This is a genomic window from Allobosea sp. FG18 (assembly GCF_057809495.1).
The window spans coordinates 1-54062 of the sequence record NZ_JBMDKB010000019.1 but is presented as its reverse complement, the minus strand read 5'-3'; the positions used below and the strand labels follow the sequence as shown (position 1 = coordinate 54062).

General features: G+C 66.7%; 57 protein-coding genes, 2 tRNA genes and 1 pseudogene (1 of these 60 running past the window's edge). 32 read left to right on the top strand and 28 right to left on the bottom strand.

Annotated elements, in window-relative coordinates; translation table 11 throughout:
- From ACODTJ_RS20325 to ACODTJ_RS20315, 3 genes are all read left to right on the top strand, one after another.
- On the top strand, nucleotides 1-1062 hold the 3' portion of the coding sequence (locus ACODTJ_RS20325; protein ID WP_454656498.1) for an ABC transporter substrate-binding protein. 468 nt of this gene lie to the left of the window's left edge; only the last 1062 of its 1530 coding nucleotides appear in the window; its start codon lies beyond the left edge, outside the window; its stop codon occupies nucleotides 1060-1062.
- Between the two features lie 68 nt (nucleotides 1063-1130).
- Nucleotides 1131-2744 (top strand): serine hydrolase domain-containing protein, encoded by a 1614-nt coding sequence (locus tag ACODTJ_RS20320; RefSeq protein WP_488849741.1) that lies wholly within the window; start codon nucleotides 1131-1133, stop codon nucleotides 2742-2744.
- Between the two features lie 476 nt (nucleotides 2745-3220).
- The gene (locus tag ACODTJ_RS20315) at nucleotides 3221-4174 is read left to right on the top strand and encodes a ring-cleaving dioxygenase (RefSeq protein WP_454656496.1); all 954 of its coding nucleotides are present in this window, start codon (nucleotides 3221-3223) and stop codon (nucleotides 4172-4174) included.
- 111 nt (nucleotides 4175-4285) lie between these two features.
- On the opposite strand, the gene ACODTJ_RS20310 is transcribed toward ACODTJ_RS20315, so the two are convergent.
- From ACODTJ_RS20310 to ACODTJ_RS20295, 4 genes are all read right to left on the bottom strand, one after another.
- Nucleotides 4286-5383: a transglutaminase-like domain-containing protein gene (locus tag ACODTJ_RS20310; RefSeq protein ID WP_454656495.1), complete on the bottom strand. Its 1098-nt coding sequence runs from the start codon at nucleotides 5381-5383 to the stop codon at nucleotides 4286-4288.
- Nucleotides 5380-5979: a TlpA disulfide reductase family protein gene (locus ACODTJ_RS20305; protein WP_454656494.1), complete on the bottom strand. Its 600-nt coding sequence runs from the start codon at nucleotides 5977-5979 to the stop codon at nucleotides 5380-5382. The genes ACODTJ_RS20310 and ACODTJ_RS20305 overlap by 4 nt, the downstream gene beginning before the upstream one ends.
- 598 nt (nucleotides 5980-6577) lie before the next feature.
- Nucleotides 6578-6662 (bottom strand) — tRNA-Tyr (locus ACODTJ_RS20300).
- 169 nt (nucleotides 6663-6831) lie between these two features.
- Entirely contained in the window at nucleotides 6832-7386 is a 555-nt protein-coding gene (locus ACODTJ_RS20295) for an AAA family ATPase (RefSeq protein ID WP_454656493.1), read from the bottom strand.
- Nucleotides 7387-7487: 101 nt separating this feature from the next.
- Here ACODTJ_RS20295 and rlmB point away from each other — a divergent pair, with 101 nt between their 5' ends.
- The 4 genes from rlmB (at nucleotide 7488) to ACODTJ_RS20275 (ending at nucleotide 11019) form a co-directional block, all read left to right on the top strand.
- A complete protein-coding gene (gene rlmB, locus ACODTJ_RS20290; RefSeq protein WP_454656492.1) occupies nucleotides 7488-8288 on the top strand; it encodes a 23S rRNA (guanosine(2251)-2'-O)-methyltransferase RlmB in 801 nt (266 codons plus the stop codon).
- A 323-nt stretch (nucleotides 8289-8611) separates the two neighbouring features.
- Nucleotides 8612-10240, top strand: a complete 1629-nt coding sequence (locus tag ACODTJ_RS20285; RefSeq protein WP_454656491.1) for an MFS transporter — start codon at nucleotides 8612-8614, stop codon at nucleotides 10238-10240.
- Nucleotides 10241-10454: 214 nt separating this feature from the next.
- Entirely contained in the window at nucleotides 10455-10748 is a 294-nt protein-coding gene (locus tag ACODTJ_RS20280; protein WP_454656490.1) for a GYD domain-containing protein, read from the top strand.
- Nucleotides 10749-10944: 196 nt separating this feature from the next.
- Nucleotides 10945-11019, top strand: a tRNA-Thr gene (locus tag ACODTJ_RS20275).
- Between the two features lie 90 nt (nucleotides 11020-11109).
- Here ACODTJ_RS20275 and ACODTJ_RS20270 read toward each other — a convergent pair.
- Entirely contained in the window at nucleotides 11110-11601 is a 492-nt protein-coding gene (locus tag ACODTJ_RS20270) for a DUF3617 domain-containing protein (protein ID WP_454656489.1), read from the bottom strand.
- 183 nt (nucleotides 11602-11784) lie between these two features.
- Here ACODTJ_RS20270 and ACODTJ_RS20265 point away from each other — a divergent pair, with 183 nt between their 5' ends.
- The 5 genes from ACODTJ_RS20265 (at nucleotide 11785) to ACODTJ_RS20245 (ending at nucleotide 15178) form a co-directional block, all read left to right on the top strand.
- Nucleotides 11785-12072, top strand: coding sequence for a hypothetical protein (locus tag ACODTJ_RS20265; protein WP_454656488.1), 288 nt, complete (start codon nucleotides 11785-11787; stop codon nucleotides 12070-12072).
- An 81-nt stretch (nucleotides 12073-12153) separates the two neighbouring features.
- Complete coding sequence (locus tag ACODTJ_RS20260) at nucleotides 12154-12663, top strand: hypothetical protein (RefSeq protein WP_454656487.1); 510 nt, start codon at nucleotides 12154-12156, stop codon at nucleotides 12661-12663.
- Between the two features lie 121 nt (nucleotides 12664-12784).
- Nucleotides 12785-13207 (top strand): hypothetical protein, encoded by a 423-nt coding sequence (locus tag ACODTJ_RS20255; protein ID WP_454656486.1) that lies wholly within the window; start codon nucleotides 12785-12787, stop codon nucleotides 13205-13207.
- A gap of 76 nt (nucleotides 13208-13283) precedes the next feature.
- A complete protein-coding gene (locus tag ACODTJ_RS20250) occupies nucleotides 13284-14267 on the top strand; it encodes an MBL fold metallo-hydrolase (RefSeq protein WP_454656485.1) in 984 nt (327 codons plus the stop codon).
- Between the two features lie 137 nt (nucleotides 14268-14404).
- On the top strand, nucleotides 14405-15178 hold the full coding sequence (locus tag ACODTJ_RS20245; RefSeq protein WP_454656484.1) for an NAD kinase: 774 nt from the start codon (nucleotides 14405-14407) through the stop codon (nucleotides 15176-15178).
- A gap of 182 nt (nucleotides 15179-15360) precedes the next feature.
- Here ACODTJ_RS20245 and ACODTJ_RS20240 read toward each other — a convergent pair whose 3' ends face one another.
- A complete protein-coding gene (locus tag ACODTJ_RS20240) occupies nucleotides 15361-16575 on the bottom strand; it encodes a DUF2336 domain-containing protein (RefSeq protein WP_454656483.1) in 1215 nt (404 codons plus the stop codon).
- Nucleotides 16572-17648 (bottom strand): lytic transglycosylase domain-containing protein, encoded by a 1077-nt coding sequence (locus tag ACODTJ_RS20235; protein ID WP_454656482.1) that lies wholly within the window; start codon nucleotides 17646-17648, stop codon nucleotides 16572-16574. Before ACODTJ_RS20235 ends, ACODTJ_RS20240 begins: the two co-directional genes overlap by 4 nt.
- 170 nt (nucleotides 17649-17818) lie before the next feature.
- Here ACODTJ_RS20235 and ACODTJ_RS20230 point away from each other — a divergent pair, with 170 nt between their 5' ends.
- The 3 genes from ACODTJ_RS20230 to ACODTJ_RS20220 are packed head-to-tail and all read left to right on the top strand — an operon-like array spanning nucleotide 17819 to nucleotide 19447.
- On the top strand, nucleotides 17819-18337 hold the full coding sequence (locus ACODTJ_RS20230) for a MaoC family dehydratase (protein ID WP_454656481.1): 519 nt from the start codon (nucleotides 17819-17821) through the stop codon (nucleotides 18335-18337).
- A 2-nt stretch (nucleotides 18338-18339) separates the two neighbouring features.
- Nucleotides 18340-19218: an HpcH/HpaI aldolase/citrate lyase family protein gene (locus ACODTJ_RS20225; RefSeq protein ID WP_454656480.1), complete on the top strand. Its 879-nt coding sequence runs from the start codon at nucleotides 18340-18342 to the stop codon at nucleotides 19216-19218.
- Nucleotides 19219-19237: 19 nt separating this feature from the next.
- Complete coding sequence (locus ACODTJ_RS20220) at nucleotides 19238-19447, top strand: heavy-metal-associated domain-containing protein (RefSeq protein WP_454656479.1); 210 nt, start codon at nucleotides 19238-19240, stop codon at nucleotides 19445-19447.
- 132 nt (nucleotides 19448-19579) lie between these two features.
- On the opposite strand, the gene ACODTJ_RS20215 is transcribed toward ACODTJ_RS20220, so the two are convergent.
- Together ACODTJ_RS20215 and ACODTJ_RS20210 are read right to left on the bottom strand one after the other, a co-directional pair.
- A complete protein-coding gene (locus tag ACODTJ_RS20215) occupies nucleotides 19580-20185 on the bottom strand; it encodes a flavin reductase family protein (protein WP_454656478.1) in 606 nt (201 codons plus the stop codon).
- A 4-nt stretch (nucleotides 20186-20189) separates the two neighbouring features.
- Complete coding sequence (locus ACODTJ_RS20210) at nucleotides 20190-20759, bottom strand: nitroreductase family protein (protein WP_454656477.1); 570 nt, start codon at nucleotides 20757-20759, stop codon at nucleotides 20190-20192.
- Between the two features lie 262 nt (nucleotides 20760-21021).
- On the opposite strand from ACODTJ_RS20210, the gene ACODTJ_RS20205 reads away from it, so the two are divergent.
- Complete coding sequence (locus tag ACODTJ_RS20205; protein WP_454656476.1) at nucleotides 21022-21885, top strand: hypothetical protein; 864 nt, start codon at nucleotides 21022-21024, stop codon at nucleotides 21883-21885.
- Between the two features lie 163 nt (nucleotides 21886-22048).
- Here ACODTJ_RS20205 and ACODTJ_RS20200 read toward each other — a convergent pair whose 3' ends face one another.
- The 6 genes from ACODTJ_RS20200 to yidD all read right to left on the bottom strand — a co-directional run bounded on the left by ACODTJ_RS20200 (nucleotide 22049) and on the right by yidD (nucleotide 28966).
- Entirely contained in the window at nucleotides 22049-22888 is an 840-nt protein-coding gene (locus tag ACODTJ_RS20200; RefSeq protein WP_454656475.1) for an SGNH/GDSL hydrolase family protein, read from the bottom strand.
- Nucleotides 22795-24021, bottom strand: a complete 1227-nt coding sequence (locus ACODTJ_RS20195; RefSeq protein WP_454656474.1) for an OpgC family protein — start codon at nucleotides 24019-24021, stop codon at nucleotides 22795-22797. The genes ACODTJ_RS20200 and ACODTJ_RS20195 overlap by 94 nt, the downstream gene beginning before the upstream one ends.
- 421 nt (nucleotides 24022-24442) lie before the next feature.
- On the bottom strand, nucleotides 24443-25060 hold the full coding sequence (locus tag ACODTJ_RS20190) for a GDYXXLXY domain-containing protein (protein WP_454656473.1): 618 nt from the start codon (nucleotides 25058-25060) through the stop codon (nucleotides 24443-24445).
- Nucleotides 25060-26349, bottom strand: a complete 1290-nt coding sequence (locus ACODTJ_RS20185) for a DUF2157 domain-containing protein (RefSeq protein ID WP_454656472.1) — start codon at nucleotides 26347-26349, stop codon at nucleotides 25060-25062. The genes ACODTJ_RS20190 and ACODTJ_RS20185 overlap by 1 nt, the downstream gene beginning before the upstream one ends.
- Before the next feature lie 205 nt (nucleotides 26350-26554).
- The gene (gene thrS, locus ACODTJ_RS20180; RefSeq protein WP_488849740.1) at nucleotides 26555-28552 is read right to left on the bottom strand and encodes a threonine--tRNA ligase; all 1998 of its coding nucleotides are present in this window, start codon (nucleotides 28550-28552) and stop codon (nucleotides 26555-26557) included.
- A gap of 51 nt (nucleotides 28553-28603) precedes the next feature.
- Complete coding sequence (yidD, locus tag ACODTJ_RS20175) at nucleotides 28604-28966, bottom strand: membrane protein insertion efficiency factor YidD (protein ID WP_454658977.1); 363 nt, start codon at nucleotides 28964-28966, stop codon at nucleotides 28604-28606.
- Nucleotides 28967-29067: 101 nt separating this feature from the next.
- On the opposite strand from yidD, the gene ACODTJ_RS20170 reads away from it, so the two are divergent.
- Nucleotides 29068-29829, top strand: a complete 762-nt coding sequence (locus ACODTJ_RS20170) for a phosphatase PAP2 family protein (protein WP_454656470.1) — start codon at nucleotides 29068-29070, stop codon at nucleotides 29827-29829.
- A gap of 16 nt (nucleotides 29830-29845) precedes the next feature.
- On the opposite strand, the gene ACODTJ_RS20165 is transcribed toward ACODTJ_RS20170, so the two are convergent.
- Nucleotides 29846-30292: an iron-sulfur cluster assembly scaffold protein gene (locus ACODTJ_RS20165; protein ID WP_061967062.1), complete on the bottom strand. Its 447-nt coding sequence runs from the start codon at nucleotides 30290-30292 to the stop codon at nucleotides 29846-29848.
- Nucleotides 30293-30477: 185 nt separating this feature from the next.
- Between ACODTJ_RS20165 and folE the strand changes: the two genes are divergently transcribed.
- From folE to ACODTJ_RS20150, 3 genes are all read left to right on the top strand, one after another.
- A complete protein-coding gene (gene folE / locus ACODTJ_RS20160; protein WP_291922946.1) occupies nucleotides 30478-31122 on the top strand; it encodes a GTP cyclohydrolase I FolE in 645 nt (214 codons plus the stop codon).
- Between the two features lie 290 nt (nucleotides 31123-31412).
- Nucleotides 31413-31820, top strand: a complete 408-nt coding sequence (gene hisI, locus ACODTJ_RS20155) for a phosphoribosyl-AMP cyclohydrolase (RefSeq protein WP_454656469.1) — start codon at nucleotides 31413-31415, stop codon at nucleotides 31818-31820.
- A gap of 201 nt (nucleotides 31821-32021) precedes the next feature.
- Entirely contained in the window at nucleotides 32022-32999 is a 978-nt protein-coding gene (locus ACODTJ_RS20150; RefSeq protein WP_488849739.1) for a patatin-like phospholipase family protein, read from the top strand.
- A 179-nt stretch (nucleotides 33000-33178) separates the two neighbouring features.
- On the opposite strand, the gene ACODTJ_RS20145 is transcribed toward ACODTJ_RS20150, so the two are convergent.
- Nucleotides 33179-33610 (bottom strand): CBS domain-containing protein, encoded by a 432-nt coding sequence (locus tag ACODTJ_RS20145; protein ID WP_454656467.1) that lies wholly within the window; start codon nucleotides 33608-33610, stop codon nucleotides 33179-33181.
- Between the two features lie 195 nt (nucleotides 33611-33805).
- Nucleotides 33806-34618, bottom strand: coding sequence for a rhomboid family intramembrane serine protease (locus ACODTJ_RS20140; protein WP_454656466.1), 813 nt, complete (start codon nucleotides 34616-34618; stop codon nucleotides 33806-33808).
- Nucleotides 34619-35028: 410 nt separating this feature from the next.
- Between ACODTJ_RS20140 and ACODTJ_RS20135 the strand changes: the two genes are divergently transcribed.
- Together ACODTJ_RS20135 and ACODTJ_RS20130 are read left to right on the top strand one after the other, a co-directional pair.
- Complete coding sequence (locus tag ACODTJ_RS20135) at nucleotides 35029-35598, top strand: PAS domain-containing protein (RefSeq protein ID WP_454656465.1); 570 nt, start codon at nucleotides 35029-35031, stop codon at nucleotides 35596-35598.
- A 61-nt stretch (nucleotides 35599-35659) separates the two neighbouring features.
- Nucleotides 35660-36274 (top strand): PilZ domain-containing protein, encoded by a 615-nt coding sequence (locus ACODTJ_RS20130; protein ID WP_454656464.1) that lies wholly within the window; start codon nucleotides 35660-35662, stop codon nucleotides 36272-36274.
- Nucleotides 36275-36310: 36 nt separating this feature from the next.
- On the opposite strand, the pseudogene ACODTJ_RS20125 reads toward ACODTJ_RS20130, so the two are convergent.
- A pseudogene (locus ACODTJ_RS20125) lies at nucleotides 36311-36956 on the bottom strand (glutathione S-transferase family protein).
- A 346-nt stretch (nucleotides 36957-37302) separates the two neighbouring features.
- On the opposite strand from ACODTJ_RS20125, the gene ACODTJ_RS20120 reads away from it, so the two are divergent.
- The gene (locus ACODTJ_RS20120) at nucleotides 37303-37938 is read left to right on the top strand and encodes a transglutaminase-like cysteine peptidase (RefSeq protein WP_454656463.1); all 636 of its coding nucleotides are present in this window, start codon (nucleotides 37303-37305) and stop codon (nucleotides 37936-37938) included.
- Between the two features lie 143 nt (nucleotides 37939-38081).
- On the opposite strand, the gene ACODTJ_RS20115 is transcribed toward ACODTJ_RS20120, so the two are convergent.
- Both ACODTJ_RS20115 and ACODTJ_RS20110 read right to left on the bottom strand, forming a co-directional pair.
- Nucleotides 38082-38612, bottom strand: coding sequence for a gamma carbonic anhydrase family protein (locus ACODTJ_RS20115; RefSeq protein ID WP_454656462.1), 531 nt, complete (start codon nucleotides 38610-38612; stop codon nucleotides 38082-38084).
- Between the two features lie 54 nt (nucleotides 38613-38666).
- Nucleotides 38667-38993: a DUF6949 family protein gene (locus ACODTJ_RS20110; protein WP_454656461.1), complete on the bottom strand. Its 327-nt coding sequence runs from the start codon at nucleotides 38991-38993 to the stop codon at nucleotides 38667-38669.
- A gap of 163 nt (nucleotides 38994-39156) precedes the next feature.
- Between ACODTJ_RS20110 and ACODTJ_RS20105 the strand changes: the two genes are divergently transcribed.
- The gene (locus tag ACODTJ_RS20105; protein ID WP_454656460.1) at nucleotides 39157-39876 is read left to right on the top strand and encodes a hypothetical protein; all 720 of its coding nucleotides are present in this window, start codon (nucleotides 39157-39159) and stop codon (nucleotides 39874-39876) included.
- 178 nt (nucleotides 39877-40054) lie between these two features.
- Here ACODTJ_RS20105 and ACODTJ_RS20100 read toward each other — a convergent pair whose 3' ends face one another.
- Nucleotides 40055-40267 (bottom strand): DUF3126 family protein, encoded by a 213-nt coding sequence (locus tag ACODTJ_RS20100; RefSeq protein WP_199092659.1) that lies wholly within the window; start codon nucleotides 40265-40267, stop codon nucleotides 40055-40057.
- Nucleotides 40268-40437: 170 nt separating this feature from the next.
- Here ACODTJ_RS20100 and ACODTJ_RS20095 point away from each other — a divergent pair, with 170 nt between their 5' ends.
- Nucleotides 40438-41814, top strand: coding sequence for a serine hydrolase domain-containing protein (locus tag ACODTJ_RS20095; protein WP_454656459.1), 1377 nt, complete (start codon nucleotides 40438-40440; stop codon nucleotides 41812-41814).
- A gap of 255 nt (nucleotides 41815-42069) precedes the next feature.
- On the top strand, nucleotides 42070-42408 hold the full coding sequence (locus ACODTJ_RS20090) for a hypothetical protein (protein WP_454656458.1): 339 nt from the start codon (nucleotides 42070-42072) through the stop codon (nucleotides 42406-42408).
- On the opposite strand, the gene glyA is transcribed toward ACODTJ_RS20090, so the two are convergent.
- Nucleotides 42405-43727, bottom strand: a complete 1323-nt coding sequence (gene glyA, locus ACODTJ_RS20085) for a serine hydroxymethyltransferase (RefSeq protein ID WP_454656457.1) — start codon at nucleotides 43725-43727, stop codon at nucleotides 42405-42407. The two genes, ACODTJ_RS20090 and glyA, sit on opposite strands and share 4 nt — an antisense overlap.
- Before the next feature lie 123 nt (nucleotides 43728-43850).
- Here glyA and ACODTJ_RS20080 point away from each other — a divergent pair, with 123 nt between their 5' ends.
- Complete coding sequence (locus ACODTJ_RS20080) at nucleotides 43851-44741, top strand: LysR substrate-binding domain-containing protein (protein WP_454656456.1); 891 nt, start codon at nucleotides 43851-43853, stop codon at nucleotides 44739-44741.
- Between the two features lie 5 nt (nucleotides 44742-44746).
- Here ACODTJ_RS20080 and cysE read toward each other — a convergent pair whose 3' ends face one another.
- Both cysE and ACODTJ_RS20070 read right to left on the bottom strand, forming a co-directional pair.
- Entirely contained in the window at nucleotides 44747-45595 is an 849-nt protein-coding gene (gene cysE / locus ACODTJ_RS20075) for a serine O-acetyltransferase (RefSeq protein ID WP_454656455.1), read from the bottom strand.
- Between the two features lie 188 nt (nucleotides 45596-45783).
- Entirely contained in the window at nucleotides 45784-46551 is a 768-nt protein-coding gene (locus ACODTJ_RS20070; protein WP_454656454.1) for an alpha/beta fold hydrolase, read from the bottom strand.
- Between the two features lie 117 nt (nucleotides 46552-46668).
- On the opposite strand from ACODTJ_RS20070, the gene ACODTJ_RS20065 reads away from it, so the two are divergent.
- The 4 genes from ACODTJ_RS20065 (at nucleotide 46669) to ACODTJ_RS20050 (ending at nucleotide 49599) form a co-directional block, all read left to right on the top strand.
- Nucleotides 46669-47628: a heparan-alpha-glucosaminide N-acetyltransferase gene (locus tag ACODTJ_RS20065; RefSeq protein WP_488849738.1), complete on the top strand. Its 960-nt coding sequence runs from the start codon at nucleotides 46669-46671 to the stop codon at nucleotides 47626-47628.
- A gap of 79 nt (nucleotides 47629-47707) precedes the next feature.
- Nucleotides 47708-47959: a zinc-finger domain-containing protein gene (locus tag ACODTJ_RS20060; RefSeq protein WP_293808006.1), complete on the top strand. Its 252-nt coding sequence runs from the start codon at nucleotides 47708-47710 to the stop codon at nucleotides 47957-47959.
- 85 nt (nucleotides 47960-48044) lie between these two features.
- Nucleotides 48045-49226 carry an FAD-dependent monooxygenase gene (locus tag ACODTJ_RS20055; protein ID WP_454656452.1) on the top strand — a complete coding sequence of 394 codons (1182 nt, stop codon included), beginning with the start codon at nucleotides 48045-48047 and terminating at the stop codon, nucleotides 49224-49226.
- 58 nt (nucleotides 49227-49284) lie between these two features.
- Nucleotides 49285-49599 carry a hypothetical protein gene (locus ACODTJ_RS20050; protein ID WP_454656451.1) on the top strand — a complete coding sequence of 105 codons (315 nt, stop codon included), beginning with the start codon at nucleotides 49285-49287 and terminating at the stop codon, nucleotides 49597-49599.
- A gap of 3 nt (nucleotides 49600-49602) precedes the next feature.
- On the opposite strand, the gene chrA is transcribed toward ACODTJ_RS20050, so the two are convergent.
- The 3 genes from chrA to ACODTJ_RS20035 all read right to left on the bottom strand — a co-directional run bounded on the left by chrA (nucleotide 49603) and on the right by ACODTJ_RS20035 (nucleotide 53208).
- Complete coding sequence (gene chrA / locus ACODTJ_RS20045) at nucleotides 49603-50982, bottom strand: chromate efflux transporter (RefSeq protein ID WP_488849737.1); 1380 nt, start codon at nucleotides 50980-50982, stop codon at nucleotides 49603-49605.
- On the bottom strand, nucleotides 50979-51812 hold the full coding sequence (locus ACODTJ_RS20040; protein ID WP_454656449.1) for a chromate resistance protein ChrB domain-containing protein: 834 nt from the start codon (nucleotides 51810-51812) through the stop codon (nucleotides 50979-50981). The genes chrA and ACODTJ_RS20040 overlap by 4 nt, the downstream gene beginning before the upstream one ends.
- Before the next feature lie 133 nt (nucleotides 51813-51945).
- On the bottom strand, nucleotides 51946-53208 hold the full coding sequence (locus ACODTJ_RS20035) for a hemolysin family protein (RefSeq protein ID WP_488849747.1): 1263 nt from the start codon (nucleotides 53206-53208) through the stop codon (nucleotides 51946-51948).
- 126 nt (nucleotides 53209-53334) lie between these two features.
- On the opposite strand from ACODTJ_RS20035, the gene ACODTJ_RS20030 reads away from it, so the two are divergent.
- Nucleotides 53335-53982, top strand: a complete 648-nt coding sequence (locus ACODTJ_RS20030; protein ID WP_454656448.1) for a DUF938 domain-containing protein — start codon at nucleotides 53335-53337, stop codon at nucleotides 53980-53982.
- The last annotated feature ends 80 nt before the right edge of the window (nucleotides 53983-54062 follow it).

Sequence of the window (54062 nt, the reverse complement as noted above, 5' to 3'; positions counted from 1 at the left end):
CTGCTCGCCTTCAACAACTCCGCCGCCGCGATCATGCCGGCCGAGGCTCTGGCGACGCCGCTCAAGGAAGTCATCGGCACCGGCCCCTACAAGCTCAAGGAGCACAAGCCGGACCAGTATGTTCAGCTCACCCGCTTCGACGGCTACAAGCCGCGCAGCGAGAAGGCCGACGGCTTCGGTGGCGCCCGTGTCGCCAAGTTCGACGAGATCCGCTTCGTCCCGGTGCCGGACGCCAATACCCGCGTCGAGGCGGCCATCGCCGGCCAGTTCGACTATGTCGACTCCCTGCCCGTCGAAGCCTTCGCACGGCTGGAGAAGGGCAAGGCGAAGCCCGCCCTGCTGAACAATTTCGGCTGGCCGATCTTCGTGATGAACAACAAGGAAGGCCCGCTCAAGAACGAGAAGATCCGCAAGGCGGTTCAGGCGGCCCTCAGCGAGACGGACATGCTGGCAGCCGGCTTCGGCGACCAGAAATTCTACGCCGTCGACGGCGCGATGTATCCGGAAGGCTATGCCTGGCGCAGCGATGTCGGCGTCAAGGGCAACTACAACATCGCCGACGACAAGAAGGCCGCGGCGCTGCTCAAGGAGGCCGGGTACAAGGGCGAGCCGATCCGCATCCTGACCAGCCGCCAATACGAGTTCCACTACAAGATGGCGCAGGTCGCGCAGGTCTATCTGGAACAGGCCGGCTTCAAGGTCGATCTCCAGGTCAGCGACTGGGCGACCATGATCCAGCGCAACAAGAAGCCGGAGCTCTGGGAGGTCTTCATTACCCACAGCCCCTTCCTGCCGGAACCCGCGCTGAACTTCATCCTGTCGAAGACGGCCGGCGGCTGGTGGGATACGCCGGAAAAGGAAAAGGTGCTCAACGCCTTCAACAGCGCGACCAGCCAGGACGCCCGCGTCAAGCACTGGGTCGAACTGCAGAAGCTGATCTTCGAGCAGGCCCCGATCGTCAAGATCGGCAATTTCAGCGCGCTTTCGGCCGTCTCGCCGGGTCTCACGGGCTTCACCCCGTCGCCCTGGCCAGCGTTCTGGAACGTCGAGATCAAGCGCTAAGCCTCGAGCGCCGCGTTTCCCGGGAAGCGCGGCGCTTTCACATCAGCCTCCAGCCTAAAAAGCCTGCCATGCCCCGCGCCTCGCTTACCCTCGATCCCGCCACGGTCGCCGCCCGCATCGCCCCGCATGTCGCGGCCTGGAACAGCCAGACCTCGCCGGGAATGCTGATCGCCGTCCTCTCCGGCGGCGAGGTCGTGCATGAGGCCGCCTATGGCATGGCCGATCTCGCCAACGGCATCCCGCTCTCCAGCCGCTCCGTGGTGCGCATCGCCTCGCAGAGCAAGCAGTTCACCACCTGGCTGCTGCTGGCGCTGGAGCGCGAGGGCCGCCTGTCCCTGCAGGACGACGTCCGCACTCACCTGCCCTGGCTGCCCGATTATGGCCGGACGATCACCCTGCACCATCTCGCCTCGAATACATCGGGCCTGCGCGACATCCTGGAGATGATGACGATCGGCGGCGTGCCGATCCTCGCGCCCTCCTCGCGCCAATACGCCTGCGACGTCGTCGGCCGGCAGAGCGAGCTCAATTTCGAGCCGGGCTACGATCTGCTCTACAGCAACAGCAACTTCCTGCTGCTCTCCGAAATCCTGGAGAAGGTCTCGGGGCTCAGCTTCAACGACCTCCTGAAGGAACGGATCACCGGCCCGCTCGGCATGCACGACACGGCCTTGATGCCGCGCGACGACGTGATCCTGCCGCGGCTCGCCGGGCATCACCGCCGCGGGCCGGACGGCGCGTGGCTCAAGGCCGCCTGGGGCATCGCCATCGGCGGCGAAGGCGGCATGGTCTCGACCCTGCACGACATGATCATCTGGCAGCAGAACCTGCGGCAGCCGAAGATCGGCGACGCCCGGATGATCGCGCGCATGGAAGATGCCGGCGTGACGATCAACGGCGTCCCCTCGCCCTATGGCTACGGACTGGTGCGCGACAATGGCGACCTCGGCGAAGCGGCCGGCCATGGCGGCTGGATCGCCGGTGCGCGCTCGGAGTCGGTGCGCTTCAAGGATGCCGATCTCGGCATCGTCCTCCTCGCCAATCATGACGATTGTGCGCCCTATGTCCTCGCCCGCTCGATCGCGCGCGACCTGCTCGGCACCGTCAGCGAAGGGCGGAAGCAGGAATTCGACCTTCCCGCCGGCACATATCGCGACGAGACCGGCGACGATGCGTTCCAGATCGAGCTGCGCCAGGATCAGCCCTATCTGGTGATGAACATGGGCGGCGCCCCGCTCCTCCCCGTCGGCGATGACGGCTGGCAGCCGCAGGCCTCGATTCCGGCGTTCGCTCTGAAGCGAGAGGCCGGCGGCACGCTCTCAGCAACGCGCTTCGGCCGCACCCGCCGTTTCATTCCGATCGCTCCGACCGCAACCCCGGTCGACCGCTTCGCAGGCAGGCGCTTCGCGGCGGAATCCGGCGCGTTCCGCGGCGAGACCCACAAGGCAGGCTCGGAACTGCACCTCACCCTGTCCTCGCCCGAGGGCAGCCAGCGCGTGAAGCTCGTCGCCCATGGCGACGATTTCTTCTTCGCCCACCCCGTCAGCACCGAGGTTCATGACCAATGGCGCGTCTGCCCCTGGGTTCTGCCCTGGCTCTTCACCGTCCGCATCACGACCGATCGCCTGATCATCAACAGCGATCGCACCAAGCGGCTCGTGCTGAGTGAGATGGTTCGGTAGGCGCCAGAACCACCACCCTTGTCATTCCGGGGCTTCGCGTAAGCGAAGAACCCGGAATCCACGACCGGGCGAGCCGCCAGCAACCGAACACCCAATATCTCTCACCCCGTCGTGGGTTCCGGGTTCGCGCCTGCGGCGCGCCCCGGAATGACAAAGCCCCTTCTTAAGAGCAGCCCATTCTCCCCAGCCGCTGCCCGCTTACCGCACTCACAACACCCCGGAGTGAAGTTCGGATTGCTCTGAATTGGCAATGCGGGTTGGCACGCGGGGGGCTCCCGTCACACCTATCCCACCGTGAGCGCCCATTTGCGCGTTGCGATGAACGCAACTCCTGCTGGCGTCGCGGATCGCGATGATGCTGCCAGACTGGCCGCATCGGGTGTTCGCGGGTCGCGAACAACCCGTTCCTGAATCGTCACCTACCATGGCAAGCTGGCGTCCCGATATCTGGCGGCAGAAACCAGAAAGGGACGATCATGGCTCTTCAACTCCGCGGCATCCATCACCTGACGGCGATCACCGCCGACGCGCCCGGCAACAAGCGGTTCTACACCGACACACTCGGCCTGCGCCTCGTCAAGAAGACCGTCAACCAGGACGACACCTCGGCCTATCACCTGTTCTACGCGGATGGGCAGGCGAGCCCTGGCACCGACATCACCTTCTTCGACTGGCCGACAGCGCCGGAGCGGCGCGGCACGCACTCGATCTCGCGCACCGCGCTGCGGATCGCGGGCGAGAATGGCCTGAACTGGTGGCACGAGCGCCTGTCGACCAGCGGCCATGCCAAGTCTCCTGTCGCGCTTCTGGATGGCAGGGCCTCCTTCGACGCCGAAGACCCGGAAGGTCAGCGCCTGCGCTTCGTCGACGACGGCGGCAGCGGCGAGGCCCATGCTTGGTCAGGCAGTCCCGTTCCGGCCGAGCACCAGATCCGGGGCCTCGGCCCGATCACGATCAGCGTGCCCGATCTCGGCCCGACGGAGGCGGTGCTGACGCGGGTCATGAACATGCGTCGCGAACGCAGCTACGCCTCGCCGGACGGCAAGGGAGACGTCCATGTCTTCGCGATGGGCGAAGGCGGCCCGGCAGCGGAGCTGCATGTCGCGGTCCAGCCCGGCCTGCCGATCGCGCGCCAGGGAGCCGGCGGCGTCCACCATGTCGCCTTCCGGACCCCTGACCTCGAAGGTATGACGGGCTGGGCGCGCCGTCTGGCGGAGCACCGGATTCCCTCAAGCGGCGAGGTCGAGCGCTACTATTTCCGTTCGCTCTACTTCCGCGAGCCCGGCGGCAACCTGTTCGAGATCGCGACCGACGGTCCGGGCTTCGCGGTCGACGAGCCGCTGGAGACGCTGGGCGAACGGCTGGCGCTGCCGCCCTTCCTGGAGGGACGGCGCGCACAGATCGAGGCCGGCCTCAAGCCGCTGGCCTAGGACGGGAGGCTGCAGGGCGGGCCTGCCTTGGTCAGCCTTGCATCACCTCGCCGCCGTTGGCGGCGAGGCAATTGCACGGGGCGGAGGCCTTGCCTTCGCCCTGAAAAGTAATCAGGCCGTCAGCTCGGTCGACTTGATCATGTATTTGAACGTATCGGGGTCGAGGCAGTCGAGCAGCGCTCCCGCGACCTCCGCCTGCGGATACATCAGGAAGCCGACCTTATGCTTTGAGCCCGGCAAGACGAGGTCGTGCGCGACATTGTAGCCGAGCCAGTTGCCCTCCCAGGCGCCGAACAGCACCTGCCGCGCCGCGACGACCTTCGGATCGTCGACCGTGTTGTTCCCCGGAGGCTCCTCGAGCACGACCTTGCGGACATCCGCAGGATCGGTCGCCACCCAGCCATAGCCGTCGAGCCAGATCTCTGCCCGACAATGCTGGGCCTTGGTGATGACGTCCGAACCCGTCCCGAGACTTTTGTAGCCGAACTTCGAGGCCGCGACGCGGATTCCGTAGATATCTCGGGCCGGTATGCCGACACTGCGGACCAGCGCGACATAGAGCGCGTTCAGATCGGCGCATTTGCCGCTCAGATTGCCGGTTCGTAGCATCGAGCCGACGTCGCCTGTGCCACAGCCCCGGGTCTTGGCGTCGCGAAAGGTGTTTGCCACGACCCATTCATAGATCGCCCGCGCCCTGTCGAGATCGCTTGCCTTGCCGGCGGCCGCTTTCTCTGCGGTCTCCCGGACGATACCGTCGGTCGGCATCAATTCCGTCGCCTCGAGATAGAGCTTGCGGTCAGTCTCTCCCAGCGCCGGCACGGCAGATTTCGTCGCAAGGTCCTCAGCCCGGTCGCGCAATGAGAAGCCACTGCGGACCTCGACGCGCGGGGCGGTCTCGCCATCCTTGAAGACGAGGTGCAGAAGCTCGGCCCCGTATTTCTGATCACGGACGATCTCGGCGGACAGCGCATTGGTCTCCCAAGCGTTCTTGCCGGGCTTGATCCACTCATCCTCGCGCATCGAGGGCAGTGGAATCCAGGCCTGTGCCTTGCCGTTTGCCGGCAGATCGAGACGCGTCGCCACCTCGAAATCACGCCAGGCCCCAGGCTCGGGCGCGAAGGCCGCCACCTGCGCGCCGGCAGGGCCAGGGAGAGCCAAAGCGGCTGCAGCACAAGCACCGGTCTTCAACATGTCGCGACGGCTGATCATGGCGGCGTCTCCTTTTCCCCTCGGTTGTTTTTCGGTGGCGTGGAAGGCAAGGCCGCGAGCACTGCCGCAACCGACGGGCTCGTCCAATCGAGCGGCTCGGCAGCTTTGAACGCAGGCCTGAGACCGCGATCGAGCACGAAGCTCGTCGGCAAGCCCTCGACCTGCCAGGTCTTCATCGCGCCGCGGTCGCGATCGAGCAGGATCGGAAAGGCGACGGGGCGATCACGGAAGAAGTTGCGCACCCGCGCATCGACCTCGCCGACACTGACCGCGAGGATGGCCGGGCTGCCTTTCCCCACGGCGGCAAGAGCGTTCAGCGAAGCCATCTCTTCGATGCAGGGCGCGCACCAGGTGGCGAAGAAATGAACGATGACGGGCGCGCCGCGAAATTCAGCGAGATCGATGCCGGGGCCGTCAAGCTGGCTGAGCGCGAGCACCGGCACCGCCTCGGCGGGCCATGGGCGGAGTTCGTCGGCCGCACAAGGTGCACTGGCGATCACAAGCGAGACGGCGGCCAGCAGAATTCGCCGGAACAGCTCCAGCCTGCAACCCAGTCGATGAGCGCCCCGAAACTCGGGAGCCTTGACGGCAGCCACAGCGCATCTTGCGGGCAAGGTTCGGGAAACGTCAATTTCTACTTTTGATGAGGCGAACGCGGGCAGAGCGGCAGCAGCGGAGCCGAGAGGTCGTGGCATGCCTGCCCGCCTGCTGCGGGTTGTCGAGCGGGAAAGCCTCACCATGTGCTGGTTTCGGATCGCGGCCGGGCTTCGGCGTGCCGGCGAACTCTCCGACGCCAAGATCGCTTCCGCACGTCTCGCATCTGGCCGGCGCCTCGCCTCCCTGACCGCAAGGCAGCCTGACCATGGACGACGAGTTCGACGACAGCCCGCTTGTCTTCGACACCCCACGCTCTGCGTCGCCTGCGATCACGCCCATCCCGACAGCAAGAGCAAGCCGGCGCAACTCGCGCCGCCAATCGTGGCGCATCCGACGCTCAGCTTGATGCCATCTTCGGCTGGAGCGGTCGCGGGATGGCCGCTCTGTACACAAGAAGGCGAACCGGACGTGGCTTGCTCAAGAGATTGCCACGCTCCTGATCCCGGAAGCGAAATCGAACGTCTATTCCCGCACCCCGTCATCAGGCGCGGGGAGCACAGCTAAAAATGCAGATAAATCAAATCATTAGAAAAGAGGTGGTGGGGGAAGCAGGACTCGAACCTGCGAAGGCATAGCCAGCGGATTTACAGTCCGCCCCCTTTGCCGCTCGGGACATTCCCCCGCCTGCGCCCTTGATCGGCTCTGTGAGCCCAGGGCCACCGACATGTCACTTTCGCGACGACCGGTAGGCGCGGCCGGACTTATGGTGACCGGGCCGCGCCCTGTCAACGGCAAAAAGACCGATCAGGCGAATTCGTTGTGAAGGCAAGGCAAGCCACCTGGAAAATCGGTCAATCCGCAGCCGACATGCGGTCCAGTACGAAGCTCACGCGCTCCGCGACGCTCACGCGGGGCAATTCGACGAGTGCGTAGCCGTAGCGGGGATAGGTTTCTGCCATGATCGCGCAGGTTCGCTCCGACTCGGCGAAATCCTGCTTGCGCTCGGCATCCTGCGAGAAGATCCCGCGCCAGGGCGGAGCGATGAAGACCGTCCGGCGGTAACGCAGTTCCCGCGCGGCCCGCTCGACAGGGCCGGGAACCGGCAGGCCGCAAAGCGCCAGATATCCCGCGATATCGGGGAGCCCCCGGTCGAAGAAGACGCGCTCCCCGCCGGCACGAGCCTCGGCATGGCTGCGCAGATCGGCCGCCAGCATCAATTCGGCGAACAGCGCCGGATCGACCCAGGGCAGCCCCCGGCCACCGTTCGCCTGCTGCTCCCTGATGATCGCGCGTCCCGCCTCGGGGCGCACGGCATGGCCATGGGCCGCCAGCGCCTCGATCAGGCTCGTCTTGCCCGAACCTGGACCGCCGGTAATCACGATCAGCCTGTCCGATTCCTGTGGCATCTTGGCTCCTTTTCTCGTGGGATATGTCGGCAAAAGATGGTTCGCGCTGGCCAAGCGGCCCGTGCCGTGGCACGGCAATCCGGCAATCACTGGAGAGAGCGATGGCTCCGCCGTTCCGCCCGAAACATGCCAGGCCCGCAGGGGGCAGACCGGGCGCCCGCCGCCCTGACGGGCCGCCGCCGCACCGGCCGGGCGATATCGACGAAGCCGTGCTCTACGGCGTGCACCCGGTCGTCGAGGCGCTGAAGAATCCGCAGCGCCGCCACCGGCGCCTGCTCGCCACGGAGAATGGGCTGCGCCGCCTGCAGGAGCAAATCGACCCTCTGCCGCTCGAGGCCGAGATCGTGCGCCCCTCCGAGATCGACCGGCTGCTCACCCCCGATTCGGTGCATCAGGGCCTCTATCTCGTCTGCGATCCCCTGCCCTCGCCCGATCTCGACAGCCTGCCGGACGATGCGGTCGTGCTGGCGCTCGACCAGGTCACCGATCCGCACAATGTCGGCGCCATCCTGCGCTCGGCCGCAGCCTTTGCCGCGGCCGCCGTGATCGTCACGATCCGGCATTCCCCGGCGGCGACCGGCGTGCTGGCGAAATCCGCCTCCGGCGCGCTGGAGCATGTGCCGCTGATCGCCGTGCGCAATCTCGGCGATGCGCTGGACACGCTGGGCAAGCGCGGCTTCCTGCGCATCGGCTTCGATTCGGACGGTGACGTTTCGCTGGACGATGTCGCGCTGCACCGCCCGCTCGTGATGGTGATGGGCGCCGAGGGCAAGGGCCTGCGCCAGCGCTCGCGCGAACTCTGCGACCATGTCGCGCGGCTCGAAGTGCCCGGCACGATCACCAGCCTCAACGTCTCCAACGCGACCGCGATCGCGCTCTACGCGGCCAGCCGGCGCCGCTGAGCGGCAGGCTCCCGGCGCCGGAAAAAGAGGCGCTTTCTGCGGTTTCCGGCCCGCAAAATCTCCCTCGCCGTTAGTCTCATAGACGAACGGTGCAAGACCAAGTGCCTGATTGCCCCTGCGACAATCCGCGCGCAATCCTCTGAAGCGAGCTGGAGTGACGGGACTCACCCGTCTTCCGGCCGCGCGGCCACCGTCACTGAGAACGTGAACCGCGCGAAACGAGGTTGCCGGGCTTAAGCCCCGGCTTCAGGGCTTCACCAGGGGAGACAAACGCCATGAGCATGGCATCGCAAGCATCGGGAACGAGGGCCACGCCCCGCCCGATGACCAAGGAGGAAAAGAAGGTCATTCTGGCCTCGTCGCTCGGCACGGTGTTCGAGTGGTACGACTTCTATCTATACGGCTCGCTCGCCGCGATGATCGGCGCGCATTTCTTCTCGGCCTTCGACCCCAACACCCGCGCGATCTTCGCGCTGCTGGCGTTTGCGGCGGGCTTCCTCGTCCGCCCGTTCGGCGCGCTGTTCTTCGGCCGCCTGGGTGACCTCATCGGCCGCAAGTACACCTTCCTCGTCACCATCGTGATCATGGGCGCCTCGACCTTCCTGGTCGGCCTCCTCCCCAGCTACGCCACGATCGGCTGGATCGCGCCGGTGGTCCTGATCGCCCTGCGCATGCTCCAGGGCCTGGCGCTCGGCGGCGAGTATGGCGGTGCGGCGGTCTATGTCGCCGAGCACGCCCCCGTCGGCCGTCGCGGCTTCTATACCTCGTGGATCCAGACCACGGCGACGCTCGGCCTGCTGCTCTCGCTGATCGTCATCCTCGGCATCCGCACCACCATGGGCGAGGCGGAGTTCGCCGCCTGGGGCTGGCGCATTCCCTTCCTCGCCTCGATCTTCCTGCTCGCGATCTCGGTCTGGATTCGCCTCCAGATGCAGGAATCGCCGGCCTTCAAGAAGATGAAGGAAGAGGGCACGGGCTCGAAGGCGCCGCTCTCGGAGGCGTTCGGCCAGTGGAAGAACGCCAAGATCGCGCTGCTCGCGCTGTTCGGCCTCACCGCCGGCCAGGCCGTCGTCTGGTACACCGGCCAGTTCTATGCGCTGTTCTTCATCCAGAGCATCCTCAAGGTCGATCTCTACTCGGCCAACGTGCTGATCGCCTGGTCGCTCATCCTCGGCACCGGCGGCTTCATCGTCTTCGGCGCGCTGTCGGACAAGATCGGCCGCAAGCCGATCATCCTGGCCGGCTGCCTGATAGCGGCGCTGACCTATTTCCCGCTGTTCGGCGCCCTCACCAAGGCCGCCAACCCGGGCCTCGCCGCTGCGCATGAGAACGTCAAGGTCCAGGTCGTCGCCGATCCCGCCACCTGCGGCTCGGTCTTCGATCCGGTCGGCGTGCGCACCTTCACCCAGCCCTGCGACATCGCCCGCCGCACGCTGGCGACCCAGGCGATCGTCTACACGCAGACCCCGGCCCCGGCCGGCACTCCCGCCAAGGTGACGGTCAACGGCAAGGATCTCGCGATCGACGCGACCTTCGCGGCGAACCTCTCCAAGGAAGCGGTTGCAGCCGGTTATCCGGCGGCGGGCGATGCCCGCATCGTCAAGACCGGCTTCGTCAACGCCCTGTTCAATGCGCAGTCGCTGACGATCATCGCGATCCTGACCGTGCTCGTCATCTATGTGACGATGGTCTACGGCCCGATCGCGGCCGCGCTGGTCGAGCTCTTCCCGACCCGCATCCGCTACACTGGCATGTCGCTGCCCTATCACATCGGCAACGGCTGGTTCGGCGGTCTCCTGCCCGCCACCTCCTTCGCGATGGTGGCCGGTACCGGCGACATCTACTACGGCCTCTGGTACCCGATCGTGATCGCGCTCATGACCTTCGTGATCGGCATGCTCTTCGTGCCGGAGACCAAGGATCGCGACATCATGACCTACGAGAACAACTGAGCCTCAACGGCCAGCATCGTCGAGGAGCCCCGCCTGGTCAGGCGGGGCTTTTCCTTTACCCAGGCCCGCCCGCCCGTTCCCGCCGTGCCCTGCCGTGTTATTCTGCCTGCCAAGGCCCGGCATTGAGCCAAAGCCTACCCGCACCAGCGGTGACGATGAGCCGCCGTCAGATGCTTCCGACAAACAGGCCGGGCCGGTCTCAGGGAGTGGCGCGATGACAACCTACATCATGCTTGCCAATTGGACCGATCAGGGCGCCCGCAACGTCAAGGCCTCGCCGAGCCGCCTCGATGCGGCGAAGCAGGCGCTCAAGGAAATGGGCGGAGACATCAAGACGTTCTTCATGACCATGGGTAAGTACGACATGGTGATCGTCTGCGAGGCGCCCGACGATGCGGTCCAGGCGCGATTCTGCCTGCAGCTCGCGATGATGGGCAACGTCCGTGCCGAGACCCTCAAGGCCTTTCCCGAGGCGGCCTATCGCGAGATCATCCGCTCCGTGAGCTGAAATGCCCGCCGGGCGACGCAGCCAGGCCGATACGCGAACAGTCCTCGTGACGCCATTGCCCGTGCATGCCGCACCATGGCCGCCTTGTGGCCATGGCCGAGGCGCTTGCTCTGGCGGCCATCGGCTGGTAACCGCTACGACATCGCCGCCGAGGAGAAGATCTCGTCGGCGGCCTTCTGGCCAACCAGCCAGCGGCGCCGGCGTAGCACAGCGGTAGTGCAGCGGTTTTGTAAACCGAAGGTCGGGAGTTCGATCCTCTCCGCCGGCACCATCTCCCTCCCCCACACCGGGTGGATGGCCCCTCCTCGGTTTCTGTTCAGGGCCCCGGCATGACGGGCAGTCCTGCGCGCGCGACCTGCTCCTACGGGGCAGGCTTCGCCGACGGCATCGAGATCACCTTGCCGTCGGGCATGATGATGTCGCCGGGCTTCTGGCCGGTCGCGCATTCGCCGAGACGCTTCGCCTCGACCACGAGCTTGCGCTCCACCGGAGCGGATTGTCCGGGCATGCCGCTGATCTTCGTCGTACCCTCGGTCCGGACGGTCGTCTGGAAATCGCCGGTGATGACGCTGGTGCCGGAAGCCTTGATCTGGCCGACAGTGCATTCCGTCTCGACGGCGTAGCCCGTGGCTGTCTTGGTCACCAGCATCTTCGAGCAGGCGCCGGCAGCCAGGCCTCCGACGGCCGACTGGTCGGTTCCTGGCCCAACGCATTGCTTGGCGGTGGTTTCACCATCATTGCCCGTCGATTTGGTTTCCCACAGCCCGGGCTTGCGCTCCGGCAGCTGCTGCTGTTGTGCCGCCACGGGCAGCGCGATGAGGGAGCCGAGCACGGCGATCAACGCTAGTTTCATGGACGGTGCCTTCCAGAATGAATCGGCTAGCGCCGAGACAAGACGGGCGCCAAGGCCAGAATGAGGCGGCGCCATGCGCCGAACCGCGCAGCGGCATCAAGGAACCGCCTTGACAGATCGACGGCTCCGGGAACGTTTGGCGAGCCGGACGGTTATGTGTCTGGCTCAGCTCGGGAGGCTTCCATGAAAGCCATCGTCCTCACGTTAGCCCTTCTGCTTCCCGCGGGAATCGCGGCGGCGCAAACGCGCCCCTCGACCGTTTCGAGGCCCTGCGCGGCGAGCCAGCGCGATGTCCAGGTCAACGGCGCGATCGTTCTCGGGACGGGCGGCTATACCTATGATCGCTTCGTGCGCGATCGCGGCTTCTGCTTGGTGAATCAAGGAACCGAGCCGGCCTTCGTGCCGAGTGCCGATACCCAGGCCTGTTTTGTCGGCTACCGCTGCAAAGACAAGATGAGGTTCGACGACTGAGATCGTCGCCGAGCGGAACCCCGCGCGCCGCGCCACGTTTCTTCGTGGGGCGAAACCCCGGTTGAATCCAGGGAGGTTCGCATGCGTCGCCTTCTTCTCGTCACGGCTTCCGTTACACCGCTGCTTCTGGCCACCGGCCTTTCGGCATCGGCCCAACCCCAATTCGGCGGCGCCGGCTTCCGGCATGGCGGCTTCCATGCGCGCGGCATCGGCATGAGGCCGTACGGGATGCGGCCGGCATTTCCCGCCTATCGACCACATATCCGCGCCGGCCGGTATGGCGGCGGCTGGGGCTGGCGTTACGCAGGACGTTATCCCTATCGCGGCTATCGTGGCAGCTATCCCTATTGGGGCGCAGCCACGGGCCTGGCTGCGGCAGCAACGCTCGGTGCGATCGCGACCTATCCGGCCTACCCCGTCTATCCCAGCTACCCCGTCTATCCGGCCTATGAGATGGTGCCGGCCGTGGACGGCGGAATGTGCGGCACGCCGGTCAAGACCTGCACGCTCTATGAGCCTGCACCGCTCGGAATCGGCTGCTCCTGCCGCGTGCCGGGCGGCCACGCCCGAGGCGTCGTCATCGGCCCTTGAGCTGTCTCGTCGGCCGCACGCCATTCCATGGCTGGCGGGCAGGCGCGATCATGGCTAGAAGTCGCAGCTCGCGATGCCGGCATGCCGCGCACCGACCCCTTCGCTGGACCGACGGACCGGAATGGACGACCGGACACAACTTCTTGCGCTCGCGGCCCGCTGCGAGGCTTCCAGCAAGCCTGATCGCGAGCTCGACGCCGATATCTACGAGGCACTGGGCTTCGTCGTCAGGCGCAAGCCGGCGCAGCTGGTCAACCGGCGCACGCCGGCCGGCGGCATCTACCAGCACGGCTCGTTCTGGAAGACGCTCGGCACCGTCAGCGCCGATATCGACATCGCCGTCTCGCTGTTGCGGCAGAAGGCGCCCGGCTGGAGCTGGAGCCTGCAATGCCTTGCGAACGAGGAGACCCTGGCCTTCCAGGCGCTCGTCGCAGACTGCTCCGGCCAGGGCGTCATGGGCTCGCTCGCGCTCTGCGCCGCGATGCTGCGCGCGCTGGCGCGGCGCGATCCGGCTGCCCCGGATTCCGGCCTCACGGAAACTTGACCTTCCGGCAAGCCCTTGCGGTTGAAAGCAGGATGACCGTCGCTAGTCTGCCTGCCACCCGAGGGGAGAACAGACCATGCAGGACATAGAATTCTCGCGCCGTGCCGCCCTTGTTGGCGCCGGCGCGCTCGTTGCGGCTGCGACACTCGATCTGCCCGGCGTCAGCCCGGCCCAGGCACAAGGAGTCCCCGTGAATCAGGCTCCCGGTTTCTATCGCTACAAGATCGGCGACATCACGCTGACTGCGATCAATGACGGCTTCGGCAGGCGCCCGCTCGAAGGCTTCGTTCGCAATGCCGAACTCGCCGACGTCAAGAAGGCGATGGAGCAGGCCTTCCTGCCGCAGGACGCGCTCAACATCACCTTCACCACGCTGGCAATCCAGCATGGCGGCAAGCTGACCCTGGTCGACACCGGCAACGGCGATTCCGGCGCGCCGACCTCCGGCACCTGGATGGCAAACTTCAAGGCCGCCGGCTTCGATCCGAAGGACGTCTCCAGCGTCGTCTTCAGCCATTTCCACGGCGACCATATCAACGGCTTCCGCCTGAAGGACGGCACGGCCGTATTCCCCAACGCCGAGGTGATGGTGCCGGCGGCCGAATGGGCCTTCTGGATGGACGACGCCAGGATGAATGCCGCCCCCGACGCCATGAAGGGCGCCTTCGCCGGCGTGCGCCGCGTCTTCGCACCCGTAGCCAAGGACGTGAAGCAGTTCGAGCCGGGCAAGGAGCTCCTGCCCGGCCTGACCCCGGTCGCGGCCCCCGGCCACACGCCCGGCCACACGGTCTTCGCGCTGAGCTCCGGCAACGGCAAGCTGATGATCATGTCGGACACGACCAACCATCCCGCCCTTTTCGTGCGCAATCCCGACTGGTCGGCCGTGTTCGACATGGACGGACCGCAGGCGGCAGCGACGCGGCGCAAGCTGCTCGACATGGTCTCGGCCGAGCGCATGCAGGTCGCCTTCTATCACGCGCCCTTCCCGGCAACGGGCCATATCGCCAAGGCCGGCAACGGCTTCGAGCTGGCGCCGGTGCAGTGGAGCACGGCGATCTGACCAGCCGTCCTGATTGTTTCGCATCGAGGCCGGGCATGTCGCCCGGCCTTTTTCTTGGACGTTCGGCCTCGCGGCCGGCGGTCCGGTCATGGTAAGCCTGCCCCGACACCGCAGGGCCTGCCGTTTCAGGACACGCTATGACCGAACGATTCGGCGCGATCTCCTTCGTCGCCAGCGACACTCCTGAAGCGCAGGCGGCGCTCGACAAGCTCGTCGAGCGCTACGGCAATGCCGATCCGGCCGCAGCCGATGTCGTGGTCGCGCTCGGCGGCGACGGGTTGATGCTGCAGACGCTCCATCGCTTCCTCGGCACCGGCAAGCCGATCTACGGCATGAACCGTGGCTCGGTCGGCTTCCTGATGAACGAGTTCAAGGAGCGCGGCCTGACCAAGCGGCTGGACGCAGCCCAGCGCAGCATCGTGCATCCGCTCTCTATGCAGGCCATCGACCGCAACGGCGCGACCGTGCAGGCCAAGGCGATCAACGAAGTCTCGCTGCTGCGTCGCTCCTATCAGGCCGCGAAGCTGCGCATCTCGGTCGATGGCCAGGTGCGCCTGTCCGAGCTCACCGCCGACGGCCTCCTGCTGGCGACTCCGGCCGGCTCGACTGCCTATAATCTCTCGGCCAACGGCCCGATCCTGCCGCTCGACGCGCCACTGCTCGCGCTGACGCCGATCTCGGCCTTCCGGCCGCGGCGCTGGCGCGGCGCCCTGCTGCCGGACCACGCCAAGGTCTTCATCGAGGTGCTGGAAGCCGACAAGCGCCCCGTCAGCGCCGTCGCCGATCACACCCAGATCGACGAGGTCAGCTCCGTCTCGATCGAGATCGATCGCAATGTCGATCTGGTCATGCTGCACGATCCCGGCCACAGCCTGGACGAGCGCATCCTGCGCGAGCAGTTCGGTTACTGAGGGCCGGGCTGTAAATGCAGCCCTCATCCTGAGGAGCCGCGGCACGCGGCGTCTCGAAGGATGATCCAGAGGTCTCGGGAGCCTCCTGAAGCATCCTTCGAGACGCGATCCTCACGGATCGCTCCTCAGGATGAGGGCTCGCAGGATATCGCCAAACCGGCTTCTGCGGCTGTTTCGGCCGCTCAGGCCGCGTCGCGCAGATCGCTCTCGGCGAGTTCGATCAGGAAGGACGGATCCGCCTCGACCAGCAGCGCGAGCGCGGCATCGTCGGCCAGAGAATCCGCCAGGCTGCGCGCCTCCTCGCGGGCAGCCTCCGCATCCATGCGGCGCAACAGGCCCATCAGCCCGTCGACCTCCGGTCCTTCCAGCCGCTCGCAGGCGATCAGCACCGCGCGCAGAAGCCCGCGGTCGATGCCGTTACTGGCCCCGCCACGGTCGAAGCCGCGCGCATTGAGGGCAAGGATGGCGGCGGAAAAGGCCGGCTCCAGCGAAGCCGGCAGCCCGGCCTTGCGGCAGAGCGCCTTGAGTCCCGCGCCGCGCTTGTCGCGCAGCAAGGCCGCGACGCGCTCCTCCGGCAAGCCGGACAGCGAAACGAAAGCAGCCTCGGCCAAAGCCGGCTCGCCGCTGAGCAGGGAGCGCAGGATCAGCCCCGAGGTCAGCCGGCCGGTGACCCTGAGCACCTCGACGATGGCCGGCGCATCGCTCGCCTCGCCGCCGGCCGCGAGCGCGACCGCGACCCGTTCGGTCGATTCGCGCGCCAGCCGGGCGCTGCGTTCCGGCGTCAGCCAGCCGCAGCCCGTGATGAAGCTCGCCAATGTGTCGGAAACCCTGGCCGCGATCGTCTGCCGCAGGCCGCCCGGCAGATCGACGCGCTCGAGCAGCGCCTCGCGCAGCGCGCCGCTGTCGCCATGGCGCTCGATCATCCGTTCCAGTGAGAAGTCGGGAATTTCGGCGGTGCGGTTGCCCGCGAGCGTGACGAGCGCCTCCTCGCAGCCGACTTCGGCCAACGCCGCACAGACGCTGACCGGCAGGCAGCGGCGCATGGCGATGGCCTTCTGGGCGAGCATGTCGCCGACAGCGGCGGCATCGACCAGATCGGCCTCGGTCAACACCGGCGAATGTGCCAGGACCAGCGCTGCGACATCGCTCTGCTCGGCGATCAGGCAAAGCGCGAGATTGCGCGGCGTGCGCATCGAGGGCGCCATTTCCTCGGCGATCGCGCGGCGCACCAGCGGCGAGGGATCGTCGATCAGCGCCATCAGCGCGGTCTCGGCCTCATGGCGGTCCTCGTCGGACATGCCGGAACGCAGATAAGCTCCCGCCAGCGCGGCGGCCCCGCTTGCACGGGCCTCGGCAGGCGCGGTCCGGGCCCAAAGCAGGAAGCGCCGAACGATCATGTTCCGCTCCGCTGGATCATGAAGGAAGACAGGTCGAGCGGCCCGTTGCGGCGCTTGCCTGCCGGCTGTGCGGCCGCGAGGTCGGGCTGGGACAGGTCACTCGGGCGCGACGGCGGCAGTGGCGCGTTGACCGCCTTGGCCGGAGAACTGACGATCGATCCGCTCGCCGCGGGGCTCGCGTCGGACATCGTGCCTTCACTCTGCCCGCTGCGCGGGAAATAGCGTTCGCCGCCTTCGAGCGAAGCCATGCGCGTGCCGCCCCGAGGCGGTGTCGTCCAGAGATTGGCGACCGCCTTCGAGACGGGGTCGCGCGAGCCGCCGGTCGAGAACAGACCGACAAGTCCCTTGGCGCGCTCGGGCCGCAGCGCCGCCGCAATTTCGGCGACCGGAATCTCGTCCTGCCCCGCTTGCGCGTTCGGCGCCACCTTGGCGGCAACCTGCGTGCCGGCATGGCTGGCCGCCAGCACGCCATAGACCTCCTGCACGCTGCGCGCGCGGCCGGCCTTGTCGTAGAAGATGCCGCGGTTGGCGGCGGCGGCCTCCGGGAAATCCCGCGCCGCGACGCGGCTGGGATCGCTCGCGGCAGCGCGGATCAGATCGGAAGCGCCGCGCGCGCCGAGCACATGCGCCATATAGAGCTCGCCGGCCTGCGGCTGGCGGCCGAGGCTGCCAGCAAGCTGGTCGCGATTCTTCTGGGTCAGCGCGCCGGCCATCACGGCCGCGACCTGCGGATCGTTGCGCAATTGCAGAATCTTCTCGCGCGCAGCCGGGTCGGAGACGCTGAGGCGCCCGCCGCTCTCGGTGATCGCGTCGGCATATTGCGAGAGGCCCTGCTTCGGCCCCTCCTGCTTGACCATGGCGAGCCAGGTCTGCTCGATGAACTGGAAGAGCCCCGTGGCGCTCGATGTGCTCGCCTTGGCCGTCGGCTCCAGCGAGGATTCCCGCTGCGCCGTCTTGAGCAGATAGTCGAACCCCGCCCCCGTCCGCTCCGCACCCTGGCGGATGGCGCTGACGACCGGGTTCGCAGGCTGCGTTTCGCGGCTCTGGCTCTGCGGCGTGGTGAAGAGGAACATCGAGACCTTCGGTAGCGGCCCGCGCGCAATGCTCGGGCACGCTTAAGAAACTCCTCCATTATGGTAAGCGAACCGTTAAGATCGGCCCCGCACAGGGGCGCGCTCGCGCTTTCCGCTTTCCTCCCGACGGAGGTCCCTCTACGACTTCTGGTCCCGGCTCAGCAGCCGGCATGAAGAAGGCGGAGGCGTCTATGGCGGATGTGGTGCGTCACAAGCGTGGCGGGATCTATTTCGAGGATTTCCAGGTCGGCGCGGTCATCGAGCACGGCCTGACCCGCACCGTCACGCAGATGGACAACATGCTGTTCTCCAACATGACGTTGAACCCGCAACCCCTTCATATCGATGCGCATTTCTGTGCGACCGAGACCGAATGGGGCAAACCGCTGATGAACTCGCTGTTCACGCTCGGCCTGATGATCGGCATCTCCGTCAACGACACCACGGTCGGCACCACCATCGGCAATCTCGGCATGACCGACGTGCTCTTCCCGGCGCCGCTCTTCGAGGGCGATACGATCAACTGCGCCACCGAGATCGCGGCCAAGCGCGAGTCGCGCTCGCGGCCCGATGCCGGCATCGTCGAGTTCGTGCACAAGGCCTACAAGCAGGACGGCACCTTGGTCGCCCAGTGCCGCCGCCAGGCCTTCATGCGCAAGCGCCCGGCCCCCGAGACAGTCGCGGTCTGATCATGCGCTCGCTCCTGTTCGTGCCGGGCGACAGCCCGAAGAAGCAGCAGAAGGGCCTGGATTGCGGCGCCGATGCGCTGATCCTGGACCTTGAGGATTCTGTCGCGCTCGACGGCAAGCCGCAGGCGCGCGAGATCACCCGCGCCTTCCTCGAAGCCACCCGCGCCTTGCCGAAGCGCCCCCTGCTGATCGTCCGCATCAACGGCCTGACCACCGGCATGAGCGATGCCGATCTCGACGCGGTCATGCCGGGCGCGCCCGACGCGATCATGCTGCCGAAATCGGAAGGCGGTACCGATGTCGGCCATCTCGCAGCCAAGATCGCGGTGCGCGAGGCCGAATCCGACCTACCGGACGGCATGACGCGCATCCTTCCGATCGGCACAGAAACCGGCAAGGCCATCTTCGGGCTCGGCAGCTATAGCCGCTCCTCGCACCGCCTGATGGCGCTGACCTGGGGAGCGGAAGACCTCTCGGCCGATCTCGGCGCCGAAACCAACCGGCTGGAGGACGGCTCCTATGCCGATCCCTACCGCCTCGCGCGTGCGTTGACGCTCTTCGCGGCGACGGCGGCGCAGGTCGACGCGATCGACACCGTCTTCACCAATTTCCGCGACGATGCCGGCTTCCGGGCCGAATGCCTCGCCGCGCGCCGCGACGGCTTCACCGGCAAGATGGCGATCCATCCGGCGCAGGTGCCGATCATCAACGAGATCTTCGCGCCCTCGCCGGCGGCCCTCGCCAAGGCCCGGCAGATCATCGCGCTGTTCGAGGCCAATCCCGGCGCCGGCGTCATCGGGCTCGATGGCGAAATGCTGGATCGCCCCCATCTGATCAAGGCACAGCGGCTCGTCGCGCGAGCTCGCAAACTGGCTGAATGAACCGCCGGAGGCGATTCGAATGACTCAGGTTTTCGAGGTTTCAGGCATGCATTGCGGCGGCTGCGCCTCGCGCGTCCAGCGTGCCGCGACGGCATTGGCTCCCGGCGCGACCGTGACGCTCGACCCGCCGCGCCTCACCTTGCCGGACGGGGCCAAGCTCGATGCGGAGGCGATCAACAAGGCACTGGCAGAGCTCGGTGATTATCGCGCCAAGCCGTTGGCAGGTTGAAGTTGACCACTAACCCGCGACTTCTTCGTCATGGTCGGGCTTGTCCCGACCATCCACGTCTTCCCTCGTCGAAGATCGTGGTCAAGACGTGGATGCTCGCCACAAGGGCGAGCATGACGGTGTTTGACTGCCCTACCCACCGGCCGGACGGGTGATCGAGAACAGGCTCGTCACTTCGGCATAATCGGCATAGCCGCAGCGCGCGATCGGGTTGGCGCCGGCCGTGTCGAAGCGCCCGTCCTTGACGAAGGCGTCGTCGATGAAGATGCCGACGACCTGCCCCAACACCATCCAACGCGGCACGGCCTGCCCATCGATATCGTGCAACTGCTGCACCGAAAGCAGCTTGCATTCGAGCGCGGCCGGCGTGCCGGCGACGCGCGGCGGCTTGACGAAGCGCGACGGCGCCATTTCCAGCCCGGCATGCGCGTACTCGCTCTCGCCGCGCGGCAGCGGCGCCGAGGTCATGTTCATTGGCTGCGCCAGTGCCTTGGTCACCAGCGAGCAGGTGAACTCGCCGGTTTCCTCGACGAAGGCGACGGCGTCCTTCTTGTTCTCCGAGGAGAACATCACGATGTTCGGCCGCGACGAGATCGCGTTGAAGAAGCTGTAGGGCGAGAGATTGACCTCGCCCTTGGCGCTCAGCGCGGTGATCCAGCCGATCGGCCGCGGCGCGACGATCGCCTTGAACGGATCATGCGCGAAGCCGAGATCCGCCTTCGTGGCCGAATAGATCATCGCGTCAGGTCCCGTAATAGCTGACGATATCGGCCATCACCGGCCGGTCGCGATCGGTGATCGGCGCCGTCGGGGTGCCCAGGTGCACGAAGCCGGCCATCCGCTCGTCATCAGCCAGCCCGAAGGCGCTCAGCACCTGCCGGTCGAAGGAGAACCAGTTGGTCAGCCAGGAGCCGGCATAGCCCATGGCATAGGCGGCGACGAGCATGTTCATGCAGACCGCGCCGGCCGAAAGTTCCTGCTCCCAGAGCGGGATCTTGGCGTGCTCGCGTGCCCGCGAAACCACGGCGACGATGACCGGTGCGTGCAGCAGGCGCTTGCGCTCGAACTCGACCTGATCCTCGCTCGCCTGCGGGTTCTTCTCGCGGAAGATGCGCGCGACGGTTCCCGCCGCCTCCTCACGGGCTTCGCCCTTGAACACGATGAAGCGCCAGGGCGCGAGCTTGCCATGGTCGGGCACGCGCGCGGCGATGGCGAGCAATTCGTCGAGCTGGGCGCCGTCGGGGCCGGGAGCCGTGAGGAATTGGGGCGGCACGGAGCGACGCAGCTTGAGCAGCGAGAGCGTATCGGTCATGAAACATCCTGACAGTGGCTTTGGAATTGACCTATTCCTTCGCCATGATGAGGACAAGCGGGCCTGCTCATACATCGCTGCAGAGCCGCCGAGGACGAAAAGCATGCTTGAATTGGAGCATTTTCAAGCGAAGTGGACACCGGTTCGCGTGAAGAAAATGCGACAGACTAAAAAGGCGGAGGATTTTCGCGTTTCATGGAAACGCGAAAATGCTTCAAATGGTTTTGAAGCTGGCCGCCGCCTTGCCAGGGTCGTCTTCGCCATGGCCGTCCTGCTTGCGCCTGCCCTCGCCGGTGCCCAGGCTGTCGATCCCGGCCCCGGCGCCGATGCTCCGGCCCCCGCGCCGCTGCAAGGCCAGCCGGTTGCGCCGAACGGCCTGGCGCGCCTCTCCGTCTCCGCCCAGTTCGCCGCCGACCGCAAGCCGATCCGTTCCGGGCTGAACTGGCGGGTCCTCAGCGAAAGCGCTGACGGCACCTCGTCCCGGATCGTCGCGCGCTCCTCCGAGCCGGAGCCGGCCTTCTCGCTGCCATCAGGCAATTACGTCATCCATGCCGGCTATGGCTTCGCCAGCGGCACCAAGCGCGTCAGCCTCGGTCAGCAGGGCCTGCGCGATCAGGTTCAGATCAGCGCAGGCGCGCTCTCGCTCGCCGGCTCGATCGGCGATGCCCCGATCCCGGCTCCCCTGCTCTCCTTCTCGGTCTTCGTGCCCCTGCAGGGCAACTCCGAAGGCCGGTTGATCACCAGCGGCGCCAAGGCGGGCGAAATCATCCGCCTGCCGGAGGGCACCTATCACGTCGTCTCGACCTATGGCGATTCCAACGCGATCCAGCGTGCCGACGTCAAGGTCGAGACTGGCAAGGTCACGGATGCGACGCTGCATCATCGCGCCGCCAAGGTAACGCTGAAGCTCGTCGCCAGTGCCGGCGGCGAGGCCTTCGCCGGCACCGCCTTCAGCGTGCTGACGCCGGGCGGCGACGTGATCCGCGAGGCGATCGGCGCCTTCCCGCAGGTCATCCTGGCGGAAGGCGACTATGTCCTGATCGCCCGGCAGGAGGGGCAGGTCTACTCGCGCGACTTCAAGGTCGAGTCGGGCAGCGACCGCGATATCGAGGTTCTCGCAAAGTAAGCCGGCAGCCGCTTCGCACGCCCGTTGTCATTCCGGGGCGCGCCACAGGCGCGAACCCGGAACCCACGACTGGGTGGGACATCCGATACGCAGTTGCCAGCGGCTCACCCAGTCGTGGGTTCCGGGTTCTTCGCTACGCGAAGCCCCGGAATGACAAGGGCCGTCAATTCGTCGGCTTCGCGGCTCCGGCCGACTCGATCCTGACCGGACCGATCCCGGCGATAATCCCGTCGGCCAGCCGTAGCGCGAGGCAGCGATAACCGGCATCGACCAGATGCAGGCCATCCATGCCGACGAGCTCCTCCGGCGTAAACTGCCGGGAATTCGACCAGCCCTTCATCATCGCATAGCGCGGGAACAGCGAGATGCCCTGGTCCTGCGCCGTTTTCGTCAGCACCGCGCGGTAATCGTCGTAATGCGGATAGCGCCCTTCGCGCGGCAGCCAGGGCAGGTCCATCAGGATCATCTCGATCCCGGCGGTGCGGGCCTTGCTCACGCCCTTGCGCAGGATCTTGCCGAGCTTGTCCTCGCCGATATCGCGGATGGCATCGTTGATGACGGTCTGCCAGATCACGATGGCGGGCTTCTCGTCGATCACATCGGTCTGCATGCGCAGCAGCATGTCATAGGCCGACTGGCCGCCGACGCCCTTGTTGACGACGCGAACCTCGGCACCCGGCAGGCGCCGGCGCAACTCGGCCTGAAGGACGGCAGGATAGCTCTTGTCGTCGGCACTCGCGCCGGAGCCGGCCGTGGCCGAGGAGCCCAGCGCCACGATGGTCAGGCGGCCGCTTTCCTGAAGCGCCTTGCGGGCAAGGGGCAAGCTTGGCTGGAAGGCAGTCTTGGCCGCTTCCGTACGGCAGCGCGCATCGAGTGGCGGCGGCAGCGGCGCCGCGCTCGATACCGAATTCAGCGCGAGGAGAAGAAAGGCCGCGGCGACGGTGCGCCACGCGCCGGGGCAGACTCGGCGCTTGCGCCGCGTTTCGTGATCGAACGGTACCACGACAGGAAAATCCCTAACCCTGTCAGGATTGTAGCGCCACCGGCGCATATCAGCAACTGAACGCCCAGATCGAAGGATGTTTCCGCGAGCAGGATCTGCCCGATGATCGAGAGCACGATGCCCGCGCAGAAGACATGCAGCGAATTTTGCCCAGCATGCCCAAGGATGCGGCCGGGCGCGACCTTCGCCATGGCGCCTCCCGCCGGCAGCCAGCGGATCGCCAGCCAGGCCAGCGCGCCGATATGCAGGATGCGCGTCCAGGCGAGATTGGTCTTGTCCGAGCCGAGCTGCACGGAATCGAACCAGTCATTCAACGCTGCGATGCCGGTCGGGTTGCCGCTGGAGGTCTTCACCACCCAGGCGAAGACGATGAAGGCGAGCGCCGCGACATCGAGCCAGACCAGGCGCGGCGCGCGGATGCCAAGCTGCGCCGCCCGGCCGATGATGACGCCGAGGGTGAAGACGACCTGCCAGGCGAAGGGGTTGAAGAACCACACGCCCGCGCTGCCATTGGGCAGGTTGAGATCGAAGGCAATCGCCGCCTGCCAGATCGCCAGCGAGAAGCCGAGCGTCAGCAGCGGGCTCAGGCGTGCCGCGTAGTAGATCGCCGGGAAGAGCGCGAGCAGCACGATATAGAGCGGCAGGATATCGAGATAGGACGGCTGATAGGTCAGCGTCAGCGCGCCGATCAACGCCTCGACCGTGTCGCGGAAGAAGGGCTGGATGTTGATCGCCTCGATATAGAGCGGGTTCTGCGTCCGCGTCACCGCCGTGGCGACGACGCCGCAGACGATGATGAAGACCGCGAGATGCGCGATGTAGAGCGTCCAGAGCCGGGCGCCGAGCTTCAGCGCCGCGACCGGAAAACCGCGCTGTTCGATCAGCCCGCCATAGGCGAGCGTTGCCGAGACGCCGGCCAGCAAGACGAAGATATCGGCAGCATCCGAGAAGCCGAAATTATGCGGCGTATAGACTGAGACCACGTTCCCCGGCATGTGATTGATGAAGATGATCAGCAGGGCGAGCCCGCGGATCACATCGATCCGCGCATCCCGCCCCGGCGCGGACAGCACGGCGTCCACGGCCGGTCGGCCGAGAAGCAGGAAGCGCCTGAAGGAAGAATGGGAGGACATGGGGACCGCAGTCCTTCAGCAGGCCGGAAATCAGGATCGAAACGCCGACGGCCGATGCAGGTTCCCGGCTCACCACCCTCAAGATGAACGTTCGTTGTCGAATTCGTTCATCTGCCGTTCATATAACTCCTGAGGATTCGCGTCACGCGGCGTGTTGTCACAAGCGCGTGTGGCGGATCATGAGCGGCTTTGCGGCAGGGTTGAGACGAAGCGGCGCCGACACGGCTATGTGATGCCTCCTCCCTTCGGAGTCTGGCGCTCAATGACATTGCGCGGGTCATCCCGGGCTTGACCCAGGATCCATCCCGGAGCGCTCCCGATGAAGGTTCAGGCATGGATCCCGGATCTCCGCTTCGCTGCGTCCGGGATGACTCGCGCTTTTGAGAAGTCGCGGTGCGGCAGCGCAAGCCGCCTGTGCGCCTCAGTATGGTGGCTCGGCGTAGACCGGCTTGCCGTCGATCAGCAGGCGCTTGATGGCGGCCTCACCTGACGACGAGACGGCGGCGACGACCTCGATCCGGGCCTTGTCGGTGGTCTCGATCGCCTTGCCCTCGCCCTGCGGCACGAAATAGCTCTCGAGCCCGTAGGCGATGCGCAGGCGGTTACGCCGACCGCTGCAATCGAAGGAGCCGTCAGCCATGGTGGCGCAGGCCGAGTTCGCGGTGACGCGCCCGGCGATAACCACGACACCGTCACTGGCCTTCGGCCAATCGCGCGAAACGCCGGTCGCCTTGGCAAAGCCCTGTTCGTCCCGGCCGAGACTGACATAGACCCGCTCGCCGCGCTCAAACTCGGCCTTACCGGCGGCATCGGTCTCCACCGTGCTGATCGGATAGCTCAGCACGACGTAATCGCCACGGAACAGATCGCGCGGATCGACCGGCACGCTCCGCAGCCGGATCTCGGTGCCGCCCCGCAGGATGCGCGCCCGCTGCTCGACGAGCGCCAGCAGGACGAGCCCCAGCAGCAGCGCCGTCGCCAGCGCGCGCCAGACCAGCGGGACCTTGGCGACAAGGCTATCGGCCGAAAGCGCGCGCATCAGGCCGCTTCCTTCTCAGGCGGGTTGAGCCGGGCGAAGAGGCGCCGTGCGCCGGAAGCGATCGCCAGCAGCGCCGCGCCCGCGACGAGGAAGAACAGCGACTGGTCGAGCAGCGTGCCGATCGTCTGCCAGAGCAGGATCAGGATCGCGACGCCGAACAGCACCGAACCGGCCAGCACCAATCGTTGGATGCCGCCAACGGACCCGGCCACCACCAGCGCCGTCGCGGCCAGCAGCACGAGGCTCGCGACGATGATCTTGCCGGTCATCGCGGTGACGATGCCGGTCCAGAACACGGCGGGCACCAGCAATGCGAAGGCAAGCCCTGCCGTCAGCGGCCACGCAAAACGCCGCTCGCGAGCGAAGCCCGCCAGCACGGCGACGACAGGAATGGCGACGGCATAGGCCAGGAAGACGAAGCGGAAGGCGTGCCCGGCCCGCGCCTCGTCGCGATCGAGGATGCGGATCAGCTCCGTGTTCAGCACCAGCACCAGCCCAAGCAGGCCCCAGGGCAGGCAGGCCGTCAGGACCGAAGGCAGGCCCCGATCGAGCGCCAATGCGCCCAGCGCCACATAGAACACGGCGAGCGCCAACCCATAGGCCAGGAGCCCGTAGTCGAAGCGGTCGAAGAGCCCGTAGCCCGGCGCCATGGCGAGCCAGGAAGCCGCAGCGAGCACGACGAGGTGATGCACCAGCCGGTTGTCGCGCGACAGCGAGAGCCACAGGGCAGGCAGATAGAGGATGAAGAAGCCGAGATGGGCACCGCTGCGCGCCTCCTCCCAGCGCCCGCCGCTCCAGGCGCAGATCGCAATCAGTGCGATCGCCAGCGCGCCGTTCGAGCGCATCAGGACGGCAGCGATCAGGCCGCCAAGCGCGACCAGCAAGGCCCCGGCCGGCCAGTCCGCCGGCAGGTGGTACATCTGGCCGACCAGTGCCAAGCCCGCGCCGAAGATCAGCACGCCACAGGTCACGGCGGCGTCGGCGCCGCGTGGCGAGCCTTGGCGCTCCAGCCGGAAGGCATAGGCGATGCAGATCGCAATAGCAGCGAGGATCATGCCGAGCTTGACGAGGCGGGGGATATCCTCCCAGCCCGCCGCGACGAAGGCGGCGACGCTCGCCGCGATCAGCAGGCCGCCGAGCAGGCCGATAACGGCCGGCAGGCGGATGCCACCCTGCTCGCGTGCGACCGAACGCCGGATCGCGCCGGCATTCTCGGCGCTGAGCCAGCCCTCGGCGACCCAGCGGGGAAGATCGGCTTCGAGCCGCTTGCGATAGGAGCCTGTCAGCATCGCCGGCAATCTGCCACGGCAGGGCCGGGATTCGCTAGGGGAGAGCTAACACCGCTGTCATTCCGGGGCTTCGCGCAGCGAAGAACCCGGAACCCACGACTGGGTGAAACATCCGACGCTCAGTTACAGGCGGCTCACCCAGTCGTGGGTTCCGGGTTCGCGCCAAAAGGCGCGCCCCGGAATGACAACTGTACGGCGCTACTGCTCAGCCCGCCTTGACGGCCTTCCGGCGCGCCAGATCAGGCGCCAGCGCCTCCTGGCCGAGCGCCGCAAGCGCCTCGTCGAGCGTCATCACGGTCTGCGCCTGGCTGCCGAGACGGCGGACGGTCACGGTCTTCTCCTCGGCCTCGCGCTTGCCGACGGCGAGAATGACCGGCACCTTGGCCAGCGAGTGCTCGCGCACCTTGTACGAGATCTTCTCGTTGCGCAGGTCGGCACGCGCGCGCAGGCCGGCCCCCATCAGGGCCATCGTCACATCCTCGGCATAGGCGTCCGCCTCGGAGGTGATCGGGCAGACCACGATCTGCTCGGGCGCCAGCCAGAGCGGGAAATGCCCGGCATGGTGCTCGATCAGGATGCCGGTGAAGCGCTCCAGCGAGCCGCAAATGGCGCGGTGAACCATGACCGGCTGCTTCTTCTCGCCATCGACGCCGATATAGAAGGCGCCGAACCGCTCCGGCAGGTTGAAGTCGACCTGCGTCGTGCCGCACTGCCAGTCGCGGCCGATGGCGTCGCGCAGCACATACTCGAACTTCGGCCCGTAGAAGGCGCCCTCGCCCGGATTGATCTCGGTCTTGATCCGGTTGCCGGACTGCTGGGCGATCCGCTCCAGCACGCCGGTCATCACCTGCTCGGCATGGTCCCAGACCGCGTCGGAGCCGACGCGCTTCTCGGGCCGCGTCGAGAGCTTGATCACGAGTTCCTCGGTGAAGCCGAAATCCTCGTAGACCGACAGGATCAGGTCGTTGATCTTCAGGCATTCGGCCGCGAGCTGCTCTTCCGTGCAGAAGATATGCGCGTCATCCTGCGTGAAGCCGCGCACGCGCATCAGCCCATGCAGCGCGCCCGAGGGCTCGTAGCGATGGACATTGCCGAATTCGGCAAGCCGGATCGGCAGATCGCGGTAACTCTTCAGACCGTGCTTGAAGATCTGGACATGGCCCGGGCAGTTCATCGGCTTCAGCGCGAAGACGCGGTGATCTCGCTCGGCATCGGCCGGGTTCTCGAAGGCCGAGGCCGACTTCACCGCGAACATGTTGTCCTGGTACCAGCCCCAGTGGCCCGAGGTTTCCCAGAGCGACTTGTCGAGGATCTGCGGCGCATTCACCTCCTCATAGTCGGCGGCAAGGCGCCGGCGCATATAGGCGATGATCTCCTGGAACAGGCGCCAGCCCTTGGAGTGCCAGAACACGACGCCCGGCCCCTCCTCCTGGAAATGGAACAGGTCCATCTCCCGGCCGAGCTTGCGGTGGTCGCGCTTCTCCGCCTCCTCGAGCTGCTTGAGATAGGCGTCGAGCTCTTCCTGCTTCGCAAAGGCCGTGCCGTAGATGCGGGTCAGCATCGCGTTGTTGCTGTCACCGCGCCAATAGGCGCCGGCCGTCTTCATCAGCTTGAAGGCGTTGCCGACCTTGCCGACCGAGGTCATGTGCGGGCCGCGGCAGAGGTCGATCCAGTCGCCCTGCGCATACATCTTCAGCGTCTGGTCGGCGGGGATCGCATCGACCAGCTCGACCTTGTAGGCCTCGCCCTTGGCGGCGAAGAAATCCTTGGCCTTGTCGCGGCTCCAGACGTCCTTGGTGAAGGGTTTGTCGCGCGCGATGATCTCGCGCATCTTCTTCTCGATCGCCGGGAAGTCCTCCGGGGTGAAGGGCTCGTTGCGGGCGAAATCGTAGAAGAACCCGTTCTCGATCACCGGGCCGATCGTCACCTGCGTACCGGGAAACAGCTCCTGCACGGCCTCGGCGAGAACGTGGGCGGTGTCGTGCCGGATCAGTTCGAGCGCACGCGGGTCTTCCCGGTTCAGGAGCTCGATCTTGGCATCGGCAGTGATCGGGTCGGCGAGATCGACGACGGTGCCGTCGAGCGCCATCGCGACGGTGCGCTTCAGCAGGGAGGGAGAAATGCCCTTGGCGATCTCGACTCCGGTAATGCCGGAGGGGAATTCGCGCTTGGCGCCATCGGGAAATGTCAGGGAGATCGTCATGGATCGAGATCCTGCTCACTCGGGGATACAAGCCCCGTAAGACTAGGCCGGCTACGGATGTGAAGGGTGCGTTCCGCCGCCCGTGGCCGGTTCGGCGTCGGAATCGAAAGCCGCCGGCACGTTTGTCCCGCGCCAGCGGCCATAGGACCATGGCCTATACCAGGATGCGTGCGGCGGCAATTCCTCGCAGACGATATCGACGCCGCTCGTGCCCCAGGGGTTGCAGCGGCAGATTCGGGCGAAGCCGGCCCAGCCGCCGCGCCACAACCCGAACCGCAGGATCGCCTCGTCGGTATAGGCCGAGCAGCTCGGCCAGTGCCGACAATGCCGTCCGACCAGCATGGAAAGGCTCAGTTGATAGCCGCGAATGGCGAAATGTGCGGCTTTTCGGGGGAAAAGCGCGACGCTTCGCAGCAGCGAAAATCTTTGCTTAACAAAGAGACGCTGGAATAGATCGTCTGCTTCGTTTCGTTCAGCCACAATCAGAACCGCTTCCCTTGCTCGATACCGGAAACATGATGCGCGCCGCTCGCTTTCGCCAAGCCCTTGTTCGCCAGGCCTCCGTTCGCACCGCCCTCTTCGGTGCCGGACTGGCGCTGGGCCTCGGCCTCGCCATGCCGGCTTCGGCCCAGCAGCGGCCTTACCTGCTCTGGCTGGACGGCGCCAAGCTCGACATCGCCAAGATCATCGGCCTTCCGCCGGCGCAGAACAGCCCCGAGGGCAAGGCCGAGTTCGAGCAGGTCCAGCAGATCACCCTGAACCGGACGCCCGAGCGCGAGAAGGCGGCCATCGCCGACCAGCGCCTTGCGCTGGTCAATTTCCTGAACGGCATGGACACGGGCTATGTCGACGGCACCCATCGCGAGGTCCGGCTGCTCTTCCGCGAGGCCCAGGTCGAGCTCGGCATCCTCCTGAAGAGCGTCCACCGCCTGACCAGCCGCCAGCGCCCGTTCCAGCTCTGGGCGAAGGTCCGCGTCAAGCCCTGCCCCGGCGCGCGGCCGGAAGGCACCTCCTTCCCCTCCGGCCATGCCGCGACCGCTGCGCTCTATGCCGAACTCCTGAAGACCGCGGCGCCCGAGCTCGGCGACAAGCTGGAGCAGCGGGTGAAGAGCTATGGCGAGAGCCGCCTGATCTGCGGCTTCCACTATCCGAGCGACCTCGTCGCCGGCGACAAGGTCGGGCGCGCCGTCGCCAAGGCCCTCCTCGCCGACCAGGCCTTCAAGCTGCGTTTCGACGAGACCGTGCCGGAAATCCGCGTCGCCTTCGGCGTAAAGTGACGCCCTGACGAGACGGCTAGGCGGCAGCCTCTCGCCGCTTGGCCTCGATCTGGTCGATCGCATCGACCACCGCGTCGAAGGTCAGCATCGTCGAGGCATGGCGCGCCTTGAAGTCGCGCACCGGCACGAGCACGGCGAGATCGGCCCATTTGCCCTCGGGCGGCTCGGCATTGTCCTTCAGGATGGCACGGGCCTGCTCGCGCACCTCCCGCAATTCCGCCGCCGTCGAGCCGACGACATGGCGGGCCATGATCGAGGACGAGGCCTGCCCGAGCGCGCAGGCTTTCACCTCATGGCCGAAGCCGGTCACGACATCGCCTTCCATGGTGACATCGACTGTCACGGTCGAGCCGCATAGCTTCGAGTGCGCGCGCGCCGTCGCATCGGGCGAAGGCAGGCGCTGCAGCAGGGGGATGTTGGCGGCAAGCGAGAGGATGCGCTTGTTGTAGACGTCGTCCAGCATGGCTTGTTCTCTCGCCGGTCTGGAATGACCGGCACGCAGACCCAATATAGGGTTGATCGCCGCAAAACGGGAGGGCATGGGAACCTCTCCCGCCGCGAGGCATCAAACTTGTCGCACCGACCTCGGGAGCCGCAGCCTGCAAGGGCTGGCTCGCGAGGCTTCATCGTCCCAACGGGAGGCACCACATGATCCCTGTGGTTAAGTCCTTGTCCGTCGAGGGGGCCATCGGCCCCTCCGCTGACAAGTTTCTGGTTCGCAAGCCCACGCAGGAAGAGGCCGAAGCCGCTGTCCGCACACTGCTGCTCTGGGCGGGCGACGATCCGTCGCGCGAGGGGCTGGCGGACACGCCGCGCCGCGTCGCCAAGGCTTACAAGGAATTCTACAAGGGCTACGCCGAGGATCCGCATCATATCCTCGACCGCGTCTTCGAGGAGGTCGAGGGCTATCGCGACATGGTCCTCGTCCGCGACATCCCGTTCTATTCGCATTGCGAGCACCACATGGTGCCCTTCGTCGGCAAGGCCCATATCGGCTATTACCCGTCGAAGGGCGTGGTCGGCCTGTCGAAGCTCGCCCGCATCGTCGATGTCTATGCCCGCCGCCTGCAAACGCAGGAGACGATGACGGCCCAGATCGCCGATGTGATCGAGGAGGTGCTGGAGCCGCGCGGCGTCGCCATCCTCGTCGAGGCCGAGCATATGTGCATGTCGATGCGCGGCGTGCAGAAGCAGGGCTCGTCGACGATGACCTCGCAGTATCGCGGCGTTTTCCGGGACGATCCGGCCGAGCAGGTCCGCTTTTTCACGATGGTGAAGTCGCCGGGGCTGTAGGTGCGTTCGACGGCGGGCAGCAACGACTTCGTACCACCCTTGTCATTCCGGAGCTTCGCGGAGCGAAGAACCCGGAACCCACGACCGGGTGAGCTGCCCACAACGCGGCTTGGAATGTCGCACCCCGTCGTGGGTTCCGGGTTCGCGCCTGCGGCGCGCCCCGGAATGACAAAGGGTGGTTCCGACGACGGGTTTCCGATAGCTGTCTGCACCAGTTGGCGGCTCCATTAGCCGCTCCTGGCATTCTCATTACAAGGCGCGTCACGTGACCGCCCTTCCCCGGAGCCTCCATGCCCCTCTTCCCCGCCGCGACCGACAAGCACGCCCTCGAGGAGGGAACGGTGCTCAGCCCCCGCTTCGACGCGAACGGCCTTGTCACGGTCGTCGCGACGGAGGCCGATACCGGCGCGGTGCTGATGGTCGCCCATATGAATGCCGAGGCGCTGAAGCGCTCGATCGAGACTGGCGAGGCCTGGTACTGGTCGCGCTCCCGCAAGGAACTCTGGCACAAGGGCGCGACCTCCGGACAGATCCAGACCATCGTCGAGATGCGGGTCGACTGCGACCAGGATGCACTCTGGATCAAGGTGAAGGTGGCCGGCGACGGCGGCTGCTGTCACACCGGGCGCTGCTCCTGCTTCTACCGGGTCAAGCCGCTGCGGAGCGAGACGGAAAAACCTCTGATCCTCTGCGACTGACAGCTTGAATCCGGCGCGCATCGGCAATGCCGCCGGCATGCCTTCACGGATTCGTCAAAGACAGGCGATAATCGCCGGAGGCTGGCCGTTCATCTTTCGCTCATCGGCTTCTGAGACCCTCTTATTCCATGGAGGGACGGGCCCATGCGGTGGGATGGTGTCGCGCGGCGAGCCTTTGGTCTCGGCGGAGGTGGTGCCGCAATGAACGATATGCGCCCGGTCGAGGGACAGCCGGCCCTGGTCAGACCGAAGATCGGCCTCGCGCTCGGCGGCGGCGCGGCCCGCGGCTGGGCCCATATCGGCGTGCTCGAGGTGCTGATCGAGGCCGGCTTCGCCCCCGATGTCATCGCCGGAACCTCGATCGGCGCCGTGGTCGGCGGCTGCCTCGCGGCCGGCAAGCTGCCTGAGCTCAGCGAATTCGCCACCAGCATGACCAAGCGCCGCATCGTTGGCCTGATGGATTTCCATATCGGCGGCGCCGGGCTGATCGCCGGCAGCCGTCTGAAGCGCCTGCTCGAACAGCATCTGAACGGCATCCGGATCGAGGACCTGAGCCACCGCTTCGTCGCCGTCGCGACCGAGCTCGGATTCGGCCACGAAATCTGGCTGACCCGTGGCCCGCTGGTCGAAGCGCTGACCGCCTCCTACGCGCTGCCCGGCATCTTCGACCCCGTGAAGCTCGGCGGCCGCTGGCTGATGGACGGCGCGCTGGTCAATCCGGTTCCGGTGACGGCGGCGCGCGCGCTCGGCGCCGATGTCGTGATCTGCGTCAACCTCAACAGCGACCTCACCGGCCGCGGCACGACCATCCAGGATCAGAGCTCCGACCCCGACCCGCTCATACCGGAATTGCGTATCCAGCCGGAGCCGCGCTGGTATGACGGGATCAGCGGCGCGGCCAAGCGCGTCCGCAACATCGTCGGCCGCCCGGCGGAGAACCGTCCCGGCCTCGCGGGCGTGATGATCGATGCCTTCAACATCACGCAGGACCGCATCTCGCGCTCGCGGCTGGCGGGTGATCCGCCCGACGTGATGATCGGCCCGAAGCTCGGCCGCATCGGCCTGTTCGACTTCCACCGCGCCGACGAGACAATCGAACTCGGCCGGCAGGCGACGCGCCGGGCGCTCGACGACATCGCCACCCTCGTCGCAGCCAACCATATCGCGCCCGAGAGCTGAGGCCCTCCGGCGGCGCCCGAGCCTACCGGATTTTGCATGGAAACACGCGGGTCATCCCGGGCTTGACCCGGGATCCATGCCGGAGCGCTTCCAATGAAGGTTCAGGCATGGATCCCGGCTCTCCGCTTCGCTACGGCTGGGATGACCCGCGTTTCAATGGAAACGCGAACAGGCTTCCATCACGCCATCGCAATATAGTCGCGCATAGCCTTGCTTTCGGCCTCGATCGCGGCCACGCGGTGCTTGACCACGTCGCCGATCGAAACGAGGCCGGTGACGCGGCCGTTCTCGACCACCGGAACATGGCGGAAGCGGCCAGTCGTCATGATCTCCATCAATTCGTCGACGCTGGTCTGCGGCCGGCAGGTTACGACCTTCGACGTCATCGAGCGCGAGACCGCGCTCTCAAGCGCGCTGGCTCCCAGCTCACCAAGCGCCCGGATGATGTCGCGTTCGGACAGGATGCCCACGAGCGCCCCATCCGCACCCATGACGACAACGGCGCCGATGCGCTTCTCGCTCAGCGTGCGGATCGCCTCGGCCAGCGTCCGATGCGGCTGCACCGAGATCACATCGTGCCCCTTGCCGCTCAGCAACTGCTCGACATTCATGGCCAACCCTCCTCGCAGGCGCGCCGTTGCCGGCGCGCGGTTTCGCTGGAACTTCGCGAGGGCCGGCAAGTCTCTCGATGCCGGGCCGGCTCGGGAAGTGCTTCGCAATAAGGTGAGTGTGGGCGAAGACCTTGGCGCAGGCAAGGTTTCCGAAATGGTTCTAAGGAGCCTGCGAATACGGACCCGCCATCCGCTTCAGCTCCGCTTCTGCCCCCGGTCGAGCAGCGGAAACAGCATGAGTCCGACGACGAAGCCGCCGATATGGGCTTCCCAGGCGATGCTGGTCTCCTCGCCGAAGATCGGCACCAGCCCCGCGCCGAACAGGATGTTCGTCACGAACCAGATCGCGATGAACAGCAGGGCGCGCGAATTGCGCCAGAGCTGCCCGAACGGCTCGGCCGGAATCGCGCGCACGACCGCATCGTCGCCGAGCTCACCGAAGCGCAGGCCGGGCGCGAAGACGAAACGGATCGCCGCTGCCGTCGCCCCCGAGATGCCCGCCGAGGCGCCGACGAGCGGCAGCACGTCGAGATCCCGCGACCACCAATGCAGCAGCGCCCCTCCGATGGTCGCCAGAGCCATCAGATTGAGGAAGCGCCCCGTCCCGAGCCGCCGCGCGACCGGGCTGCCGAAAGCCGCAAGCCAGACCGCGTTGGAGACGAGATGCAGCCAGGAGCCGTGCAGCAGGCCATAGGTCAGGACCGTCCAGAGCCTGACCCCGCCATCGGCCAGCAGCAGCCGGACGAGCTGGAGCCGCTCGACGACGTCCTGTCCTGCAGTGAGCTGCGCCATCGCGCCGACGACATCGTCGATCCGTGCCGGCGAGAGCCAGAGCGTCAGGCGTGCCGGCACGAAGGCGAGCCAGGACATCAGCACGTAGTCGTCATAGTCCGACAGCAGCGAGCGGCCGGCCTGGATCAGGACCAGGACCACCAGCAGCCAGACCACAGCGGACGGCAGGTTGAAGACGGGCTCGCGCCGCGGCGGTGGAGAATATTGGGAAGACATGCGGCCGTCACACTTGCCGAAGCACCGGCACGGCGCAAGCGGCAGACCAGCCCGACTCAACGAAAAAGGGGAGCGGCTCGCGCCGTCCCCTTTTTCGCCGGCTGTGAGGCCGCCCGGTCGTACCGAGCGGCTGGCTCACGCCCCCCTCCACCTCGTGCTGCGCATGCTGTCCGCATCCGCGAATTCCGAAGCGATTGATGCGCATTTTAACGATCATCCACAATCGTAAGACTTGATTAACCCTAACGCCCCTGCCGCCTCCCCCGACTCAGTGCGGGGTGGCAAGACGGCACGGCGAATGCGTCAGCGATCTTCTGAGAGATTGATTCGCCCTCCTTTCGAACGGTTCCGCGTCGTCTTCGGACGTCGGGCCGCTCCAGGGAGAGACAGACGGGCGATATGGGCACAGAATGAAGAACGCGAGCACACGTCTGGTTTTCGAATATTGGGACGGGCTGCGCGGCGAGCGGGCCGCGCCGGAGCGTGGCGAGATCGAGCCCGGAGCCTTGCGGCATGCCCTGGCCGATACCTTCGTGCTGGAAAACGAGCCGATCGGCCCGGTCTTCCGGTTGGCGGGTACGCGGCTCTGCGCCCTGATCGGCAGGGAACTGCGCGGCCGCGCCTTCACGGCGCTTTGGGCCGATGTCGAGGCCCAGAGCGATATGCGCCGCCTCGTCCAGACCGTGATGGACGAGAGTGCCGGCGCGGTCGCCGGCCTCTCCGGCAAGTCGGTCACCGGCACGCCGATCTATCTCGAATTGCTGCTGCTGCCGCTGCGCTACCGGGGCCGCACCCACGCCCGTGTGCTCGGCGCGCTCTCGCCCGCCCTGTCACCGGACTGGCTCGGCCTCGACACCATCGAATCGATGCGGATGATCTCGCTCAGGATGCTCTGGCCTGCGGCGACCGCACGCCCACCCGTCACGCCGCGCCGTGCCGAACCGCCCCGTCTCGTGGTATTACCGGGCGGGCGGGCCTGAGCGGAACGATACGTTAACCGAAACCCGCCTAGGATTATCGGGGAATCTAGGTCGGTTATTGATGTTGAGCGCCCTCAAAACGCCTCGAGCGGCTGCCTTTCCTGCTGAGCGCAGGCGGCATTTCCGTATGAAAGTGGTGTTGTTGGGTCGCTACATGCTGCCGAACCGCATGGAATATCCCTGCCAGACGATCGACATCTCACCCGGCGGCGTTCACCTCGCCGCGCCCGCCAAGGCCAAGCCCGGCGAGCGCGTCATCGTCTATCTCGAGCATCTCGGCCGCATCGAGGGCGCCTGCGTGCGCACCACGGCCGAGGGTTTCGCGATGACCATCACGGCGACCAGCCGCAAGCGCGAGAAATTCACCGCCCAGCTGACCTGGCTTGCCAATCGCGAAGAGCTCGGCCTGCCCGAGGATCGCCGCCACGAGCGCATCGTGCCGCGCAACCCGCGTTCGACCCTGGTGTTGGATGACGGCGCCGAGCATATCGTGCGCATCATCGATATCTCGCTCTCGGGCGCCGCCTTCTCCAGCGATCTCGACCTGCCGATCAACACGCCGGTCCGCCTCGGCACGACGCCGGCGCGTGTCGTCCGCCGCTTCGACGGCGGCTATGCGGCCGAGTTCCGCTTCCCGCTCTCGGCCGACCTGCTCGACGAGAATCTCGAGCTCTGAAGCCCGCATCGCGGGCTTTCAGCGTCCTCCATAGCGTCAGCTCGCAGAGCGCCGCTTGGCGTCCGCCGCCTTGAATAGCGCAACCTGATCGGCCTGCGCCTTCCGAAAGACCGAGCGGCCGGTGACGCGGGCGACATAGGCCTCGCTCGCCGGCCGGTCGCCGAAGGCACGGACCTTCTCGACCCGCAGCACATCCGCCATCGGCAGGTCGGCTACCGTGAAGCGGCCGGCGGCGAGCCATTCGCGCTCGCTCAGCACCTGTTCGAGCTGACCGAGGCGCAGGCCCATCCAGCCCGTCAGCGGATTGTCGGCGGCTCCGGTGACGGTCAGGAACCACCAGGGCACGCTGACCATCTCGATCGCGTTGAGCGCGGCCAGCGTCCATTGCAGCGTTTCCGCTTCCGCGACCGGATCGATCGGCATCAGCTTCTCGCTCTTGCGCGCCAGGTGCAGCAGCCCTGCCCCGCTCTCGAACAGCTTCGCCGCGCCATCGTCCAGGAACGGGATCTGCCCGAAGGGCTGGCGCGAGAGATGATTGGTCTCGCGCCCATCGAAAGGAATGGTGCGGACGTCATAAGCGAGGCCCGCCTCCTCGCAGGCCCATCGCAGCCTTAGGTCGCGCACGAAACCGCGGGGGCCCCTCGGGGACCCAGTCATAGGTCCAGATGGTCAGTGCACTCATCAAGGCGCCCCTCTGCATGGTTCGATCGGCAATAACCCCTCATCGAGCGCGCACGTTCCAGTCGATCCGGCGAGACCACATTTCCGAGGCCACAGCAGCCCTTTCTGCCGCTTCGGCGCGGTAACGATTGCGTAGGTTAATCAGTCCTTTCTGTACAACGAACAATTAAGGGTTAACGTTTGGTTTTACGATCGACGCAAATCGTTACTTCCGCTTTCGAACAAGGTTGAGGCTGATCTATACTTGGCCACCGCACCGGCCGAATACATAAATTTGTACGTTTCCATTTCAGCTCGAATCCATCCGCCGCCGCGCATCGTCATCCCCGGGACAGAAAGGGGACGACATGCTCTCACTCCATCGCAATCTGATTGGTACCGCTCTCGCCGCCATGGTCGCCATGGCCGGGGCAAGCGCGGCTCAGGCTCAGGGTTCAGCCGGCATTCCGGTCGCGAGCCTCCCGGCCGAAGCCTCCGGCGACGCCCGCGCACCCTATGCCTGGACGGATTTCTGCAAGCGCACGCCGTCCGAATGCCGCGTCGACACCCGCGAGGCCGAGCGGATCGAGCTGAATTCGAAGCTCTGGAAGACGATCGTCGCGGTCAACAACAATGCCAACCGCGAGATCGAGGCGATCACCGACCAGGATCACTGGGGCGTCGTCGACCGCTGGGACATCCCCACGGACGGCAAGGGCGACTGCGAGGATTATGTGCTGTTGAAGCGCAAGCGCCTGGCCGAGGCCGGTCTGCCGCGTCGCGCGATGCTCGTCACCGTCGTGATCGACGAGGAGAATGCCGGTCATGCCGTGCTGATGATCCGCACCGATCGCGGCGACTTCGTCCTCGACAACAAGCGCAATGCGATCCTGCCCTGGAGCCAGACCGGCTACGTCTACGTCAAGCGGGAGTCCCAGTACCGCACCGGCTGGACCTCGCTCGGCGGCGCGCAGACCCCGACGGTCGCCTCGGTACAGCGTTGATGGAATCCGCCGCAGCCCGATTTCGGCTGCGGATATAAGGACGGCGAGGCTCGGTCACGTCCCCACCCACCCGTCCCCAAGGGATCGGGTTTCGCCAAGGGCCGGCTTTCCCCCACGGAAAGCCGGCCCGCTTCGTTTGAGCTTCAGTCGAGCCGTTCGAGCCCGGCCGCGAATTGCCGCCAGCGCTGGACATAGGCCTTCGCCGAAGCGGTGATCCCTTCCGCAGCCTTGTCGTCGAGCGTCCGTATCGCCCGCGCCGGCGAGCCGACGATCAGCGAATTGTCGGGAAATTCCTTGCCTTCGGTCACCAGCGCATTGGCGCCGACAAGGCTGTTGCGGCCGATCTTGGCACCGTTGAGCACGGTCGCGCCCATCCCGACCAGGCTGTTCTCGCCGATCGTGCAGCCATGCAGGATGGCGCGGTGACCGATCGTGCAATTGGCGCCGACCGTCAGCGGATAGCCCATGTCGGTATGGAGCACGCAGCCTTCCTGGAGGTTGCTGCCCTCGCCGATCGTGATCCACTCGTTGTCGCCGCGCAGCACGGCGCCGAACCAGATCCCCACTCCGGCCGCCAGCCTGACGCGGCCGATGACATGCGCGTCGGGCGCGAGCCACCACTCTCCGGCCTCCGCGGTTTCCGGCCTAGTTCCATCGAGCGCATAGAGGGGCATCGGCTTGTCCTGACGGTTCGAGCCCTCAGGATTGCAGGCGGGCGACGCCTGTCGTCAAGCGCCGAGGAGATGCAGCAGGTCGAGCACGACGCGGCCCGAGACCAGGCTCCAGATGCCGGCGGTCATGCCCGCGAGCATGAGGAAGGAAACCGGGCGCCCGTCGTTCTGCCGGCCGCGCACCGTGTTGCGCAGGATCAGGAAGGGCGCGCTGAAGACCACCACCGGCACGCTGGCGATGGCGGCAAGCCCGCCGGTCTGCAGAAGCGTGAAATCGGCGCGCCGCTCCGTGAACAGCTCGAACGCGCTGGCCAGCAGTCCCGCGAAGGCGAAGCCGAGGAACAGGGATTGCAGCGCCTCGAGGAAGGCAAACTGGATGGTCACGGACGCAAACTCTCAACCGGAACGAGGCCCGAGCCTGCCGCATGGTTTACGAACTGTGAAGGACAGAGTTTACCGATGGTTAACCGTACCGGCCCGGTTATGGTTTACGCCGCATTAAGCCGGGGATGATTCAGTGGTTGCGACTTGATCGCAAGGCACCGGAATGACCGCATCGCTGCCCTATCACCGGCCCGGCCACCAGGCCGCTCATATCACTTCGATGGTGCGCATGCGTCTGCAACAGCGGGCTGCCCCGCTCCCGCGCGCGGACGGCGCCTTGCTGAAGGCGATGCTGCTGATCCTGACAGCGGGTGTGCTCGCAACCGGCCTCGCGGTCTACCTCACCCAGCAGCGCGACGAGCCGACGGCTGCCCCGCAGCCCGCTCGCGTCGGCGAGGTCGCCCTGATGATCCCGAAGGAGCTCACCGGCATCGAGGACGATGGCGATACGAGCCGGCTCGTCGGCATGGTGCGCCTGCGCCTGGATTGGCCGAACCTCGGCCCGGCCCAACCGGATAACCGCAAGCGGCTGCTGATCACGCTGAGCCCGCCCGACCGGGTCAACGAGCCGGCCCGGCAGCTCGCGACCTATGCCCGCTTCCTGACGCCGACCGTCTGGTCGAACCCCGGCGGTCTTGTGGTGCGCGGCTTCCGCAAGGGCTCGCCCTTCGAGAACGACGAGTTCTACGTCTCCGTCCCCGACGGAAAGGGCTTCGCCGCGCGCTGCCCGATCGAGACCGGCGCCGGCCTCGAGGAACCCTGCCGCATCACCTTCCAGCATCGTGGCATGGATGTGAACATCCGCTTCCCCCGCGCCATCATCGCCGATTGGGCGGTGATGCTGGGAGGTGTCAGGCGGACGCTCGACGGGCTGATCCGCTAGGAAGCAGTCTTTAGGGCGGCAGGGAACACCCACAGCCCTCATCCTGAGGAGCCATTCCCGAGGGAATGGCGTCTCGAAGGATGCTTCAGAAATCTCTGGAGCCTACTGGACCATCCTTCGAGACGCCGCGTTCCGCGGCTCCTCAGGATGAGGGCTCCAGCCTTTGGCTTTGACGACCTCAATCCTCGAGATCGACGTCGAGGATCGCCATGGTGAAGTTGAAGGAGCGGTCGCCATCCTCGTCGTCGACATGGATGATGCCGATGAACTCCTCGCCCAGATAGACCTCGGCCGAGTCGGTCTTCTTCATCCGGGCGCGCACGCTGATCGCGTGGTTGTTGAAGGTGCGGCGCAGATAGGTTTCGAGCTTGGCGAGTTCTGTCTTGTCCACGGTCCTGGGTCCTTTCGAATTGGCCGGGAGCGATGCCACGGCAGGCCACGAAGGGCAAGCGAAAGCAGCCGCTGCGGACATGGCAGGCCTCATCCATCCGGTGGTTGTGGATGCCATGCGGAATCGTGCCATGTTCTCGAACCTCCGGAACCTTGACGGACCTTGAGACCATGAAGCCGTGGCTTGCTCCCGCCCTCGATTATGTCGCGACCTGGCTCGATTTCCAGCGCAGCCATCATGACCAACCGGGCTGCGCGGTCGCGATCGCGGATGGCAGCGAAGTTGTGCTGGAGGCCGCCTTCGGCAGCGCGAACCTCGCCACCGGCGAGGCACTGACGCCGCGCCACGGCTTCCGCATCGCCTCGCATTCCAAGAGCTTCACCTCGGCCGGCATCCTGCGCCTCGTCGACGAAGGCCGCCTGCGGCTCGACGACGAGGTCGGCAGCCTGATCGACGGGCTGCACCCGGAGATCGCCAAGGTCACCGTCGGCCAGGTCCTCTCCAACAGCGCCGGCCTGACCCGCGACGGCCCCGATGCCGGCCAGTTCCTCGACCGCAAGCCCTTCTGCAGCAAGGCGGAACTGCTCGCCGATCTCGCGAAGCCGCCGGTCCTCCCCGGCTCGCAACGTTTCAAATACTCGAACCACGGCTTCGGCCTGCTCGGCCTCGTCATCGAAGCCGTGACCGGACAGGACTACAACAAGTGGATCACCGACGAGGTCGTCGCCAAGGTCGGACTCACCGAAACCGCAGCCGATATCGGCCTCTGGGGCCAGAGGCCGATGGCGAAGGGCCATACCGGCAGGCAATTGCTCGGTCAGCGCATGGTCATCCCGGCCGACAACCACTGCCATGCCATGGCTTCCGCCACCGGCTTCGTCGGGACCGCCGCCGATGTCGCGCGCTATTTCGCACAACTCTCGCCGCAAGCCGAACGCAGCATCCTCTCGGCCAGGAGCCGCCGCGAGATGATCCGCCGGCTCTGGCCGGACGACGAATCCAGCCTCGGCCGGCATTACGGGCTCGGCACGATTTCCGGCGGCGAGGGCGACTGGCGCTGGGTCGGCCATTCCGGCGGCTTCCAGGGCTTCATCACCCGCACCGCCATCGTCCCGAAGCAGGGCCTGACGATCTCCGTCCTGACCAACGCCATCGACGGCCTCGCCCATCCCTGGCTCGATGGCGTCGCCCATATCCTGAAGGTCTTCGCCGAGCGCGGCGGCCCGCCCGTCGAGACGCGCGACTGGACAGGGCGCTGGTGGACGCTCTGGGGCGCGACCGATCTCGTGCCCGTTGCCGACCGCGTGCTCTGCGCCGCCCCGGCCCTGCTGACGCCCTTCCTCGATGCCGCCGAGATTGCGATCGAAGCGCCCGACACCGGCCGCATCCTCCGCGCCTCCGGCTTCCACAGCCCGGGCGAGACCGTTGCTCTGGAACGTGAGGGCGGAAAGGTGCGCTCGGTCAGAATGGCCGGCTCGCGCCTGCTCGGAGCCGACGCGATGCGCGCGGAGATGGAAGGGCGCTACGGCGATCGGGCGCAAGGCTGAGGCAGCTCGGCTTTTTAAGAACGCAAGTCATCCCGGACGCAGCGAAGCGGAGATCCGGGATCCATGCCTGAGCCTTCATCGGAGGTGCTCCGGCATGGATCCCAGGTCTCCCTGCGGTCGCCCGGGATGACGACGCGCGATTGAACCCAGCCGTCATTCTCGGACGACCGCAGGGAGACCCAAGCATGACGAAGCGGATACTCCGCCACGCATTCGCCGCCTTCCGGTCGCAGCCTTCGTTTCGAGGGCTGGCCGATGCGTGTTCTTGCCTCGATGATCGCTGCTGTCCTGATTGCGGGAGCGACGGTCGCACGCGCCCATCAGGCCCCGCGGGGCTGGGACTATCCGTTCTACTGCTGCCTCGATTCCGACTGTGCGCAGATCGATGCCGAAGCCGTCCGGGAAGTCACCGGCGGCTTCATCGTCACGATCGCCCCCGGCAAGCATCCGATGTGGTCAACGGAGCGCAAGAAGCCACTGACGCTCGAAATCCCGCAGGACAAGGCCAAGCAGTCGCCGGACGGCCACTGGCATCTCTGCATCGACGACTCAGGCGAACTGCTCTGCTTCTTCGCGCCGGGCAATGATTCCTAGCGCATGAAATGCAGCGTCCGGAACTTGCCACGGAAGGCCGTCACATCCTTCGCCACCGCCTCGGCGGGGCGCGAGCCGTTCAGCCCCTCGGCGATATAGCCAGCCAACTCCGGCATGTCCGCAGCCGTCATGCCGAAACGGACGATCTCCGGCGTTCCCAACCTGAGGCCGTTGACGTCGCCTTCGACAGCCGGCAGCGGCAGGCCGATGCCGCAGGACAGGATATTGACGGCGCGAAGCCGCTTCGCCGCCGCCTGCCCGCCGCCGTAAGCAGCGGCCTCGATCGCGAACTGGTGCGAGGTGGTCATGCCCCGGTCGCGCGCGAAGACCGGCACCTGCCGTTCGGAGAGCGCTTCCGCCAGCGCCTTCGCGGTCTTGGCCATCTCCTGCGCATAAGCACGGCCATGCGCCTTCCAGTCGAGCAGCGAGACGGCGAGCGAGGCTGATTTCGCCGCGTCGAAATTGGCGGTGAGACCGGGATAGGCGATGGCGTCGAGCTTTTTGGCGATCTCGGCATCGTTGGTCACGATCAGGCCCGAAGGCGGCCCGCCGAGGCTCTTGTAGGTGCTCATCGTCATCAGATGGGCGCCCTCCTCCAAGGGCTGCTGCCAGCCATGGCCCGCAATCATGCCGGACATATGCGCCGCGTCGAACAGCACGAGCGCGCCGACCTCATCGGCAATGGCCCGGATCTCGCGGATCGGATGCGGGAACAGGTTGAGGCTGCCGCCGATCGAGATCAGCTTCGGCCTGAGGCGCAGCGCATCGGCCCGGAGCTTCCCGACATCGACCGTATAATTCACCGGATCGATCGGTGCCGAATGGGTGACGATGCCGTAGAGCCCGGCTGCGCCCGCACCGTGATGGGTGACATGCCCGCCGATCTCGCCGGGCGGCGCGATGATGCAGTCGCCGGCCTTGGCCGCGACCATGAAGGCGTAGAGATTGGCGATGGCGCCGGAGGGCACGCGGATTTCGGCATATTTCGCGCCGAAGACCTCAGCCGCGAGCTCGGCAGTGATGATCTCGATCTGCTCGATCGCCTCCAGCCCCATCTCGTATTTGTCGCCGGGATAGCCGAGCGAGGGCCGCGCCCCGATCCCCGCCGAGAGCAGCGCCTCGGCCTTCGGGTTCATGACATTGGTGGCAGGGTTGAGATTGACGCAGTCGCGCTCATGGATCGTCCGATTCTCGGTGGCGAGCGCGTCGATCCGCGCCGCGATGGCCTCGAGCGGCTGGCTCGCAGTTTCGCCGGCGACCTTGAGCACATAGTCCTCGCTCGCTTCCGGAACCCAGTCGCGCCTGCCCAGAGCCGTCATCTCGCCGTTCTCCCGATCCCGCCTGATGTCGCGACGCATAACAGCGGTTTGCCGGCCCGCGCGCAAACGAGTATTCATCGCTCGCAGGCTGAGGAATTCTCAGCCTCGATCTGGAGCCTCGCCTTGCCGGTCAAGCCGCCGCGCCCGCGCCTGCCCTCGCTCAATGCCTTGCGCGCCTTCGAGGCCGCGGCACGGCTGGAGAGCTTCGCCAAGGCCGCCGACGAGATCGGCGTCACGGCCGGCGCCGTCACCCAGCAGATCAGGCAGCTTGAAGCAACGCTGGGTTTCGCGGTCTTCCGCCGCCTGCCGCAGGGCGTCGCCTTGACCGAAGCCGCGCGCGAGGCCCTGCCACGCCTGACGCGCGGCTTCGACATGCTGGGACAGGCGGTGCAGGCCTTGCGCGAGGCACAGCCGCATCGGCCGCTCGCCATCGCCGCCCTGCCCTGCATCGCCCAGCTCTGGCTCTCGCCGCGCCTGCCGGCGCTCCAGGCCGCATTCCCGGACTTGCAGATCTCGATTTCGGCGATGGAGGAACCGCCCGATCCGCAGCGCGATCCCTATGATCTCTCGCTGTTCTATCGGGAAACCGCACCGGCCAGCGGCGGGCTTCAATTGGCGGGCGACGCGATTCTACCCGTCTGCGCGCCCGCTCTCGCTGCAAAGCTCGCGACGTCAGCCGACCTTGTCGCGCAGACACTGCTGCACGACGCAGTCTGGCGCAGCGACTGGGCGCGCTGGCTATCCTTCGCCGTACCCGGCACAAAGATCGATCCGAGCCGTGGCCCGGCGTTCTCGCTCTACAGCCTGGCACTGGATGCCTGCCTGTCGGGTTCAGGCATCCTGATGGGGCGGATGAGTCTTGTCGGCCCTCATCTCGCGTCGGGCAGGCTCGTCGCGCCCTTCCCCCAGGCCATGCCGACGCCCGATCGCCTGACGCTCGCGGCCGCAATGGCTGCCGGCGCGCATCCGCACCGGGCCGAGATCATGGACTGGCTCGCCGGCTCGGCCGACTGAGCACATCAGATATAGGCGCCGCAATCGCCGGCGAACGTCTGGTTCATCGAGCGCGAAGGCTCGGCACAGCCCGCTTCCCCGACCACCTTGGCCGGCACGCCCGCCACGGTCTTGTTGCGCGGCACGGGCTGGAGCACGACCGAGCCGGCCGCGATGCGACTGCATTGGCCGACCTCGATATTGCCGAGTATCTTGGCGCCGGCGCCGATCAGCACGCCCTTGCGGATCTTCGGGTGGCGGTCGCCGCCCTGCTTGCCGGTTCCGCCCAGCGTGACGCCGTGCAGCATCGAGACGTCGTCCTCGATGACCGCCGTCTCGCCGACGACGAGCCCGGTCGCGTGGTCGAGGAAGATGCCCTTGCCGATCCGCGCCGCCGGGTTGATGTCGGTCTGGAACACCTCGGAGGAGCGCGCCTGCAGGTAGAGCGCGAAATCGCGCCGGTCGCGCTTCCAGAGCCAATGCGCCAGGCGGTGGCATTGCAGCGCATGGAAGCCCTTGAAGAACAGCACCGGCTCGAGCACGCGGTAGCAGGCGGGATCGCGATCGAGTACGGCCATCACATCGGCGCGCATGCCGGCGCCGATCGTCTCGTCATCGGCCATCGCCTCGGCGAAGCCCTGTTCGACCAGGTCGGCGGTCACGGCGGGATGGCCGAGCCTTGCCGCGACGCGATGAGCGACAGCGGCCTCGAAGCTCGGCTGGTTGAGCACGGAGGCGACGATCAGGGTACCGAGCGCCGGCTCGGCCGCGACAGCGGCTTCGGCCTCGGTCCGCAGGCGCGACCAGGCGGGATCGACGCGGTCGAGCCCGGTTGCGAAGTCGCGTACTTCCACGACGGAGTGCCCCGACGGCATGGTCATTCTCCGGAAAGACGGGTTCAGCGGAAGGACAACCCGGCCTGAAGCAGGCGTCCGCATCAAAAGCTCAAGCCGAACCGAAGTTGAATCTAAAAGCGAGGCAACGGAATCAGAATTTCAGGGAAGATCGACAACACATTGGCGTCGCCCGCTTTTCTGGATTGCCTGTATTCGCCTGCATGCTCTCACAAACGCGCGAGAAAGTCGAGGACGGCTTGCTTGTGGCTCTTGTCGCCGACGGCGAGGTTATGGTCGCGCCCGATGATGTCGAAGGTCTCGGCGCCGGGGATGAGCTTCGCCAGCTCCGGCCCGGAGCCGGATACGTCGTCCTTGGTACCGACACTGATCAGCGTGGGCATCGAAATCTGCCCGACCTGCTCGGCAGTCAACGTCTGGCGCGAGCCGCGAATGCAAGCGGCGAGCGCCCTGAGATCGCTCTTGGTCTGCTCGGCGAAGGCGCGGAACATGCGCTGCATCGGATCGGTCAGGACATCGAGCGACGGCGCCTCCATCGCATCGGCGATGCCGAGCGGCAGCCCCACCCCCTCGACGAGATGGATGCCGAGTCCGCCGAGCAGCAATGCTTCCAGCCGGCGCGGATGCGCCAGCGCCAGATGCGCCGAGATGCGCGCACCCATCGAATAGCCCATCACCGCCGCGCGCGGGATGTCGAGATGGTCCATCAGCCGGCGCACATCCTCGGCCATGACCTGCGAGGAATAGGCGGCGGGGTCGTAGAGCTTCTCGCTCTGGCCGTGGCCGCGATCATCCAGCGCGACGACCCGATAGCCGGCATGGGTCAGCGTCTTCGTCCACTGGGTGTTGACCCAGTTGATCATGTGCGAGGAGGCGAAGCCGTGGACCAGCACGATGGTGCGGTGCTTCGGCTCGTCAGCGGTCGGCGCCATGTCGATGAAGGCGATCTTCACGCCATCGGAAGAAAAGCTCTGCATACGGGTCTCGGGTCGCAACGTCGGAATGGTTCCCTTCCCTGCCATGGCCGGGCGGATTTGGGTACCCGCCATGGCGCGGCTTGCTTATGAGCGCCCGCCATGATGAACGATGGCCGCATGACCCAGCCCGCGCCCCGCGAATCGTCACGCCTCGCCATCGTCGACATCGCCCGCGGCGTCGCGCTGCTGGCCATGTTCGTCTACCACTTCGCCTACGACCTCTCGATGTTCCGGCTGATCGAGACCGACATCGTCGCCGAGCCGGGCTGGCGCCTGTTCGCGCGCGGCATCGCCGGCAGCTTCCTGACCATCGTCGGCTTCAGTCTCGTCCTCGCGACGCGCAAGGGCCTGGACCTCAAGGCCTACCTCAAGCGCCTAGCCATGGTCGCGGGTGCGGCAGCACTGGTCACGCTCGGCACCTGGCGGTTCATACCGGGCGATTTCATCTTCTTCGGCATCCTGCACCATGTCGCGGTCGCGAGCGTGCTCGCTCTGCCCTTCCTGCGCCTGCCGGTCATCGCCGGCGCGTTTGCGGCAGCTCTCGCCTTCGCGCTGCCCTCCTTCGTCGCCCATCCGCTGTTCGATCACCCCTGGGCGGCCTGGCTCGGCTTCTCTCAGGCGCCGATCCACACGGCCGATTTCGTGCCGGTCTTCCCCTGGTTCGGCTGCGTGCTGAGCGGCATCGTGCTGGCGCGCCTCGTCCTGCCGCATCTGGCTGGTACCGCGCTCGCCGGCTGGCGGCCGGGCAACAAGGCGACCCGAATCGTCGCCTGGGGCGGGCGCCATAGCCTGCTGGTCTATCTCGTCCACCAGCCGCTTTTCATCGGCGCGCTGATGTTGTCGATGCAGGTCGTCGCTCCGACCTCGCCGGAGGAACGCGCCTTCCGGAACGAATGCCAGCGCAGCTGCTCCGGTCCCAACGTGCCGCAGGAGATCTGCCGGATGGTCTGCGCCTGCACGGTCGATGGCCTCAAGCGCGAGCAACTCTGGCAGAAGGCGCTCGACAACCTCCTCTCGCCGCAGGAAAGCGCCCGGATGACTGAGCTGGCGCGCGGCTGCCTGCGCGACGGGCGCTGATGCGAAAGAGCGCTCTGGCGCTGGGGCGGTTCACGCGATAGGTTGCGGCCGAATTTCAGACTTGCGAAGAGCGACGACCATGGCCGCGACTGGCATCCCGCATTTCCACAATGACCTCGGCGTTCCCGTCATCAAGGTCGGCGCGCATGAGTTCATGTGCATCGGCGCCAAGCCGCCCTTCGACCATCCGCATGTCTTCCTCGACATGGGCGCGGATCACGAGATCATCTGCCCCTATTGCTCGACCCTGTTCAAATATGAGCCGTCGCTGAAGGGCGCCGCCTGCATCCCGCCGGAATGCGCCTATACGGACTCGGCCAAGGCGGCCTGAGGCTCGTCCACTGCATCCGGCGCGCGGGTTCTGAGGGGCATCCGCGCCTCGTCTTCCAGCACCATCATCGAAGGCGTCCGATCCCGTGTCCGCTCCTCATTTCGTCATCGCCGGCGCCGGCATCGGCGGCCTGACTATGGCCCTGTCGCTGGCGCGGCGCGGCATTGCCGCGACCGTCGTCGAGAAGCGCACCGGCTTCGGCGAGACCGGGGCCGGTCTGCAAGTCACCTCCAATTCCGGCCGCGTGCTCGATGCGCTCGACCTCGCCCTGCCGCTGAAGCGCATCAGCGTGACTTCGCACGGGCTGATGATCCGGCGCTGGGCCGACGGCTCGCAGGTACTGGAGATGCCCTCCAGCCCCGAGCACATGCCGACACCGTTTCGCATGATGAAGCGCAACGATCTCCATACCGTCCTGCTAGACGCCGCCCGTGCCATGCCGAATATCCGCCTGATGGTCGGCCGCAGCGTGGATGAGGTCAGCCGGAATGCCGACGGCGTCACGATCGGGCTCACCGCGCGCGACGGTGTCGGCGGGACGCTTTCCGCTCTCGGATTGATCGGCGCCGACGGCCTGTGGTCGCGCGTCCGCGATCTCACCGGCGATGCTTCGCCGCCGGTCTTCACCGGCTATGAGGCCTGGCGCGCCGTGGTGTCGGCCCGCGCTGGCGACAAGCCGCGCGTGACGCTGCATATGGGCTCCGGCCGCCATGCGGTGCATTACCCTGTCGCCGGCGGCCGGGAGATCAACATCGTCGTCGTCCGCCAGGCGAAGGAGGCCCGCGAGGGCTGGTCGCGCGATGGCGACCGCGGCGTCGTCACCGAGCATCTCGCCGGCGCCTCGCCGGCCTTGCGCGAGCTCACGGACGCGGCCGAAGGCTGGCAGGTCTGGTCGCTGTTCGACCGCAAGCCCGCCGCCATGGCCAATGGCCGGATCGCGCTGCTGGGCGATGCCGCCCACCCGATCCTGCCCTTCCTCGCCCAGGGCGCCTCGCTCGCGATCGAGGATGCCGCGGTGCTCGCCCGCCTGCTCGCCGAGACGCTTAGTCGCGAAGGCGCTGCCGGGGTGCCCATGGCCTTCGCCGCCTATGCCGCCGCCCGCGCCCAGCGCGTCGCCCGCGTGCAGGAGGAGAGCCGGGGCAATGGCCGCAACTATCATATGGGCTGGCCGCTCAGCATCGCCCGCGATTTCGCGCTGAAGCGGCTGGGGCCGGACGGCCTGCGTAATCGCTATGGCTGGCTCTATGACTGGCAGGATGCGGCCTGATCTCGTCAAAGCCGCAATCGATCCCTATCTCTGTGCCGAGGGAAGGGACTGAAACCAGATGATCCGCGTCAATCTCTACGAGCAGCTCAACGGCCGCACCCGCGCCATGCCGCGCTGGCAGGCGTGGCTCGCCATGGCGGCGAGCCTCACCGTCGGCGTCGCGCTTTTCGTGCTGGCCGCGAGCCTTGCGCTCATCCTGATCCCGGTCGTGCTGATCGTCGGCGCGATCGCGGTCTGGCGCCTCAAGGCCAAGCTGAAGGCGGCGGGCATCGACCCGACCAGTCCTTTCGCCAACCAGCCGCGCCAGCCGGACCGCGTCGAAGTCATCGACGCTGAGTATCGCATCATCGAGCCGGACGAGCCGCGCCGCTGAGACTCAGAACCCGCCTTTCAGGACGACGCCGGCGATCGCACAGATCGCCAGCACCGGCACCATGCCCAGCCTGAAGCGCAGAAGCGCGATGGCCGCGCCAGCCGCCAGCACGGCGGCGCGCCAGTCCAGCGAGGTGAGGACCGGCACCTCCGGGCTCATGCCGAGGAAGGACAGGCTGGAGACCTCCCGGAAGAGGACATGCAGCCCGAACCAGAGCGCCAGGTTGGCGATGACGCCGACCACGGCGGCGGTGATCGCGCCGAGCGCGGCAGACAGCCCCTTGTTCTCCCTGAGCGCCTCGACATAGGGCGCCCCCAGAAAGATCCAGAGGAAGCACGGTGCGAAGGTGACCCAGACCGTCAGCAGCGCCCCGAGCCCGCCGGCCACCAGCGGCGGCAGGCTGCCCGGCGCCCGGAACGCGGCGAGGAAGCCGACGAATTCGAGCACGAGGATGAGCGGCCCCGGCGTCGTCTCGGCCAGCCCCAGCCCGTCCAGCATCTCGCCGGCGGTGAGCCAGCCGAAGCCGTCGACCGCCGCCTGCGCGACATAAGCCAGGACCGCATAGGCCCCGCCGAAGGTCACCATCGCCATTGTGCTGAAGAAGCTGCCGATCTGCGTCCAGATGCTGGCCGGGCCGGTAACGAGCCAGAGCACGGCCACCGGCGCGAGCCAGAGCGGCAGCCAAAGCGCGAGCACGCGCATGGCCTTGCCCGCGGAAGGCCGGACATGCGGGAGCCCCCCCTCCGAAAGCAGCCGGTCGACCAAGCCGACGACCGGCGGCCCGGCTGCGCCATGCCGCCCCGCCGCGCCGAACCAGTCCGGCCGGACGCGACTACCGAGCCAGCCGACGAGCCCCGCGGCCAGGATGATCGCCGGAAACGGCGCCTTGAACAGGAAGATCGCAACGAACGCAGCCGCCGCCACAGCGACCATCACCTCATTTTTGAGCGCCCTGCGGCTGATCCTCAGGCCCGGCTCGATGACGATGGCGAGCACGGCCGCCTTCACGCCGAAGAAGATGCCGTCGACCAGCGGGACATGGCGCCAGGTAACGTAGAGGATGCTGAGGCCCAGCATCACCAGCGCCCCGGGCAGGATGAAGAGCAGGCCGGCGATCAGGCCCCCGACCGTCCGATGCATCAGCCAGCCGATATAGACGGCGAGTTGCTGCGCCTCCGGGCCCGGCAGGAGCATGCAGTAGTTCAGCGCGTGCAGGAAACGCTCCTCGCCGACCCAGCGCCGTTCCTCGACCAGCTCCTTGTGCATCAGCGCAATCTGGCCTGCCGGCCCGCCGAAGGACAGGAAGCCGATCCGCGCCCAGACCCGCGTCGCCTCGCCGAGCGTCGGCATGCGCCCTGCCGCTATCGTTTCCACGACATTCATCGCCGCGCCTCCCCCGCCGGCTTCGGCACCGGCCAGTTATGGGTTTCCTCGGCCGCATCGCGGCACCAGCGATAGAAGGCGTCGTAGAGCAGCATGCCGGCCTCGAGCTGGTCGAGATCGTGCTTGTACATGCGCGACAGCCCGAGCGACGCCGCGAGCAGGCCCGCAGCCTGCGGCTCGGCCTCCAGCGTCGCGGTATCCGCCGCCCGCACGATGCGCGCCAGCCGGTCGAGCGTCGGCGAAGCCAGCCGGAACTCCTCGATCATCGCGTCGAAGGTGCAGAGCGGCCCGCGATGGCTCCAGAATACGCCCTCGATATCGAAGGGCGTGGCCCCGAAGCGATCCGCCACGGCCTCGACCTCGGAGGCCGCGACGAAGAGGAACACGGCCTGCCTATCGATCAAGCGTCGGATGAGCCAGGGGCAGGCGATGCGGTCGATCTTCGGCCGCGCCCGCGTCACCCAGACGCTGCCGCTGGCCGAGGCCCCCGGAGGCAGGCGCTCCGGCGAGAACACCATCCCGCCAGCCTGACGCCAGGCCTGGTGCCCGCCTTCCAGAGTTTCCGCAGGAATGCCGCGATGCCGCAGCCAGGCGGCAACGCCTTCACTGAGCTTGAGGCCGCGATGGCAAACCACCACCACGCGTCGCTGGGCGGCGAATTCAGCACCCCAGTCGGCGACAGTACGATAGTCGCGCCGAACGGAGCCCGGCAGGAGCAATGGATCGGCGGCGACATCCTCGTCGATGCGGACATCAACGATCGCCGGAGCATCGGGCAGGCCGACCAGCCGTGACAGCTGGGCGACCGAGATCTGTTCGTTGGAAGACATGGCTTGCGTCCATCCTGAAGCGAGGAAGTTGGACGCGAACATTGGGCCGAAGCCTCACGGGGTCGTCGCGGTGAAACCCCTTGGCGACGACTACACCATGTCAGCGCGGCCGGCGTCAACGCCGGCCGCAACTTCACTCGATCCGGCTGACCAGAATCTTGTCGATGCGGCGGCCGTCGAGATCGACGACCTCGAAGCGCCAATGCCCCTTGTCGAAGCTCTCGCCGACATTCGGCAGATGGTTCATCTCGGCCAGGATGAAGCCGGCAACCGTCTGGAAATCGGCGTCGCGCGGGATCGGAATGCCGAGTTCATGCGAGAACTCGTCGACCTGCATCCAGCCGGCGACGAGATAGGAGCCGTCGGCGCGCGTCACGATCGCCGGCTCGTCCTCTTCCTCTTCCTGGAAGGCACCGATGATCGCCTCGAGCACGTCGCCGGGCGTGATGATGCCCTCGAAATGGCCGTACTCGTCGAAGACCAGCGCCATATGCACGCGGCTGGCGCGGATCTCGCGCAGGACATGCAGCGAGTCGGCCGTATCCATCACGATCGGAGTCTCCTGCACGAGCGCGCGCAGGTCCTGCACCTCGCCGGTCTGAAGGAACTCGATCAGGTCCTTGACGAGGATCACGCCGACGATCGAATCCGCCTCGCCGTCCTGCACCGGCAGCCGCGAGCGGCGCGTCGCACGCAATTGCTCGCGGATTTCTTCGGCACTGTCCTCGAGATCGATCACCTCGACCTCGCGGCGCGGCGTCATCAGCGCCCGCGCCGAGCGGTCGGCAAGGCGCATCACGCCCGCGATCATCTCGCGCTCGTCACGCTCCAGCACGCCGGCGGTCTCCGCCTCGGCGATGATGGTGCGGACCTCCTCCTCGGTGACTCTCTCCTCGGATTCACCCTTCTGGCCGAGCAGGCGCAGCACCGCCTTGCCGGAGACATCGAGCAGGAACACGACAGGCGCGCCGACCTTCGAGAGCAGCGACATCGCCGGCGCAACCCGCGCCGCCACCCGCTCGGGGTCGCGCAGCGCGATCTGCTTCGGCACGAGTTCGCCGAGAATCAGCGAGAGATAGGTGATCGCGACAACGACGGCGCCGACGCCGAGCGTATCCGATACCGATGGCGAGAAACCATGCGTGCCCAGCCATTCCGACAGGCGCGCGCCGAGCGTGGCGCCGGAGAAGGCGCCCGAGAGCACGCCGACGAGCGTGATTCCGATCTGGACGGTGGAGAGAAAGCGACCGGGATCTTCCGCGAGGCGCATCGCGGTTGCGGCGCCCTTGCTGCCCTGATCGCTGAGAGCCTTGAGGCGCGCCGGGCGTGACGAAACCACGGCGAGTTCCGACATGGCGAGGAGTCCATTGACGATCGTCAGCGCCACGACGATCAGGATTTCGGTTAACAAAACCAGCCTGCTTGCTGCGAAGCCACGACATCTGGCGGCCCGCTTCCTGGCCCCTTATAGCGGAACATGGCCCCAACGCGATGGGCCGGACGAAAGATTTGTGAGCGGATAATGAGCAAGCCCCGTTTTTGGCAGCCGGCCGCCGATACGCAAGCCGATGCCGATCCCCGACTGCGCGCGCCGTCGGCCCAGCGCAACCGCGATGCGATCCTCGCCGTGCTGGCGGGTGTGCTCCCACCATCCGGGCTCGTTCTGGAGATCGCTTCCGGCTCAGGCGAGCATGCCGTTCATTTCGCCGCGGCCCTGCCCGGCCTGACCTTCCAGCCGAGCGATCCCTCGCCCGACGCGGTCGCGAGCATCGCGGCCTGGACCGGCGAATCCGGCCTCGGCAACATTCTTCCGCCGCTCGTCGTCGACGCAACCGCGCCGGACTGGCCGCTCGAAGCAGCCGACGCGATCCTTTGCATCAACATGATCCATATCGCGCCCTGGGCCGCGGCGGAGGGCCTGTTCCGCCATGCCGGCCGCCTCTTGAAGCCGGGCCAGCCGCTCTATCTCTACGGTCCCTATCGTCGGCCGGGCAGACCGCTGGAGCCAGGCAACGCGGCTTTCGACGAAAGCCTGCGCGGGCGCGACCCGGCCTGGGGCCTGCGGGAACTGGACGCGGTCGCGGCACTCGGCGCCGCCAACGGCCTTGGTACACCCGAGATCGTAGAGATGCCCGCGAACAATCTCAGCGTGATCTTCAGAAAAGCGTGACACCCGCTGCATCCAGCCAACGGTTGTCAAACGAACCAACCGTCATTGCGAGCGTAGCGAAGCAATCCAGGGGGACGTAG

Coding starts and splice junctions, on each gene's coding strand:
- ACODTJ_RS20215 (WP_454656478.1), bottom strand. CDS start 20,185: ATGATCTATTCGGCCACGAAGGCGGATCTCGGCTTCGCGCATGATCCG.
- ACODTJ_RS20130 (WP_454656464.1), top strand. CDS start 35,660: ATGTTGAGCGCCCTCAAAACGCCTCGAGCGGCTGCCTTTCCTGCTGAG.
- rlmB (WP_454656492.1), top strand. CDS start 7,488: ATGGCTCCGCCGTTCCGCCCGAAACATGCCAGGCCCGCAGGGGGCAGA.
- ACODTJ_RS20310 (WP_454656495.1), bottom strand. CDS start 5,383: ATGATCAGCCGTCGCGACATGTTGAAGACCGGTGCTTGTGCTGCAGCC.
- ACODTJ_RS20280 (WP_454656490.1), top strand. CDS start 10,455: ATGACAACCTACATCATGCTTGCCAATTGGACCGATCAGGGCGCCCGC.
- ACODTJ_RS20060 (WP_293808006.1), top strand. CDS start 47,708: ATGGCCGCGACTGGCATCCCGCATTTCCACAATGACCTCGGCGTTCCC.
- hisI (WP_454656469.1), top strand. CDS start 31,413: ATGCCCCTCTTCCCCGCCGCGACCGACAAGCACGCCCTCGAGGAGGGA.
- ACODTJ_RS20240 (WP_454656483.1), bottom strand. CDS start 16,575: ATGATCGTTCGGCGCTTCCTGCTTTGGGCCCGGACCGCGCCTGCCGAG.
- ACODTJ_RS20040 (WP_454656449.1), bottom strand. CDS start 51,812: ATGTCTTCCAACGAACAGATCTCGGTCGCCCAGCTGTCACGGCTGGTC.
- ACODTJ_RS20115 (WP_454656462.1), bottom strand. CDS start 38,612: ATGCCCCTCTATGCGCTCGATGGAACTAGGCCGGAAACCGCGGAGGCC.
- ACODTJ_RS20185 (WP_454656472.1), bottom strand. CDS start 26,349: ATGCTGACAGGCTCCTATCGCAAGCGGCTCGAAGCCGATCTTCCCCGC.
- cysE (WP_454656455.1), bottom strand. CDS start 45,595: ATGCCGTCGGGGCACTCCGTCGTGGAAGTACGCGACTTCGCAACCGGG.
- ACODTJ_RS20220 (WP_454656479.1), top strand. CDS start 19,238: ATGACTCAGGTTTTCGAGGTTTCAGGCATGCATTGCGGCGGCTGCGCC.
- ACODTJ_RS20140 (WP_454656466.1), bottom strand. CDS start 34,618: ATGTCTTCCCAATATTCTCCACCGCCGCGGCGCGAGCCCGTCTTCAAC.
- ACODTJ_RS20320 (WP_488849741.1), top strand. CDS start 1,131: ATGCCCCGCGCCTCGCTTACCCTCGATCCCGCCACGGTCGCCGCCCGC.
- ACODTJ_RS20050 (WP_454656451.1), top strand. CDS start 49,285: ATGATCCGCGTCAATCTCTACGAGCAGCTCAACGGCCGCACCCGCGCC.
- ACODTJ_RS20235 (WP_454656482.1), bottom strand. CDS start 17,648: ATGTTCCTCTTCACCACGCCGCAGAGCCAGAGCCGCGAAACGCAGCCT.
- ACODTJ_RS20260 (WP_454656487.1), top strand. CDS start 12,154: ATGCGTCGCCTTCTTCTCGTCACGGCTTCCGTTACACCGCTGCTTCTG.
- ACODTJ_RS20285 (WP_454656491.1), top strand. CDS start 8,612: ATGACCAAGGAGGAAAAGAAGGTCATTCTGGCCTCGTCGCTCGGCACG.
- ACODTJ_RS20210 (WP_454656477.1), bottom strand. CDS start 20,759: ATGACCGATACGCTCTCGCTGCTCAAGCTGCGTCGCTCCGTGCCGCCC.
- ACODTJ_RS20090 (WP_454656458.1), top strand. CDS start 42,070: ATGCGTGTTCTTGCCTCGATGATCGCTGCTGTCCTGATTGCGGGAGCG.
- ACODTJ_RS20120 (WP_454656463.1), top strand. CDS start 37,303: ATGCTCTCACTCCATCGCAATCTGATTGGTACCGCTCTCGCCGCCATG.
- glyA (WP_454656457.1), bottom strand. CDS start 43,727: ATGACGGCTCTGGGCAGGCGCGACTGGGTTCCGGAAGCGAGCGAGGAC.
- ACODTJ_RS20030 (WP_454656448.1), top strand. CDS start 53,335: ATGAGCAAGCCCCGTTTTTGGCAGCCGGCCGCCGATACGCAAGCCGAT.
- ACODTJ_RS20245 (WP_454656484.1), top strand. CDS start 14,405: ATGACCGAACGATTCGGCGCGATCTCCTTCGTCGCCAGCGACACTCCT.
- ACODTJ_RS20295 (WP_454656493.1), bottom strand. CDS start 7,386: ATGCCACAGGAATCGGACAGGCTGATCGTGATTACCGGCGGTCCAGGT.
- ACODTJ_RS20170 (WP_454656470.1), top strand. CDS start 29,068: ATGATGCGCGCCGCTCGCTTTCGCCAAGCCCTTGTTCGCCAGGCCTCC.
- ACODTJ_RS20105 (WP_454656460.1), top strand. CDS start 39,157: ATGACCGCATCGCTGCCCTATCACCGGCCCGGCCACCAGGCCGCTCAT.
- ACODTJ_RS20190 (WP_454656473.1), bottom strand. CDS start 25,060: ATGCGCGCGCTTTCGGCCGATAGCCTTGTCGCCAAGGTCCCGCTGGTC.
- ACODTJ_RS20095 (WP_454656459.1), top strand. CDS start 40,438: ATGAAGCCGTGGCTTGCTCCCGCCCTCGATTATGTCGCGACCTGGCTC.
- ACODTJ_RS20065 (WP_488849738.1), top strand. CDS start 46,669: ATGACCCAGCCCGCGCCCCGCGAATCGTCACGCCTCGCCATCGTCGAC.
- thrS (WP_488849740.1), bottom strand. CDS start 28,552: ATGACGATCTCCCTGACATTTCCCGATGGCGCCAAGCGCGAATTCCCC.
- ACODTJ_RS20225 (WP_454656480.1), top strand. CDS start 18,340: ATGCGCTCGCTCCTGTTCGTGCCGGGCGACAGCCCGAAGAAGCAGCAG.
- ACODTJ_RS20070 (WP_454656454.1), bottom strand. CDS start 46,551: ATGCAGAGCTTTTCTTCCGATGGCGTGAAGATCGCCTTCATCGACATG.
- ACODTJ_RS20255 (WP_454656486.1), top strand. CDS start 12,785: ATGGACGACCGGACACAACTTCTTGCGCTCGCGGCCCGCTGCGAGGCT.
- ACODTJ_RS20250 (WP_454656485.1), top strand. CDS start 13,284: ATGCAGGACATAGAATTCTCGCGCCGTGCCGCCCTTGTTGGCGCCGGC.
- ACODTJ_RS20135 (WP_454656465.1), top strand. CDS start 35,029: ATGAAGAACGCGAGCACACGTCTGGTTTTCGAATATTGGGACGGGCTG.
- ACODTJ_RS20205 (WP_454656476.1), top strand. CDS start 21,022: ATGGCCGTCCTGCTTGCGCCTGCCCTCGCCGGTGCCCAGGCTGTCGAT.
- ACODTJ_RS20270 (WP_454656489.1), bottom strand. CDS start 11,601: ATGAAACTAGCGTTGATCGCCGTGCTCGGCTCCCTCATCGCGCTGCCC.
- ACODTJ_RS20165 (WP_061967062.1), bottom strand. CDS start 30,292: ATGCTGGACGACGTCTACAACAAGCGCATCCTCTCGCTTGCCGCCAAC.
- ACODTJ_RS20265 (WP_454656488.1), top strand. CDS start 11,785: ATGAAAGCCATCGTCCTCACGTTAGCCCTTCTGCTTCCCGCGGGAATC.
- ACODTJ_RS20195 (WP_454656474.1), bottom strand. CDS start 24,021: ATGTCCTCCCATTCTTCCTTCAGGCGCTTCCTGCTTCTCGGCCGACCG.
- ACODTJ_RS20150 (WP_488849739.1), top strand. CDS start 32,022: ATGAACGATATGCGCCCGGTCGAGGGACAGCCGGCCCTGGTCAGACCG.
- chrA (WP_488849737.1), bottom strand. CDS start 50,982: ATGAATGTCGTGGAAACGATAGCGGCAGGGCGCATGCCGACGCTCGGC.
- folE (WP_291922946.1), top strand. CDS start 30,478: ATGATCCCTGTGGTTAAGTCCTTGTCCGTCGAGGGGGCCATCGGCCCC.
- ACODTJ_RS20145 (WP_454656467.1), bottom strand. CDS start 33,610: ATGAATGTCGAGCAGTTGCTGAGCGGCAAGGGGCACGATGTGATCTCG.
- ACODTJ_RS20230 (WP_454656481.1), top strand. CDS start 17,819: ATGAAGAAGGCGGAGGCGTCTATGGCGGATGTGGTGCGTCACAAGCGT.
- ACODTJ_RS20315 (WP_454656496.1), top strand. CDS start 3,221: ATGGCTCTTCAACTCCGCGGCATCCATCACCTGACGGCGATCACCGCC.